We start from the raw sequence: 57,671 nt of genomic DNA on the forward strand, positions 1-57,671 counted from the left end.
CACAGCGCAGTTGCCGGCCGCGATTGCGCCGGCCAGCGGACTCAGGGTCAGTTGGGCCGGGTAGTTCCACGGCGAGATGATCAGTACGTTTCCGTAGGGTTCGCAGATGGTTCGGCTGCGTGATGGCCAGAGAAACAGCGGGGTGAAAATACACGTGGCGCGTATGCGACGCTTCAGGTGGCGCAGCTGGTTGTCGATTTCGCGCAGTACAATGGCTACCTCGGTCAGGTAGGTCTCCTCTTTGGATTTGTGGAGGTCGTGGTGCATCGCTTCGTACAGGGCGGGCAGGTGCGCTGTGATTGATCGACGCAGCCTGAGCAGAGCGTCGCGACGAAAGGCATAGGGGCGGGTCTGTCCGGTGGCGAAAAAGGTCCGTTGGCGGTCGAGTATTTCCATTCCCATGATGAAGAAATGTGGGGTTGATGGGTGTTGGGGCCGGGGCTGCGATGAAAATCGGTAAACGAATAGTGTGGCACGGCCGTTTTGTCAAATATAGGTTCTTTTTGTCGGATTTCGTGTGCTTTTTGCACGAAGATTGCTATCTTGGTATGAGTGTAAAACCAATATCTGTACGATGAATATACTCGGAAATGTTATTTGGATTATTTTCGGCGGTTTCGTGATCGCTGTTGAATACTTCTTGTCCGGGATCCTTATGTGTCTGACCATCATTGGGGTCCCGTTCGGATTTCAGGTCTTCAAACTGGGGGCGCTGTCGCTCCTGCCGTTCGGCCATCGGTCGGTGATCGTGGAGGAGAACCGGGGCTGTTTTTCGTTCCTGATGAATCTTATCTGGCTCTTGATCGGCGGCATCTGGATTGCGTTGACCCACTTTGCACTGGGGCTGGTGTTCTGCATTACGATCATCGGAATCCCGTTCGGCTTGCAGCATTTCAAATTGATGATTGTGGCTATCTCGCCGTTCGGTCGTGAGATTGTGTCGATTGATTAGCGGAGTGGGGTGTATAGATCGGGCGGTTGTGTAGGCCGCATTACTTTTTGTATATCGTGAACCGCAAACGAAAATCAGCCCGGACAATATCGGTTGTCCGGGCTGATTTCATATGATGCTGTTGGCGTGGTTTTGCTTTAGTTTTCGTTTAGGATAGTGCGTTTTAGTGATTGTTCAGGCTAACAGAGTTTGCTGCTAATGATGATTGTATTCGGGTTAATGGCCAAATAATCAGTGTATCTGATGTACTTACCTGAAGCGATTGTATGTGGTTGCGACTATTTCACGTAGTCTTTGGGGAACGAGGTGCGCTGTTCGATGGAACCGTCGGTCAACCGGATCCAGGTGTCGATCGTGCGCTGTCCTTCGGTCAGCTCGATGATGCGGGCGCCATTCGGGATGTGGATGTATTCGGTCGGTCCGCCGGTGAAGCGGCCGTAGGCCAGCAGAATGTTGTACCAGTTGACGGCGTAATCGTTGTCGTGGTCGTGGCCCACGAAGACGCCCATGATGTCGCCCTGTTCCTTCATGGCGGCGAACATGCCGGTGTTCAGTTCCGGGGAGCAGGCCTGCTCGCGACGGATGCCGTACAGGGTGGTGTTCTCGTTACGGGCAGCCTGGTTGTATTCGGGCAGCGGAATGTGGAAAAAGGCCAGCGAAGGCAGCGGCTGGTTGTTGTTCTGCGCAGTGTATTGGCTGCTGCTCTGTACGTACCAGTCGATCTGGTCGCGATGGATGTAGTCGTAACCGTTGACGCCGGCTTCTTTTAACTGGGAGTATTGGTTCGAGTCGATGAAGTAGAGGATCGCTTTGGGGGTGTCGTCCTGGCTGCCTTTGATTTCGAGCAGGTAGTTCCCCTCGCCGGTAATTCCTTCGACATCGGAGGCCATGCAGTAGGGAATCTGACGGGCGATCTGGAGCAACTCGGCGTTCGAAAGCCCCTGCTCGTGGTCGTGGTTGCCGAATACGAGAGCAAACGGGGTCTTGTACTGGGCGATGAATTCCAAGACCTTACGGAGATTCTGATCGGCCGGTGCGCTGTAAATGATATCGCCGGTGAGCACCACCAGATCGGGCCGTTCGGCCTCGATGGTGTTTTTGATGCAGGTGTAGGCGATGTCCGACCGGGAATCTTCCCAGCGAAGGTGGAGGTCGGTGAACTGGACGATCTTGAACTTGCCGTCGGGACCGAATTTCAGGGTTTGGGCCATGGCCTGAAGCGACAGGCATAGCAACAGAAGTAGTGTGGCAAACTGTTTCATGGTGTAGGTGGGTTTTATGCCCGTAAATATACGAAAATCCGACGATCGATGGCAGTGGCTGGCACGGAGAATGTTTCAAACAGTCGAGCACAGGCTTTACTTCTAATAGTTCGCCTGTCTGATGGGGTTATTGGATTGGGGGCTTCATTGGGAACTTCGGGTATTTCCATGAGCGTACGCAGGAGGGTGATTATAGAGGGTTCTTCTTTGTTGTCTTGGGGAAGGATGGCGATGAGAAAGAGTACTTGATCTCCGATGCGATGCAGGGAGGCGGATGTACGTTTGAATCGTGCGTTCGTCGTCAAAATCGGGTCGTTCGTCGATTTTTTTTGTCGTACTCAAATGTAAATCGTAACTTTAAATACCATTTCAGAAAGGGATTACAACCATGATGAAAAGAAAATTTATTCTGATGGCACTTTGTGCAAGTCTCAGTGTCTCTTATGCTTCGGCGCAGGATTTGAAGTCTTTGTTGACGGGCGTTGCTCAGACTTTGGTGGGTGACCAGACCACTACGGCCGAGTCGATTGTCGGTACGTGGACCTTCGTCGGGCCCGACTGCCAGTTCGAAAGCGATAACCTGCTGGCTCAGGCCGGTGGGGTGGCTGCCGCCCAGCAAATCGAAGAAAAACTGGATCCGGTCTACGAAAAGTTGGGACTGGAGGGTGCCCAGTATGTGTTCAATACGGATAGCACTTTTTCGTTCACCATGGGCAGCAAAAGTTCGACCGGGACCTATTCGTTCAATTCGGAGACAAAAAGGCTGACCATGAAGACGAAATTGGGTGTTTCGATGACGGCAAACGTGACGGTGACCGGTTCGACCATGAGCCTGACGTTCAATGCCGATAAATTGATCGATGTGCTGAAGACACTGACGAGTCTGACCGCACAGGCCGGTAGTTCGACCTCGCTGGTCAACTCATTGGTAAGTAATTACGATGGTTTGTTATTGGGTTTTGAATTGCAAAAACAGTAATTGCTTTTTCTTGCGGTGGCTGCTCCGGAGCTTGGGTTTCTCCGGAGCAGCTTTTTTTTGTGCCTGAATCCCATGTGTTGAGGCTTGCGGGCCGATGGGGGGCATTGGGGACGAACGCCGGGGCTGGTGATTACGGAGCATTTGTTTCCGGAATATATAATGACAGGATTGGGGCTGTTTGTTAGTTTTATATAATACGCTGTTGCCGTTAGTCGTGGGTGCGCTGGTGGGAATTGTATTGCTGGTACAGTAATGTTTTGTTGCTGGTGGCTCTCCCGTCACAAACAGGGACCGCTCGAGGCTTTGTGGCATCGGTTGACCTGGCTGGGGAGTCGGTAACTCTTTCGTACTATGCGCGAGGGACGATGGTTTTGGATTCGATCATCGTTCCTCGTTCGGTTGATTCATGCGGAATATATGTGCTGGGCGTATTCGTATGTGGAGGTTGGACGGAGTGTCGTGACGGCTGGAAAAGGAGAAAAGAGAGGTGATGAGTGAATAAAACAAAAGGTATCTCTCCAATAGAGAGATACCTTTTGCTATGTGTGAGGAATCGGTCGAAAGGATTAGTTGGCTTTTTCGGCTGATTTGCCGACCACTTCGACGCTTCGTTTGATAAAGCGCGTCAGGGCTTCGCCTTTCAGCATGCCGTTGGCCAGCAACGCCAGATCGACCAACTGGCCGACAATGACGTTTTCGCTGCCGGCTTTGCGGAGCAACTCGTTACGTTGACCTTCGATGTCGCCGATCTTTGTCTCGATGGCGGCACGTTTGTCTTTCTCTTCCTGCGAAATCTCCTCTTCTTTCTTGTCTTTCAGCAGTTCGCTAAGGGCCGTTTTTTCGTTTTCGGCAGCTTCCAACTCTTTGTCCAGCGGAGCCAGTGCTTCGCCCGTGGCGTTCTGGGTCTGACCGAGCACTTCGATCACCAGCGGGTGGTTGCCGTTCACGACGACGTTATAGCTGTCGGGCATCTCGCCGTAGAAGCTGTACATGCCGCCGCCCACTTTCGACATGTCTTTCATGCGTCGCATGAACTCACCCTGCGTGATGATGATCGGGGATGAGGCGGGATCCATCGCTTCGAACTGCACGTGGTAGCGGCTCTTCGGATCGGTCGGCAGCTGCGATTCGAAGACGGGCGTCAGCAGTTTCTGCTGGGCGGAGGTCAGGGCCATGGCCAACTGTTCCTCTTTTTCGATCAGCTTTTCGACCGTATCGGAGTCCACACGGGTGAACCGCCAGTCGCTGTGCTTGTTTTCGAGGAATGAGATGAAGTGGGCTTCCAGCGGGCTGTCCATCACCAGTACGTCGTAACCCTTGGCGCGTGCGCTCTCGATGAAGCTGTTTTGCGTGACGGGGTCGTTGCTGTAGAGGTGGATGAGTTTGCCGTTCTTGTCGGTCTGGTTGCCTTTGATCAGCTCGGTGTATTCGTCGAAGGTGAAGTATTTGCCTTCCGTGTTCTTCAGCAGGGTGAACTCGGCGGCACGATCGCCGAATTTCTCTTCGCTCACGATACCGTACTGGATAAAGAGTTTCAGGTCGTCCCATTTGGTCTCATATTCCGAGCGGCTGTTCTTGAACAGGTCGGCCAGACGGTCGGCTACCTTCTTGGTGATGTATCCCGAGATCTTCTTGACGTTGCTGTCGCTCTGCAGATAGCTTCGCGAGACGTTCAGCGGAATGTCCGGCGAGTCGATCACCCCGTGCAGCAGGGTCAGAAAGTCGGGTACGATGCCCTCTACGGAGTCGGTCACGTAGACCTGGTTCGAGTAGAGCTGAATCTTGTTTTTCTGAATCTCGAAGTTGTTCTTGATCTTCGGGAAGTAGAGAATGCCGGTCAGCGTGAAGGGGTAGTCCACGTTCAGGTGGATGTGGAACAACGGGTCTTCGGCCATCGGGTAGAGCTTGTGGTAGAACTCCGTGTACTGCTCTTCGGTAATGTCGGTCGGTTTCTGCATCCACAGCGGATGGGTGTCGTTGACGATATTATCCTTGTCGGTATCGACGTATTTGCCGTCTTCCCATTTCTGCTCCTTGCCGAAAGCGATCGGTACGGGCAGGAACGAACAGTATTTCTTCAGCAGCGATTCGATGCGGCTCTTTTCTGCAAATTCGGCGCTGTCGTCCGACAGGTAGAGGATGATGTCGGTTCCTCGGTCGGATTTTTCGGCCGTTTCGAGGGTGAAGTCGGGCGTGCCGTCGCACGACCATTTGACGGCCTGTGCTCCGTCGCGGTACGAACGGGTGATGACTTCTACTTTCGAGGCTACCATGAAGGCTGAATAGAAGCCCAACCCGAAGTGGCCGATGATGCCGCTCTGATTTTCGTACTTCTTCATGAACTCTTCGGCTCCGGAGAAGGCGATCTGGTTGATGTATTTGTTGACCTCTTCTTCGGTCATGCCGATCCCGCGGTCCGAAACGGTCAGTTTTTTGGCTTTTTCGTCCAATTCGACGTGGATGGTCAGGTCGCCTAGTTCACCTTTGAATTCGCCCATCGAATTCAGTGCCTTGAGCTTGGTGGTGGCGTCGACGGCGTTCGAAATCAACTCACGCAGGAAAATCTCGTGGTCGGAATAGAGGAATTTCTTGATAATCGGAAAGATGTTCTCGGTAGTTACTCCGATGGTTCCCTTTTGCATATCGTTCGTTGTTTTTAGATTCATTTTTTACGTTCCGAAGATTTGCAACATCTGTGCCATCGGGCTGTGAGATGCCGGAATGTGACAGTTTGACAGACAGTGTCTGCCAAAACGGTAGCCTGGCGGAAGTTTGTCGAATGTCGGGTGCTCGGGCCGAAGAAAGGCTCGCATTAAAAAGAATAAGGTAGTACCCTTTTGAGGATACTACCTGTGTTCGTATGGCGAAATTGCGGGGGCGGAGTGTGTCGACTCGGCCCTGATGATTACAGTCGGACGGAGCTGACGATGTCGGTGTTGCCGCTGGCGATGCTGTCGATCAGGGGGCGAATCTCCTGCCAGACCGGGTCGGGCAGTTGTGCTCCCATGACTTCGATGCTTTTGCTGGAGACCACGGCGCCCATCTCGCCGCACTGGCGGAGCGACAGGCCGCGTGCGAAACCGTGCAGAAAACCGGCGGCGTAGAGGTCTCCGGCGCCGGTCTTGTCAACGGGTCGGGCGTCGATCGTGCCGATACGGTAGCGTTCCGTGTCGTGGGCGATGAGCGAACCTTGCGGGCCGACCTTGACGACCACGATACTGCAACGCGGTGCGAGCATCTCGAGCGCCTGCGACGGGTCGGTGGTGCCGGTCAGGGCGGTCGCTTCGTCTTCGTTGGCGAAGAGGATGTCGACGTAGCGGTCGATCAGCCGGTCGGCGTAGGTCTTGTATTCGCGGATCACGGTAAAGCTGGCGGCATCCAGCGCCACGAATACGCCGGCCTCGCGGGCGGCCTGCATGGCGGGCTCGATCACATCGGGACAGTTGAGCAGATAGCCTTCGATGAAGAGCACTTTGTTGCCCCGGAGGTTTTCGGGGGTGAGCTCGCGGGTGTCGATCTCCAGTGCGGCGCCGAGGTAGGTGAGCATGGTGCGTTCGCCGTCGGGGAGCACCATCGAGATGCACTTGCCGGACGGGGTGGCTTCCGAAACGCCCAACAGCGGCTTGATGTGTTTCTGCTGTTGGCAGCGGCGGAAGGCTTCGCCGGTGGCGTCGGCGCCGATGTGGCCTACGTAGGCGGCCGGTGTGCCGAGTGTGGCTACGCCGCCCACCATGTTGGCGGCCGAACCGCCTGCCGCAATGCTCTGCGGCAGGTGGCCGATCCGGCTCATCATCTGTTGGTGTTTTCGGCTGTCGATCAGGTACATGCCGCCGCGTTCGACGCCCAGTTCGCGGAGTATGCTCTCGTCGGGAAGCTGTACCAGTATGTCGGTCAGTGCGTTGCCCAGTCCAATAATTGCCATGTCAGTGTAGTGGTTCGTTTTGTAAATCGGCTGCAAAGGTACGATTTATCTGATGTTTATTTATCCAAAACCAGCGTCGCCAGACCGGCTCCGTTGCCGCGAAGGGTGATTTTTACGCGGCAGATGTTGTTGCCGGTGGCATGGGAGGGGACGGTGAAGCGGAACGTATTCCCGTCATCGGCACGGATCGGCCCGACGGCCTGCCCGTCGAGTTCGAGGGTCAGTTGGCCGGCCGTGAGCGTCGTCTCGGGCGAGAGGGGTTGCAGCTGGATGCCGCGGAGGCGTTTCAGATAGGTGGCGGGCAGGTTCCAGACGAAGGTGCGTTCGTCCGTTCCGCTCACCTCATCGGCCGCCCAGGTGCCGATCGTATGTTCGTCGGTGGTCTGTGCGGTGATCTGTTGGGTCTCGTCGATCAGTTGGCAGGCCGCTGCCACGGGGTCGTCGTAGGGCTCGACGGCTGAAAGTCCGCGCTGGTTCTCTACCCAGTCGCGTTCCCAGGCGGCGAAGTCGAACGGCTCGCCACTGCGACGGCTGGCAAAGTAGTGCTGCCAGCGGGGCAGGTAGTAGTCGCGGATCAGACCGGACCAGATGCGGGCGGAGTAGTCGTCGACGGGCGGGCCCCAGATGGTGACGATGCGGCGGGCGTTCTTTTCGTAGTAGTGACGGAGCGAATCGGTGGTGCCGTATGCCTTGGCGAAGTCGAGCCACCGTTCGAGCCGCAGGGTCGGATGGGATTCGAGCAGGCGGTCCATGCCGAGCATGATGTGGGTGAACTGTTTTTCGAGCCGCTCGGCCTCTTCCGTGTTGTGGAGCATGTAGGCGCGGTCAATGGCCTGGATCAATAGCTCGGCTTTGCCGCCGAGGTAGATGGCTGCGTATTCGATCAGGTCGGTGCGGTACAAGGGGCTCTCCTGCAGTTCGTCGGCTGCGGCAAACTGTTCGATGGCGCGGAAGAAGGCCGGCGAGGCGTTGATGCTTCCCTTGCTGACGCTGCCGGGGCGGAACTGCCAGTTGTAGCGCGGGTGGTCGGTGAAGGTGCCGTAGACGGAGGCCAGCAGGTTGTTCCAGGCCGAATCCACGAGGGCGGGGCAGCTACCGTATCGGTTGGCGGAGTAGTCGTGGAGCCACTGGCGGATGTCGATGCTGTCGCTGCGCCAGGAGGCGTCGGCGACGAGTTCGTAGATTACTTCGTTGTTCTCGATGCCTTCGGGGGCCATGCCGATGGCCGTGAGGCGGCCGCGGTTGGGCGATTGCAGGGCTGCCAGGTGGCCGTTGGCGTAGAAGTCGAGCACGCCGGTCAGGCCGGTTTTGCCGCCCATGTTCGGAATGACGCTATAAACCCACGGCTTGTCTATGAAACCTTTGTAGAACTCCCAGTTGGGGGTACTGTGCCAGAAGTGCATGTTGTAGTCGACGGCCAGGTCGAGCAGCAGCATCTTGTCGTTGGGCACCTTCGACAGCAGAGCGGCGAGGGTCTCGTAGTCCCAGATGTCGCGCTGGTAGCCGAACATCCATCCCTGCATGACCCATACGGCATTGGGATTGCCGGCCTTGATGGCCTGATATACCTTGTCGCCGTAGGAGGCGAGCAGGGTGTAGCGCTCCGGGGTACCTTTGGGCGGGAAGGGGATCTCCATCTCGTTGAAACTGTCGGCAATGTAGTATTCGCAGGGGCCGAACTCGGCTTCCCACTCCTCGATGAACATCTGTCCGATGCGGCTGAAGAGCTCCTGCTCGGGGTCGAGCATCCAGTTGCGGAAGGCGCCGCCCCAGTGGGTTTCGGTCAGTTTGGCGTCGGGGTAGTGCTGCTGGATGGCCTCGGGGACGAATCCGGCGAAGGCGGGGCAGATTGGTTTCATGCCGAGGGCACGCATCCGGTCGAGGATCTTGTGCTGCAGTTCGACCTGCGTGGTGTGCCACGATTCGGGCAGCGGGGTGTCGAGGCCGCTGATGTTGCCCATGCGCATCCAGGGCAGGTGGGCGGGGCCTACGAAATAGGCGTTGATTTCGTCATCGGTCAGGCCGAGCTTTTTCCACACACGGGCCGAGATGGCTTCGTTGGCCACCAGTGCCAGCGGCATGTCGATCCCGTGCAGGGCCATCCAGTCGATCTCCTGTTCCCAGCGCTCCCAGTCCCAGTAGGGCATGGTGTAACCGTAGGTGACGACATTGAAATAGTAGTGGTGTTCGACGGGCGATACGACGCGTCGCGCGGGCTGGTCGGCCAACTGTTCGGGCAGCTCGTTTCGCTGGCCGCTCCAGCTGCGTATGCCGGCGCCCTGCGATTTGACTAGGTCGTAGTAGCCGCGGCACAGTGCCACGCCGCTGCTGCCTTTGATCTCGGCCCGGCCGTTGCGGATGGTGATTTCGTACTGGTCCTTGCCGTCGCATTTCTCGATAAGCTCCAGTTTGACGTCGGTCTTACCGTCGTTGAAGCGTTCGATAACGGCTGAAGCTTCCCGAATGGCCGGATCCTGGCAGCCGTGCACGGTGACCGCAGTGGCAAGCGCCAGGGTTAGTTTTAGTAGAGGATGTTTCATATTGTATCTGTTGAATTAGGGTTTTTCAAAGTGCATGTAGTCTTTCAGTGAGTTCCAGTTCCCGCCCCACTGCCATCCCAGTAGGCGAAATAGTCGGGTGAGCCACGTCTCGCGGGTCAGGGTGCCGGGGCTGTGTGGGTCGTAGGCGCCTTCGCGGGGAATGACTGTGCCGTTGCGCAGGATGGCTGGGTTCTGAAACGGGTTGATATCAATGGCGCGTCCCCGGGCGTGGGCCGACAGTCGGGCGCTCTTGCTGGTGTTGACGGTTCGGTAGTGAAATCCGTAGGTGTTGTTCAGCGTATCCATCGAAGTGCCGTTATTGGGCCGGTCGAAACGGATGGGGATGACGCTCTCTATGGGGAAGCGTCGGGCCTTGATTTCGTGGAACACCTGGCGAATGTCGTCGGCGAGGTCGCGGTGAATGAGGAGTTGCCCATGGTGGAGTTGTCCGTCGAACGAGTAGTATTCTACCTCGACAAGGGTTAGCTGTCGGGTAATGCTGTCGGGAGCGGTGGTTCCTTCGAGTGCCTGCTCGAGGGTTTGCTGGGAATCGACCGTTACCGTGTCGGCAGGCTGGGGCTGTGCAATCAGTGTGTATGTCGTCAGAAGCAGGGTTGCGAACATCTTCGTAACGGGCTTACAGGTGGGTTTGACAGGTTAAAGATAGTTTTTTTTTAAAGTTTGTGCATTTTTTTTTTTGGAGGTTTTGGAAAATGTTGTACTTTTGTGCTCGGTTTAAGAGCGGGGTGTAGCTCAGCCCGGTTAGAGTACTCGTCTGGGGGGCGAGTGGTCGCAAGTTCGAATCTTGTCACCCCGACCAACCTCCAAAGCCTTTGAAATCAACCACTAACGGTGATTCCAAAGGCTTTTTTCTTTTTATTCCGCTACGTCTTATACTGATGTGTCCCGCTATTCCCCTGATGTTTACGAATTAGAAGCGTGATAAGACGGCCATAATTATGGCCAGTGTCAGCATGTATTTTCGATGATCGTAATCACAAATTGGGGATCCGGATGCCTGAGATGATTATTCTGCATCCGGGCGGATATGATGATATTTATCCGTATCAAGGTATATTATTACGGTATGTGGGGCAGGCCTGGGTGTGTCGGTGCTATTTCTGAAACTGCATGGTGAATTTTCGCAAGGGGCGTATGATCCACATGGGGAGCATTTTGCAGATGGGAATCCAAAGTCGGTTCCACCAGTCGGGAACGATCGAGCGATGTCCGCGCCACAATGCCCGAAGGCCGGCACGGGCGCAACGGTCGGCAGAGATCAGTACGCCCAGACGCAGGCCAATGCGCTGCCAATAGGGCGTCAATCCGTATAGGTCGGTGGCGACGCCGGCTGGAGAAACGGATGTAACGTGAATACCCTTCTCGCGGACCTCTTTGGCGAAGGCTACGGAGAAACACCGCAGGTAGGCTTTCGAAGCGCTGTAAAGGGCCAGTCCCGGGAAGGGCATCCATTGCGAGTAGGAGGACATGTTGAGAATGTATCCGCCCCGTCCGCGGCGGGCCATGTCGATGGCATAGAGCCGGCTCAGCTGCGTGTTGGTAAGGTCGTGCAGCAGGATAATGCGTTCTATGCGCTCCTCCGGGGTCTGGAGAATGTCGCGGAAGGAGAACATCCCGGCGTTATTGATCAGAACGTCGATTTCGATGCCTGCTCGTTGGGTGCAGTCGTGGAGTTCGCGGGCAGCCTCCACGCGAGCCAGGTCGCACACTACGATCCGGATGTCACACTGAGGCTGGCGCTCCTGGATTTCGAGTTTTACCGCTTCAAGGGGTTGAGCGGTCATACCAACCAGAACGAGGTGGTAACCCAACGCAGCCAACCGTAGCGCGTAACAACGACCGATTCCGGAGCCGGCACCGCTGACCAATGCCCAGCCGCTCCCCGGAGGTATTTCGCCGGGACGCCGACGATGTTTGCCGACCGGTTTCCTGTCGGTTTGTGTCCTGTTTTGTGTCTGGTCTGTATTTGCGTCGTTTGTGTGCTTCATCAGGGGAGGCGTTTGAGTTCTTCAACGATCTTGCGCGGGAGGTCCGGACAGTGTTTGCTGCACTTCATGTCGAGGGAGTACATGCGGGCAATGCAGTAGTTGCGATGGTCGCATGCGCTGCGGGTCGTTGCATCGCCTTCGCGGAGCTTGTTGACGAACGCCGGGTCGTTGACCAATGCGCGGGCCATTTGCACTAATTCGAAGCCCGCATCGAGCGCTCGATCGATACCTTCGCGGCTGACAAGTCCCCCGACATAGATGAGTGTACCTTTGAGTGCTTCGCGGAATTTCCGGGCGTCGTCGAGAAAATAGCACTCCTGGAAGGGGAATTGCTTGATCATGAAGGGACCGCACCAGCGGATAAAGTAGCGCAGCCAGAGCGGTGAGTAGTAACTCATCGTGTAGAGGGGGATCAATCCGCGCATGACGGCCATCGGGGCTTTGGAAACGAATCCGCCCGAGAGGACGATCCCGTCGACGCCGAACGATTCAATGACGCGGGCGATCTCGATGCTTTCCGGAATCTGAATCCCGCCCTTGAATCCGTCGTACATGTTGTGTTTCACCGTGATAGCCATGCCGCAGGCTCGTGCGGCTTCGACGGCCTCGGAAAGGCACATCCGCATGAACCGCATTCGATTTTCGAGCGATCCTCCGTATTCGTCGTGCCGGTGGTTGGTGTAGGGCGAAAGAAATTGCGAAATCAGGTAACCGTGCCCGGCGTGTACCTCTACCGAGTCGAATCCCGCCTCGTGAGCCGTGTGTACGGCACGTCCGAAATCCTTGGCCACCTGCTCGATCTCGCTGCGTCGCATGCCCCTTACCGGGGTGTATGAGTAGAGGTTGAAGCCGGACGAAGCGCCGATGGGCATCTGGCCGGCAGTGGTCCAGTGGGTCATGTTTCCGCAGTGGCCGATCTGAATGGCGGCGGCGCAGCCTTCGTGGTGGATGGCGTCGGTAATGTCGCGCAGGCCGGGAACGATCTCGGGCCGAAGCCACAACTGCTTGTTGAACGACAGTCCGCTGCGGCAGACGGCAGCGTAGGCCAGCGTGGTCATGCCCACGCCGCCGCGGGCCACGGCAACGTGGTACTCCTTGAGCTGTTCGGTGGGGCCGAAGTCCTTGCCCATCGACTCAAACGCGGCGGAACGGATCGTGCGGTTGCGCAGCGTGATGGGGCCGAGTTTGTATGGTGTGAAAAGGTCTGACATGGTACGGTATCAATAGATGAATGGAATCATGCGTTTTCTGTGGAGTTTGGTGAATTCCTCACCGAACATCTGTTCGTAGCGGCGGCGGAGCGATGCTGCGCGGGGAGCGAGGTTGGCGAAGGTCCACCAGGTAAAAACGGCTCCGGCCCACGACCACGAGGCGATGGCAAATCCGGTCCATTCGAGAAATTCGCCGAAGTAGTTGGCCGACGAAACGTATCGGAACATGCCGCCGCGGGGGATGTAATGTCGTGTGTCGCCGGGTTTTCGCAGGTGACGGATGATGGCGTCCGAGTGGAGGTTGATCACCATGCCGACGATAAAGATTGCGCCGCCGATATAGATGTATGGGCGAGTGAACCAGTCGTCGTAGTAGTCGGCCGGGGAGATGTAAAAGATCCATCCGCCCTGCATCAGGGCGTTGAGTGTGTTGAACACCATTCCCATCAGAACGATTCCGATGGGCATTTTTGAATTTCCGCGTATGAGCAGTGGGAATATGAAAGAACGCTGGAAATAGTGAGCCTGGAACAGTATGAAGAGGGTGAGCGGTGCAGCCTGGAGCGTGCGTTCGGAACAGAGCCAGAGGATGCACATAAGGATGAACACGGGGGATTCCATCAGGACCCATCCGATGCGGTTTGGAATGGGGCGGCCGTATCGGCGGTCGAACAGGTATCCGTATCCGGCTTCGAAAAAGTGCAGGGCGATGAATACCACGAGGGCCATGACGGCCATGACTATAAGGAATATGTCGAATGTTTCGTGCATGTGAGGGGAATTTTGTCGAAGTGCAATAAAGGTACTCAAATTTTGGGTTATGTGTCTTATTCTATTTTCCGAGTTGTCGTAAATACGGTATGTTGGGACATTTTATGCGGTGAACAGACCGGAATATGATGAACAAGCGGATGTTTAGATCGTGTCCGCGTGTAACTTATGATCGGTATGCAGGAAGTCGTTGTTCCCGGATTTATGCCTGATGAGTGGATCGTGGTGTTTGTTTTGGAAACGGCAACCATAGCCGAACTGCATTGACCTCTCACGTTCCGGAGAAAGGGTGATTCTGCGTAATGGTCGAATCGTGGTGACCCACCTTGGCTCCGGCAGATTCGGAGAGGGGAATGGGGCGAGGTTGAAAAAGCGAGTGCCCTGTTTCCCGATATACGGGAAACAGGGCACTCGTTATAGAGTTTGTCATCTTGTGAGGTCGGTTGTTACTGGTATTATTGCAGGTCTTTTACGCCGCGGGCATAGCCGCCGTCTGCGCTTGGACCGGTAGCGCCGATTGAGCTATTCTCTGCGTTAAAGCGGAAACCGCCATTTTTCCCTAATTCAGAGATGTTACGTCTACTGAAACTGGTATAGCTCATGTACATGGCTTTGCTGCTGTGATGGTAAAGTCCCCACCAATCTTCATAAGTTTTCCATGCATCACTGGGTAGTCGAGTTCCCATAATAAGCAGTTCGCGTAAATTCGGAACCCGGTATCCATTTGGCAGAGTCGCCGTTTGGAACCAATTCCAATCATTAAGATTGTTCCATGACATCTGATTCAATGCATTGACAGTTATACCGGGGGTACCGGAGGTGTAGTCGTCATTTATTCCAGCTACTCGGAATTTTCCGTAAGGACGGTTGTAGGGTGATTCGTCGTCGTGTTGGGGAAGTGAACCGGCTTCGAAACTCAAGCGCCGGGATTTTTCGCTCAAATTGGTTACGTCGATGATATATGTACCGTCGCTTTCAGCTTGTGTTACCTGAGGTATGAGTGCAGTCGGTTCTGTGTCCGGATCATCGAGATTGAGACCGAGATTACGAATGCACCGATAAGCATATTTTCCGCCCATATAGCCATTGGACGAAGTGTAACTTCCTAAAGCTACGCACTCCTCTGCCCACAGTACCCAGGGATTGCTTCCGTCATACGAACTACTGGTGTAGTGCCAGCGGGTTTGGTTCTCTCTGTCGGCGGCATTTTGAGGATAGAGGCGTGCGGCATCATCCAATGCGTATTCGCCGATATAGAGATCCACCAACTGGTCAATGGCGGCCAAATACCAGCGGATTTCATTGTCTTGAACGATGTTGTCGCCATTCAGGTCGCGGTTGCGGAGCAGCACAGCATGAACGGCATCCTGGTAGCTTGCGTTTAGGTCGTAATGGTCGGAGGTGTTCAAAACGTCCGTCCATTTAATGGATTTATTATCAGAATAGTTTGCTCCTAAAATACACTTTATGGTATTGAGGCGGCCGTTGCTGCGCGAACTTCCCTGGCTGACATCGCCGGGTGCCCAGCGAGTGCCTTCCATGCGGCTTTCCAAACCCCATATGGTGGGCAATTCGCTCTCGCTTTTCTTGGTGTTGTAAACCGTTCGGATGGACTTTTGTTTGAATGTTTGTATGGCTTCGATTACACTCGAAGCACCGTCGGGACTGTATTTGGAGCTTTCGCCGTTGATGAAGTAGAGCAGGCGGTCTTCGGCCTCGACATAGGTTCGCCATTGGTCGAGGTAGTCGGCGCCGCTTTTGGGATGCTTCACATAGACGTACTCATCGATGAATGCGGTGATGGCTACAGTTCCTGAGGTTTGCCCTGCGGCGTATTCCTCCTTCAGACGTTGAAGTAACTGGTGTACGTCGAGCATGCGTGCTTGGGTGTTTCCGAGCGCTGAGTAGTAGGGCGATTCTTTGCCTCCGTCGGTCCCTTTGTAGTTCTGATCGCCGGGATATTTGACATAGTGACTTGCATCTACTCCGTAATCGTCGTTAACGGCGAATTTGATCCACTTGTAGTCGTATATGCCGTTGTTCTCGGGAGTCTGGTTGCTGCTGAAATCGCCGTCGTAAATGGCTTTGCCAAACGGGGTCTGGATGCCCCACTTCATATCGGGCACTTTACTGCGATCGATGGTGATCAGTTCGCGGTCGTAGTGTGCATCGAGTTCGTGGAGGCCTTCCTGGCTGTAGATTACGTCGCCGTCATAGCCGGCGCGCGGTTCATCTTCTGCGAGGTCGGAGGTGACCTCTGTTACGATATTGTCAACTCCGCGCAGGGTGACGGTGTATGTGTAGTGGGTGTTGCGTTTGGTTTCGTAGTCGTTCGGGTCGCCGTTGGCGTAACCCAGGTGTACCGTAAAGGTGACGTTGGCATTGACGGTATAATTTTTGGAGTCCTGGTATGAAAGCGTACCGGACATTTCCACATAGGTCGAGTTCGCGGGTGCATAGGTAAAGGCTCCGTTCTCGAACTTCTGACCGGGTTTGTCGGTAAAGCTGCCTCCTTCGTTTACATGGTCGTGCTCTTCACGCAGGGCATAAAGGCTGGCTGCGTCGGTGGCTGCATCAGCAGGGATAGCTTTTGTCGGGGTCTTGCGGTTCTCAGGCATGTAAAAGACAAAGCCGCCCGAGGTATAGAGGTAGTTGTCATCCCGTGAAACAGTTTCGAACGGCATCGGGTCCGTAGCGAAATATTCACATTGGTCGCCGTCTGCATCGCCTGTTGTTTTGGCCAGCAGCATCGATTGGGCGGGAACGTTCACCACACGCCAACTCTCGGGGCGGAAATCGAAGTTGCTCCACAAGCCTTTCTTGTCTTCAGGAATCTCGGTCTTGACAATGAATTCTATTTTGGCATCGGTACGTTCGGGTTTCAGGGTGCAGGCCAGTTCGGATGTACCTGTTTCTGAACCGGGAATCGTAATGTGCGTGTTGTCCGGAGCATTATTGTCATACGCATAGCCGGTCATCATGAATTGGGTGGAACGTTCGACGGTTTGTTCCTGTAACTCCATGACGTATTGCTGCAGGGCGTCCAAGGATGTTATAGCGTTCATCTCAGCTTCGGTGACGTTGTAACTGGATTGGACGCCTGTTGTGGACAGGTTGGCAATACAGATCACCTGTGCATCATTCAGAGAGGTGGTGTTGATGGTAATGCTCCCCTTGTCGTAAGAGCCGTCGTAGCTTAACGTGGTGAAAAAGTTTCTGTAATGTACTTCACCGGCTGCGTTGAAGATGAATACATACAGGTTGTTCACGCGACTCTCATAGCTTGCGTCTTGCGCAGCTCGGGTTTCCACCCGGTTCTCGGCCGTGCTGAATGATAGGTTTACCTGTGTGGAGAGCCCTTCCTGCACTTTGCCGCCCCCTTGCGTCAGTGGATCTTTAGTACAGGAGGAGAACAATACCGCCAGAATCAGGGCTGGAAATAGTCGTTGTACGCTTGTCAGTCTCTTTTCCATAACTTGTAAAGGCAAATGGGGTAGGCGTTTAATTGAATGGAGGAACTTCGATTGAGTGTGTGTTCCAATCCTTGACTTCGAATTTTAATTGAATGCTGGCTTCTGCGCTGAGCGTAGCATGGATGTTGACCTGTTTGTTGCGGGCAATGGAGTTCAGTGCACCGCTGTTTTCATCGATAAAAGCCTTCGAAGGGTATGGGGCTGTGGTTGTTGTGAACCCAATGGTGTAGGGCGAGGGAGTGTTGTCCTTCCAGGCATACGATGGGTAGATGTAGCAGGCCAGGGTTTTGCTCTCGCCACCGGGAATCTCGATGGATACTCCGGGATACTCTTGGGTAGCGTAGGTCGTTTCGTCCGGTATGTCGAGGGTCGCTTCACGGAACAGGTAGAGTTGGTCGCCGAAAAACTGGCCGAACGTCATCAGGTGATGGTGATCGGGTTGCTTAGGGCATTGTTCATGATGATGTTGAGTTTGGCCACGGCGCGTTCCAGATTGACCTCGATCGTCTGCGGCGTGGGGCCGGGTTGGGCGATTTCGGCTTCGCGGTCGATCCAACTCATCGGCAGACCGTATTGCGCTATTTCGGACTCGGTGAAACGCTTGGGAAAATGCGTGCGCTGCTCGTCTATAATCCGTAACTTTTTCTTGTTCCCGATATCGACAAGGTCCTTCTCAAAGTCTTCGAAGTTGTCGTAATTTTTACCGAGTGCGGCTTCGTTGGCAATGGCGCAGATCATCACCTTACCGACCGGAACACCTTCGATGGTGAGATACCCACCGGTTATATCCTGATTATCGAATTTTTGGTTGATGATTTGTTTGTAATCTTGCGACAAGATCAGGATGCGCAGGGTGTTGATCTTGGTCTCGGCCTGTTGGTACTCTTCATCTGTGGTACGGGTGACGCTCGATTCGGCCATCGGTACGTGCAGGGTGATGGTGGCGGTGCGTCCGTCGTTTTCCCATGTTTGCGTCTCTTTGTCGCAACTGGTCAGCAGGCCGCTAACCAGTATGAGGGTGGCTAACAGGCGAGATTGGAGGGATTCGAATAGATGTTTCATACACATGGTGTTGTCGTCATTTGGGTTCTTTCGGCCATTTTACTGCCACGATACGGAGGTGTTTTCTTCGTCCCAGTCGAGAATTTGTACGTTGATGCTGAGCTGGGCGGCCGAGATGCTCAGGGTGTAGGCGTAATGCTCGCCGGCTTCCCACTGCTGTGTGGCGAGGTCGGAAAGTTTTACGGTGGCGGTGCGGTCTGTCGTTTCGTAGTCGTAGCGATAGCTGATCGTAATTTCAGCCGTCGACAGGTCGGTGTGCGGAGGTACCATCACGTCGCCCAGCATATCGACGGGAGTGGAGGTCGTGACCGGAATATCGGTTGCGGCAAAATAATTGTCGTCGGCGCTGCTCAAAACGGGGTTGCTCCAGGTTGAGCCTGTGCCGGCGGTGTGGGCAAAGTCTGCTTTGCAGGCTACGCCATTCAGTTTGAAGGAGGTGACGGTCAGATCGCGTCCCGCGGCTTTGACTTGAAACTGGAGTTTGGCCAGTTGGTGCTCGAAGCGGAACGATACGGGACCCGGATCCTGATTTGCCTGGGGCGTGATGCCGCTTTGAGAGGCGATCATCAGGTCGTGGCTCTGAGTCGCATCGAAGTCGTCTATCGACAGGTCGCCGGTTTGTGAACATATCACGGTAGTTGCATTTCCCAAGTCCTCCGTTGCGGGGAAGAGGGCCTGGAAATTGTAAGTGTAACCGACGTACCAGTATTTGACACCTTCATAGCCCCATGCCGTGGCCGCAGTGGACCAGCTGACGTTTTCGTGATCGAATACCTGGCCGGCAACCGAACCGTCTTTGCTGTACCAGCCCCATACCGAGAAGGCGTTACCGTCGCTTTGTAGTTCTCCCACGTTGTTTATGGCAGAGCGGGTCAGGGCGGGGGAGCTGAAACGAATCGGTTGCGTGGCTGGTTCGTTCGTCTTGCTCTTTGTACAGGACGAGGCCAGTAGTAGGGTCACGATTGGTAGAACCACGCTTTTGATTCTGTGATTTCTTTTGTTCATACCTTGTACCGATGTTTTTTGCGTTTCGTAATGGTTTCTCTGTGCATGTTGCACGAAAAAGAGACGAACTGTGGCCAGTAGATCCCGGATGACATTTGTTTCGAGATGCAGGGAGGCTGTCTCTGTCTGTGGAAAGTTGGTCGGTCAGTGACTCTAACTTTCGTATTGGCGACCGGGAGGGGAACATTCAACCCCGCCCGGCCTAAGTGTCGGGATAGCTCCACACTGGGCGCAATGGTGCTTTCTGGTATTTTCGGAGCTGTCCGGTTTTGCGTCTGGGGTGGTTGTCTGTTGTCTGAAATCTCGTGTTTTGTTACAGAGGCTGGCTTCAGCATTTGGAGGATCCGGATCTTTGTATTCCGATTGTTTCCCTTTATACCAGTACCTAAGTACAGTGCGAGAGAATCTTCGTGACAGACGTATCCACTTCGACTTTAGCCTGTGGGTATAAGGCTTCGAAATGGAGAACTTATTACAGTTCTATATCGCTGCTACCAGCCGATGATCCCCAGTCGGAAACGGAGGCGGCGAATTCGATGGGATAAGCGCTTGAGATGTTGGCTTGCTTCAGCTTGACAGTGTAGGTGTAGATGTTATTCACGGCCCATTGTGCGGTGGGAATGGTGGTGCTTAAGGTATGGGGATCGCCAATATTTACCCATTCTTCCCCTGTTGACAGCGGAGCCTGTTCCTGTAATTGAACAGTGAAACTCAGGGTGAAGCCTCCTTGAGGGCTTTGGGGGATAACGTAGAAAGTCTGTCCTACATCTTCTGTTGCAGAGCCAACGATGGATTCATCGGTAACCGTATAAGTTTGGTCAGACGTAAAGGTGACGTTCGAAGCATCAGCGGCTGTAGTCCAACTGAAAGCGCCGGTAGTGTTGGCATACGTCGCTTTGCCCAGAATCCCTTGTCCTGCCATAGTACTGGCTCCGCTGACTTGGAGGTCGTTGATAACAAGTCGGGTATTATTCCCGAAGTCTGCGTTTTTTTGGAAGACAAAACGCAACTTGGAAAGAATGTGCCCTAATGCAAAAGATACTGTCGGCTGGGTCGAAATGTTTTCAGCAGTAATCTCAATTGGGCCTTGTTCTGCATATACCAGGTCATACTGATTCGCGTTGTCAACGGTTGCCAGCAGTTCCATGTGGCCGCTGCCATAATCGAAATCGACTGAAAGGTTATTGTCATTGGCACCGGGATAGATGGCTGCGAATTTATAGGTGCTTCCTTCTACCCAATATTTGATGTTATCGTATTGCCAATCGGTACCTTTGTACACTCTTTCTCCGTTGAATAGGTTTTGACTTTTGTCAGAACCACCATATACGTAAAATTCCGATAGGCTAGTGTTGGTAGTACCTTCGTCGCCCGTTAGTGTTTTTGTGGAGTTGTTTACGATGGGTTCGAAACCGATAGCTTTACTGCTGCTTTGGTTCGTTACTTCGCTTTTTGTACAGCCTACCAGGGCCGCTGCTGCCATGCCAAGCAGAAAAAGATTTGTTTTCATAATATAATGTATTGAAAAATGAGACATTAGACTAAGATCTTTATTTTGGGGCGACTACATCGGGATTTCTATTTCGTGCCTTTCTCCCCAGTCGTCTACTGTTACGTCAAAACCCGATCCGCCGCTTTCACCCTCTTCGTCTGTTATTTCCAGTCCGCTGACGACGATGACGCCTCCGCGCGGTTGGTTTTCGATTTGGTCGGTGATGTCCCGTTCGAAGGTTTTGTATTCGCCGTTGTGCAGGCGCACTTCGAGTTGCAGGCTGTAGTTGCGGGTGGCGCGTGTGCTGCTCGCGGATGGATTGGTCTCGCCGGGATGAAAGTCAGGGATGCCGAACGAATTGACTTGTGCCGATGAACCCCAGTCACATACCGTGGCATCGAAAAATACGGTGGCTGCCTCGGTACCTGTCTTGCCGTTGTGCAGATAGACGCTCTCGGCCATGCCGGCCAGCGCTCCGCGAGCCAACGCTACGTATTGGGCGCCGTGGCTGAATTCAAACCGGATGGCATAGGTGTATACCAGCGGGTGAAGCTCGACGGGCAGAACGTCCGCTTCGTAGGTGGGTTTGGCTACGTAGCTCTCCACATAGCTGCTGTACAGAACGTCGGGTTGCGAAACGGTACGCTCTCCGGCGTGCATCTCCTCGAATCCGACCCGGGTGCGGGTACGGGTGGTTACGCTCACCGTACCTGTCGCGGGATCGTCGTTGAATACGATGTACTCGGTGTCGTTGTTGTAGAATTGTATGGTGTGTTCTCCCTCGACCATTGCAAGACGTCCACCTTCGGCGGGCAGGTTGCGTTCGTCGCGCGTTCCGTTTGGCGTGTAGAGTACTGCACGTATGCCGTCGGGTACTTCAGGGCGCAGATCATTGTATGCCATCCATTCGTCCCATCCCTGATCGCTCCAGGACTCTTCCCATCCGGTTCCGTGGTCACGTTCCCATTCTTGTTCCCAAGTGGCGGTGACATCCACTTTTACGGATGCTCCGTGTGAATCGTGGTCGTAACACAAATCCTTGCGGCAGGAGGTCAGGCCGACCAACAAGGCTGCGGCGCATACGGCGCCTACGTGTGTGGACATGTTTTTCATAGTGATAAATCCTGTCTTCATTTCCCGCCTCCTTTCGTCTTGTCGGTGTTCCACAGACGCCATGCCAGTGCCAGTTTCAACTTCAGCGGACCGAAGTAGTTCAGACGACTGGTCTTCTGATAGACGTAGTGCGTGTCACCCATATAGGATACGGGTTGATATTCCTCATATTTACTGTGCATGTATCCGATTCCAATACCGGCCTCCAGCGAAAGCCGACGTCCGATGGGGAACATGTAGCCGTAGCTGAGGCCGACCATCTCGGCTTCACCCTGATAGCCGCGTTTCCCGTTTTCGAGGTCGTACCACGTGTAACCGCCGAACAGGCCGAGATAGTGGCCGTGCCAGGTATTTTCTTTCTGGCCGAACCACCAGCGTACTTCAGGGCTGATGGTAGCCACCTGATAGTACTTGTGTTTGCGATCGTTGTGCCACCAGGCCATGTCGCCCTCGAGGTTCACCGTCCAACGGTCGTGGAAACGATACTCTATTTCCAGTGACGGCATCAAAATTGCATCGTATAGCAGGTTAGTCTTCAGGGCCAGCCGGTGAGATGCTGCCAGCTTGGATGTTTCATCTGTGATATTCCCTTGAGCCTGCTGTTGATTGGCGGGTGATTCCTTTTGTGACGTTCCTGGGGTTGTGTCTTTTCCTGTGACTCCTTGGGCTTGAGACGTTTCTTTATCATTGTTGGACAGGGCAATCGTGCCTTCCGGACTGGATGTTCCGTCAGTGATATTCGGGGTGTTGTCCCCGGAAGTCTGATAATTAATCACAGAGAGACTGGTCCGCAATTCCGGGAAAAAATGCTCTTGCATGTATTTGTACGGATTGCCGCCGTGCAGATCCATCAGTTGTTTTTTACGACCGTCAATGATGCGGCCGGCGTCATCGAATACCCATACAGGAGTATTGTCAAGGATATTCAGTACTTCTTCCTTGTAGCGCATGTCGGATGCTGCGACTTTGTCGCGGAGTAGTTCCCATGCGATACCTTCGCCCTGGGTGCTGATAATGCTGCATGGGATTCCGGCATTGCGTACTACATAGGCTTTGAGTGAATCGGCACGTCGTTCCGATAGCCGTTCGTTGTAGAGACTGACACCATCGGGCGATGCCCATGAGCGTATCACTACATTGTTGAGGTGTCCTGAGGCGTGTTGTTTGCGTAGAGCTTCTATGAACCGGCTTAGTTCGGCGCTGTTGTTCCGGTAGTTGACATCCACTTCGCGGTGTCCTCGCCGGTAAAAAATCCGAGCAGAATCCAATGTGTTCTGCGACCATGACTCTGTGCTGGCGAGAACCGCTAGGAGGCCTATCAGTAAAGTCTTCTTCATGCGATATTCGTTTAAAGATTGATCTGACTTTATTTACGTGAGATCGTGGATAAATTGTAGTCTCTGTGTTGTATGATGCTACTTTTAGATAAAAGTGGGGTTCTTTCTTGCTTTAGAATAGTTGGCGAATCATTGGGGAATATTTGATGTTAAAAATGGAATGGGGTTGGATAGTTGGGGAGGAATTACGTTTGTTTGTGGTGTTCCGAGAATGGCATAACGCCTGGTGGATGATGTTGTGTTGCTGATAATTTTTTAAAGATCAATTTGTTAGTATGGTTTTATGGTGGGTTTTATTTATCGAGTCAGATTATAAGTTGTTGGTGCGCACGAGCCTCTCTCCTCTTGTCTGGTATGTTTGTGGAGGGACGCTTGGGTGTCTATAGAGTGTGTGACTTGCGATTTTTAAGCGTATTTTAAATGCAAAAATATATATTATTTTTATTGTGCAATAATAATTGGGTCTGTGTCTGTGATAAATTATTTTTTACGAATTAAAATAGTTATTGTTTTTATCTTTGAAATTATAATATTGCGTTTGATTTTAATGATAGTGTTTTCTGTTGTTATGGTCTTAGGATGTTTGTGAAAATAGGAGGGTGGGGACGTGTGGTTTTATTCGTGTTGTGTGATTGACCCTTTTTTTTGGGGGGGGGAGGGCTGTTTTGTAATGTTGAAAAACATATCCTGGCGGTTTGTATTGGGGTATGGTGGAACGCAGTAGAGGTGTAGCTGTGGGGGAGTGAATTGGTGGATTGTGTTAGTGAGGGATGAAGTTGTGGTGTATAATTGTAAATGGGGTTATTGTCTTTTAAAGGACTTTGAAAAACAAGGAACAAGTAAGTGTTGTTGAGTTTATGTTAAACTGAATTGTAATCCTTGTTTGGTTGTTGTGAAACTGATTTTTTTCGTCCTTGCTGTAGATTCTTTGTTTTATGCGTTTTGCTTTACGAGAAATATAAGTAACTTTACCCACGGTGGACGCGTTGTACGCCGTTAAATATTCGTGTGATTATGAGTACCATAAAAGATGTGGCGAATTCCTTTGCCGAAGAATATTGTAGCGACGCGATTTATCCTTCCCATCTGTTCAAAGCCATACTGCATAAAAGTGTGGGATTGGTTCATTTTCTGGAAACCGATCTGGATAAGGATTATTACTATCTTCAGGAGTGGGCCGACGTGCAAATGCAGCTTTCTCCACGGGCTGCGCGACCATTAAAGAATCTGGACTATTCGGACGAGGCGAAAGCCGTAATCGAAGAGGCTGAGTCGTATCAGGCCAAATTCGGAATGGCCGAGTGCGAGCCGGTGTGTATCCTGGCGTCACTCGTCACTCCGGGTGTGGGGTTCACTTTCGATCAGCTGAAAACGCTGCCTGTTACTCCGGCCGAGATCGAAGAGAAACTGGCGCTCTCGGGAGGTGCTACTGCGGCTGCCGATACCGGTCGGCCGGCAGGTGCATCGGCGGGAGCGAAAGGAACGGTCGGGAAATATTGTGTGGACAAAGTCGAAGAAGCGCGCAGCGGAAAACTGCCTCCGGTGGTCGGTTTTGAAAACGAGATATCCGTTATTTTTGAGATACTGGGTCGCAAGACCAAATCCAACCTGCTGATAACCGGCGAATCGGGTGTGGGGAAAACCTCCCTGATCCATGCTTTTGTCAAAGAGCTTTGTGACGGGCATACCCCTTCGTTTCTGGAGCATGCCGCAGCGTATGAACTCGATTTGGCCAGTCTGGGAGCCGATGCCTACAAAGGCGAGGTGGAAGACCGCCTCAAAAACGTACTGCGGGAGATCCGCGAACAACCCAATGCGATTCTGATTATTGAGTCGATCGACAAACTGTTCGATAAACAGGGCAGTCTGTATGGAGCCTCATCCGTGCTGAAGCAGGAGTTGAACTGGGGCAATCTGTCGTTGCTCTGCACGGCCTCGATCGACGGTTATACCAAGAACATCGAGACCGACAAGGAGTTTGTGAACAAACTCGAGAAAATTACCCTCGAGGAGCCCAATGCCGATCTGTGCCTGCGTATCCTGAAAGGCGCAATCGGACCCTATGTCGAATACCATCAGCTCACGGTGGACGAACCGGTGATGGTGGACGCCATTCGGTTGTCCAAACGCTATCTGCGGGAAAAATCGCTGCCCGATTCCGCATTCGACCTGATCGACCGCACCATGGCGCTGGTCAAGACCATGAACGACATGTCGGCCGGGGATGTCGCCCGGTTGCAGGGTGAACTGACCCGGATTGCCGGGCGGCTCGACACGGAAGAGCAGAGCCGGGTGATGACCGATCTGGAGTGGCTCTATTATACGCTGGTTCATCAGATCAGTTGTATCCTGATGGCACAGTTGGAAGACGAAGCCGATTTTGCGAAGATGGCAACCCCGCAGGAGCGGATCGACTACTTGCAAAAGATGCTCGATCGGCTGGCTGAGTTGAGCGCCGGGAAACGCACGGCGCTGGAGAGTTCCGATCTCTTCGCCGTGGTGGCCAAGCAGACCGGCATTCCGTTGGGCAAAGTGCAGTCTCGGGAACGCGACCGGCTCATCAACGCCGAATCCATGTTGAAGCGACGGGTCGTGGGGCAGGACCATGCCGTCAAGATCGTACTCGACGCCGTCTTCGAATCACGCTCCGGATTGAACAAAAAGGGACAACCGATGGGGTCGTTCTTCTTCCTGGGGCCGACCGGTACCGGCAAAACCGAGTTGTCGAAAGCGCTGGCCGCCTTCCTGTTTGAAGACGAATCCTCGCTGATCCGATTCGATATGTCCGAATTCAAGGAGGAACACTCCGTGGCACTGCTGTACGGAGCGCCTCCGGGATACGTGGGTTACGAAGAAGGGGGGCTGCTGGTCAACAAAATCCGTCAGAAACCCTACTCCGTGGTGCTGTTCGACGAGATCGAAAAGGCCCACAAGTCGGTGTTCGACCTCTTCCTGCAAATCCTCGACGAAGGCAAGCTGCACGACCGGCTGGGACGGGTGGGGGACTTCTCGAATGCCCTGATTCTGTTCACCTCCAACATCGGCAGCCAGTTCGTCGTCGATTCGTTCAACCAGGGGAGCGTTCCGCGGAACAGTGACCTGATGGACATCATGCAGAACTACTTCCGGCCCGAATTCCTGGGACGTCTGACCGAGATCGTCCCCTTCTCGCCGATCACGGAAGATACGGTGACCCGCATTTTCGACATCCACCTCAAAGGGCTGCTCAAACTGTTGGAAGAACAGGATATTCAACTCAGCATCAGTCCCGAGGTCAAACGCGAAATCGCCATGATGGGATTCAATCCGCAGTATGGGGCCCGTCCGCTGATCGGAACCATCCGCAAGCAGTTGCGCCACCCCCTTTCAAAATTGATCATCTCCGGGAAGATCAAATCGGGCGATACGGTCGAAGTGCGGATGAAGGACGGCGAACCGGAATTCGTGACGCTGTAAAACCGGGCAATAGTTGTGAATAAGAAATAATCATCATAAAGACAGAAAATTATGGCAATGAAAGAGAATTTTATCTCGATGGCGCCGGATGAGGAGTCCAACGCGAAAGTCAGCCCGATCGACAATAATAAAACGTTGATGATCGACCAGTACACCTCCGACGTGGAACCCGGAAATCCGGAATTCGTGGAAGATATCCAAACCATCAACGATGCGTTTGCACATTTCAAACCCTCGGTCGAAGTCGACTTTGTGGATGAAGAGGGCGGTTCGGTCAACGAAGTGCTCCACTTCAGCGAACTGCGCGACTTCGAAGCACAGGGCGGGAAGGGGCGGCTGGTCGAAAACAGCCAGTTCCTGTCGAGCGTCAAACGCAAGATCGATACCAGTACCAAGATCCGCAAAAGCATCGAACAGAACCGCAAACTGCGCGATATTCTGAAAAACAGCTCGGCGAAAGAGGAGCTCAAAGAGATGTTGCAGGCCATGCTGGATGAGTTGGAAAGTAATAAATAACCGTTAAAATTGAGAATCATGGCAGAAACAGAAATGCAGAAAAGCAACGTGGCTGCTCAAAATACGGCGGCCGATGCTCAACAGGCCTCTCAGCCGTCACAGGGGAAGGACCTTTCCCAGTTGTTGTCCGCCTTCGGCGGGTTCAATGCCGTTCGCGGATTCATGCCCGATGCCGATAATCTGAACCCGGCCCGGAAAGCGGCTAAAGCCGTCTTCCTGTCCGACAAACGGTTCAAGGACAAACGCGAAAACCTGATCAACGAAATCAAAGGCTGGCTCGAAATCCTGAACGAAGGCCACGAAAGCGCCACCGAATTTGTCGATTCCTGCAAGGCCAAAGAGGAAAAATATACCCAGGTGCTGAGCCAGGGGATTACCGACGCCCTCTTCGCGACGGCCAATCTCGAACGTTCGTACCGTGCGCTGGACGCATTCTTCAAAACGGCCAATACCGACAAGGTGAAAAACCTGCGTATTATCAACGTCTACAAGGATGACATTGCTGACAGCGATTCAGGATTCGCCCAGGAGGTCGACACCCTGTTGCGCAACGGGTTTGACCGTCTGAGCCTGAAGGATTGCTACAGCCTGATGGTTGTGCCCGGCAACGTGTTCCAGGACAAACCGACCCTGTTGCAGTGGGCCAAGATCGCTTTCAAGTACAAAGTCATGCTGATTACGGACCACGCCGACGAGTACTCGTTCGACGACCTCTTCTCCAATACCGAATGGTACCGCGACAGCGACATTGAGCTGCAAAACGTGATCATGACGGCCAACTGGCTCGTGGGCCGCGACTCGGAAAAACTCTCCGAAGACGAAAAGGACAGCCCCGCATTCTACATTTGCAGTTCGGGAGCACTGGCCGGCAAACTCTACGACGAGAGCGCCAACATGGCACAGGGAGCCGGTGGTAAGAAGTACGGTACGCTGGACGGCGTCAAAGGTGTGAAACTCGATCTGCTGAAGTCCGAAATCGCCGCTCTGATGGACAACCAGGTGATCCCGATGGTCTATTCCGAAGGCCGTGTCATGGCATTCAACAACACGACCCTCTACAACGGCGACAACACGGCCATGAAAGAGTACCCGATCGTGCGCGTATTCGACTGGGTGAAGAAGGTGCTTATGAACTACGTCCACGAAGTGGCGCTCGAAAACTGGGATCCGTACAACTCGCCCAAAAACCTGAAGGCCAAGATTCAGTCCTTCCTGAATGACTATAAGGGCTACGGCAATCTGTTCCAGAACTATGAGATCAAGGAACCGACCCAGGATCCTGCAACCAAACGCATCACCTGCGACATCAGCCTGACGCCGTTCTATTCGGCCAAGAACTTTATCATCAAAGTATCTGCGGACAAGAAGGACAAAGATGTTCAGATGGCATAGTTAGAGAAAGCTCGGTTTAATTTTAAAAACGTGAAATTATGGCGAAAACACCTGTCAAACTGGAAATAGACGGTTATAAAGCTCGGGAAGTCATGATGGTCAAATATGAATTTGACCAGGCGACAGACGTGGAAGGACAAATGTCGGGTATTCCGCGCGGTGGCAAGATCAAAATCCGCGTTAAGGCCCTCAACGATGGTACTCCGGACCTGATGGCCTGGATGGTCGAACGCAACCTGCCCAAAAACGGGGTGATTACCTTCCTCGAAACGAAAACCGGTAAGAATATGAAAACCATTCGGTTCACGAACGGATACTGCGTGAACTTCGAGGAGAAATGGGAAGACAAGAAAGGTCATTTCGAAGAGATCGAGATCACATGTCAGAAGATCGAATTCGAGTCGGTCGTTTTTGAAAACGATTGGGCTTAACGGAATGGTTTTATGTTTAATCTGTAATTTGAAAACGACATGGCTGAAAATATAACACCGGTACAGTTATCGGTAAAAGATTTCGAGACCCGCGAGGTGATGATGATCGACTACACCTTTTCGCAGACCACCGACCGCGAAGGTCAAATCTCGGGTATTCCGCGCGGTGGCCGCATCAACATCCGCGTCAAGGCAATGAACGACGGTAACAACCAGTTGTTGCAGTGGATGTTGTCGCCCAACGATCCTCGAGACATCAAAATCACCTTCTTCAACACCATCGACGGCTCGACCATGAAAGAGCTCGAAGGTACAGCCTGCTATTGCGTCCACTACCTCGAAAAGTGGGAAGATGGCGAAGAACATTTCGAGGAACTCCAGATCGTTTGTCAGGAGCTGAAAAACGGACCGGTAGAGTTCCAGAATCCCTGGAAATAGTCTCTCCGGTGCTGTATCCGGCATTGTCCGGATGTGCCCCGAATCTCACTCTTTCCCCGGCAACGAATGGCTTGTCGGGGAAAGATCTCTTTCAAAGCCCTAAACAGAAATCCGTTATGTCTCTATCCGCGCGCCTGTACATCGGCGATAACGAATCGTCCAACTATACGAAAGAGTATCTGGTGACCCAGTGCAAGGTTGAGGTGGCCAGACACCACAACTCCTACGTGCCCGATTCTGCTCCCCGATGCGATGTGGTATGGCTGTCGCTGGTTGTGCCTCGTAAGGAGGACCTCCTGCTGTACGAGTGGTACATCGATCAGATGGCCCTCTCGGGCAAGATCGTGATCGACCTGACCAACCAGTCGGCACGCTACGACAAAACGGAACGGACGTTCAGGTTCGAAGATGCGCAGTGTTTTTCGATCGCCGAAACGTATGACATCGGACTGGTTCACCGACACCAGTTGCGATTGGGCATCATGATGAGCAAGTTGGAAATCGATGAGGTCGTCTTTCAGTAAGCAGTAAACGCACCTCCGTAAATTGTGGGTCTTTATGGGAAACATTTCGCACTATACCAAAGCCATGCTCTTTTTTCAGGACGTTACCGAGTCGATGTATCCGCCTAAAAAAGAGGAGGGTTTTACGTTGCAGTCTTTCAGTTACGAATGCGCCAGAGCCAGGAACAGCCAGGGTATTCCCTATGGGCCTACGCGGGCCGGCATATTACGCTTTGCCCTCAAGTCCCTGCCCGACGGGTATCTGAAAGAGCTCTATCTGCGCCTTAAAGAAAATACGCCCTCGAGTTTTACGGTCGTTTTCGATGCAACTTTCAGTCCGAGTGACACCGACGGCCGGGTGCTGAGCGATTACGACAATGCGCTGATCGTTACGGGCATGGTAGTCAATGTTAACGAAGCGTACGACGTGCTGAACCTGTACACCGGCGACGATGACGGGCGGGTAGGGCGTTCGACGAACGAACTGATGACCACAACGGTCGAATTCCTGCTGCAGTCGATCTCCTATGTCGGGAACAACAATTATCGAAAACAGTTGCCTATCAATTATTAACCGGGAGCGTAGCGTATGGCAAACAATAACTATTCTTTGACAATCAGTGAGCTGAAGACCTCCAAAGGAACGCCGTCGATTGAATTAACCTATAACGGTGCGCTGACCCCACCGGAGGTGATTAAAATCGAACAGACGGCTTATGTAAGTTGTCAACTCTGCGATTTTAATTATTCGAAAGAGATCTATCGGCCCGGACGGCTCCAGTTTACCCTTTTGCTGATTCCGCAGGGACAGGCAGCGGTTACGATCGACAAAGTGTACGACATTTTCGACTCCTGTAAGGTTCAACTCAAAGTGGGAGAGTTCGAGATTGCCAAGAACTATTATATTTTCAATATCCAGCTGGAGCGTCGCAAAAGCACGCAAGGGGGAGGCCAGAGCACGATTCAGACCTATGCTGTTTTCGAAGCATACAGCCCGGATCAATACCTGACCCTGGACAAATATTGCAAGGCCTACACGGGGCGTAAACTGTTTGCAGACATTATCAGCGACACCTCGCACTGGCCGGATGCGATAACGGCGTTCAGGCAGAGTGGCAGTTTGAACAACCTGTTGACCCAGGATCTGCAATTCTTGTCATACAAGGTTGCAAAGGCGGATTCCACGAAGGAAAATCCCCAATACGATACCTACGAGTATATCCAGCCCTATCTGGTACAGTACAACGAGAGCTTTTACGACTTTCTGGTACGCGTGACCAATCGTTGCGGTGAGTTCCTCTATTACGAGGATGGAAAATTTCATGTCGGATGGACCAATCCGGGTTCGTCAGTAGCGGTCACGGACTATATCTCCGTGCGATATGTTCAGGGGCGGCAGAGCGCATGGAAAGCCGCATCGTTGGGCGAAGTGCATAATGACTATGCACAGAATCAGAATTGTCGGACGAATTCAGGTGCGACAGTGCTGAAGGATTCGGACGTGGCCTCTGACGAGAATCTGACCCCGCTCCCGCCCAAAGCTGAATATACCAGCTGGAAAGATTATAGCGGCGGTGATGAAGCTCTTGCGATCAGTACGGTGACCTCGGCATTGAGCGAGCAGAATCTGGTCAATATCGTGGGAACGTTTGCCTTAAAACTGGCCTCCTCGATACAAAGCAGCAAAGATTCATCGGCCTCGGCCAACGACAAATACAAGAGCAAAAATTTCTCCGAGACTTATGCGGCTGAAAGGGTCTATGCGAAGGACGGGCAGGACGATGAGGATAAAAACGGAATATATCCGTACAGCTCGACACCCCAAGACGACCAAACGGTTGCATTCAGTTTGCAGTATTATTCGGGAATCCAGCGGGGAATCGAAAGCGCAGAGGCATCGAGGATACACGTTGTGCTGGAGAATAACTTTTACCCAGTCTGCCTGGGGAGTCTGATCCATTTCGACGACACTGACAAACAGTATATTGTTGTCAAAATTAATCATGCGGTTACGCGAGTATCTGCCGCAAATGCCGCTCCTATGGCTGCATCTTCAGGGGGGGGCTCGGGTAATACTCAGACTGCAACGCCTGACGGCGAAATGTTGGAGCTGGAGGCGATAGCTTATCCCGGAGCCAATCAAAAGGTTTACCCGCCGTCGGCCCATGTGTCGTCGATTCGGATGGCCAATGCGCAGCGGGCAATCGTAACCCACAATGCCGACCCGCTCAAGATGGGGCGTGTACGGGTACGTTATTGCTGGCAAGCGGAGACGGAGGATCCGAGCCCCTGGATCCGGATGGCCCAACCGATGGCCTCGCAAGACAGTGGGTTCCGGTTCCTGCCCGAAGCCGGAGACGAAGCGGTCATCAACTACGAAAACGGCAACATCGAGCGTCCCTATGTCGAAGGGATGCTCTTCTCGGCTGAACGACGTCCTTCCTATGGCCATAAAGGGAGCAGTAGTTGCATCTTCTCGTCGAGAAACGGCCATTCGATCATTTTTTCCGACCCGAGCGGGGAGTCGTATTTCAAGTCTTTTTCCCCTGCCCTGGGAACCCTCTCCTCCTTCATTCCCAAGATATCCGAAGTGCCATTGGGGAGTGGGGCTTTCAAGAAAGCCTCGGGGGGGATTCAGTTTACGGACGCATACGGGATGTATTCCATCTCCATGTCATCGGACAAGCGGGCCATCTCCATTGATTCGCCGCTGGGCAAGGTGGGAATCAATGCCTATACCGGAATCACGATCAGTTCTCCCAACGGAAACGTCAAAATCGAAGGGAAAAACATTGATATCGTGGCTGGCAACAACCTGACCCTTCGTTCGGGAAAAAACAAAGGCGGTGTCTTGCCTGCAAGCATGAGCAAATTTGGAGAGAGTGTGGGCAATTTCGTGATCGGGAAACTGACGTTAGTCGATTTGTCGCTTCTGCGCACTATCTATGAGACGTTTATACGGCCGATTGCCGGGACTTTGCGCATCAGTTCCAAACGTTACCTCTGCATCGAGGCCGGCAAAGGTGAAGCCCAAATCAAAGGGCGAAGAAATCTCGGAAGCTTCCGGGATTGGAAAATGGGTACGATGGCCAAGTCGGCTTTTGGCAGATATACGATTGACCGCCAGCCGGCTAATAAAGTATATACAATAAATATTCACACAGAATTGGAGAATATATATAATGGTATTTTAGATTTGTTCAACGCACACAAAAGCAACAGTGTTAGGCAAGTTAGTTACATCACAAGCTATCAGACGGCACTGTCTTTCTTGCAAAACATTCGGGGAGCGTCTCTGGATGATTTCGTTACCGATGCAAATATTCCCGAAGCCAAGACCGTGTTCCATAATGCTCAAAATAACCAGGAAGCTGCAACGGTCAGCATGAAAAGTGATGCCGAGCTGGATGCTTTACATACTCATCCTTATCTGCTTCGGAATGTTCGGGAGAGGGTGTCCCTGATTAATCAAATGGCAAACCTTATTTATCGAAACTGTTATGGTGAGAATACGGAAGACGAAATGTGGGAACAACACTTTCCCGATAATTTTGTGGTAGCCGATAAAAAACTCAAGGCCCTGATCAAGGACCTTATCAATCCGGTACTGCCTTCTGTCGTAATCGATCAGGATAGAACGGTCAATTATGTAAATGGCCTGGGAGTAAACAAAGAGAAATTTCGTAAGGTCATGTACACTGCGTTATGCGTTTTAGTCGATAATCAAAGAACGGAAGACGCTGACTTCTACGTGGACAAGATAGAGCGAAATGGTATCGGCAGACTTTATTTTTACGACCCGCAAAGTTGGCAAAGGTTTGTCGATGGGATTAAGCCGACATCGAAACTGGATGCGGCAGCGAATTTTGTGAAATCCACAGCTAAAAAACTGATCAAACTCGATGCACTGGACGGCATGTTGGACCAATACGTGTGGGACAGCACGGACAATGGTAAGATTCTGTTGTCAGACGAAGATGGCAAGACACTACAGATCCAAATCGGTGCTCAGCGGACTGCTACATTAGAGCCCTATATGGAGTCACGTAATGCCGATATTCCTCACACCATCAGCGAGATCAAACGGGTCCTTCATAATCTGGACTAAGTGAGCCAACCCCGCAAACGAAACGAGCGTCATGAAAGCTTTAGCAGCACAATTCGCCAACTGGCAGGAGGCGCTGGAAAACTTCCAGAAAAATGTCGAAAAAGACCTCGACGAAATCCGCCGTTGCAAACGCGAAGTGCAACAAATGAAAATCGACCTGATCGATCAGATGGAGCAGGGACACTATATCCGCGACGATCGTCGTATCATACTCTCGGCCCCGGAGATCATCATCGGCAATGTCGACAAGAGCGGAGTGCTGTGCGGCAACTACTCCCAGGTGGTCATTCGCGGCAACAACGTCGAACTGAACGGGATAGGTTCGGGGATGCCCGGTTCCGGTACGATCGTCAGCCGTGCCTCCAGCATCCGGCAGATTGCGGTCGATCCGGGCATGGACGGTCGCGAACAGGTCGTGGGCCCCATTTCGGAAATCGTTTCGCAGGCCAAAAGCGTCGTGATTCGGAGCGAGCAGTCGAACGACTTTTTTGCCGATCAGCAGCTGACCGCGCCCGACGGCGGAATCCTGCTTTCGGCCGACGGGAACATCGACATCGAAGCGACCCTGCCCTGCGAAACCCGAGAGGAAGCGTTGACCAAGGTCGAAAAAGACCTGAAATCCCAGGCCGATGATCTGAAAAAAGAGGTCGATCAGGTCAAGTCGGACGTCTCGTCGATGGTCACGCAAATGAATCTGCTGGTTCAAAAGGATATCATGAATCTCGATGACGTCACCACCCGGATCAATTATATGGACATCGAGGAGTTGCACGAGGAGTTCCAGCAGCTCTCCAAGGCCCTGTACCATGTGATGACCAACTATTTCGACGCCCTGTCGCGTCTGGCCGAGTGCAAACGGCAGCTGTCGGCCGTTGAGGATCAGAAAAAAGAGGTCGGTCAACTGAAGTCGAAGTTTAAGGATCAATCGACCCATACTTTTATCTCGCTGCGATCGGAGAATATCAACCTGTCGTCGGTCGACGGTGACAATCACCTGAGAAGCAATCCCGGCGCCGGCATCAGCCTGTCGGGAAAACAGGTGAGCCTCTCCTCCTACGGGGACGACCGGGCTCTGATAAAAGACAGCGAAGTCTTGATCGCATCGCAACAGGTCGAAATCAATACGGCCAATCCCAAAGTGTCGGACAAGAATTGTGATCTGCCGGCCGATGGCGGTGTGCGTGTCGTTTCCAAAGACATCCGTTTCGAGACGGTCGACTACGAATTGAAAGACAAGAAAATCGAGGAGAAGAGCCTGACCAAAGAGGGTTCGTTTAGCGTGCGGGCCGAGAAGATCGCATTCAGCGCCACTGATACCGAAGGTAAGGCGACCGGTACTATTGAGGCTAATGCCAAACAGATGGAGGTCAAGGCAATGGATGTCGACAAGGAGAAACGGACCGACAAGTCGCTGGCCGCGGGCAGTTCGCTGTTGCTGCTGGCCGAGAAGGTCTATGCCGGAGCAAAAGACAAAAAGGTGCGGAGCAAATCGCTCCAGGTCGCTTCGGACCAGGTGGGGCTGTTCGGCGATACGACGGTCGAGTTACAGCAGGACGGCAAGGCGATCGTGCAACTCACGGGCGGCAACGCTTCGGTGTCGGGCAGCAAAACGACGCTCTACGGCGAGATGACCTCCGAGGGCAAAACCACCTTCAAGTCCGATGTGACTGCCGCCACGGTCAATATGAAAAATCTCAAAGTGGATTCATCCTTCAAGACACCCTATACGACCGAAGGTATATCGGTGCCGGGCGCTCCCTCCACCGCCAAACTGAGCGCCAAACTGAAAGAGGAGGAGTTGAAATCCGACAACCAGTAAAACCGCATAAGCCATGGCCAAGTATGTATGTATGGGGGCTGTGTTGAAATGTACGTTCGGCCAGATACCCTCGACCCTAATGGTGACCAACCCGATGCGGCCGATGATCCAGAACAAGCCGAAAGCCACGATTATGGATTTTGCCCCGATGGTCAATGTCATGCCCTTCGGAATGTGTACGACACTGAGCAATCCGATGGTGGCGTCTGCAACGGCTGCTGCGATGGGGGTGCTGACCCCCATGCCGTGTATTCCGGTTCCGGTGGCGCCCTGGGCACCCGGCGGGCAGCAACTTATTACCAATATGCCGGCTCTGCTCGATAACTGCAAGTTGATGTGTGCCTATGGAGGCAGCATCTCCATCAACATGCCGGGACATACGTGCAATTCGGAGGGGAAATAGTCTCCTGAACGTTACGTCACTCCTGACGGAGTAGTGAAGCGTGAACGTGCCGTTTGTATGCTGTAGAGAAAACAGAGGCGGCCGATCGAAAATATCGATCGGCCGCCTCTGTGTGTTGAACCAATGTTCGGGAGGCCGGGTCTCTGTGGCTCCTGGCGTCAGGAGATTTGCGACGAGGTTACTCTTCGGCTGCGGCAAACCCCTCCATGCTCATCTGTTTACCGGCGTTTTCGCCGTGTGCCGCCTGCTTTTCCTTTTCGGCACTCTCTTTTTCGGCCTGGGCCTTCAGGTATCTCTGATATGCCTCTTCGATCTGTTTCTCCTTCTCTTCACGGTAGCCCTTGCAGAGATCGGTATGCTGGTCGTGGAGTTTCTGAAGCTCCTCTTTTGCCTCGTCGATCTCCTCGGGTTTGGCATCGGCCAACTCTTTGGTAATCTTGGCCGCATACGCTCCGCTGATCTCCTGCAACTTGGACTGTGTTTCGTCGAAAACCGTCTTGACGTATTCCATCCCGGCATCGTGGCGCTCTTTGTTGACTGCCGGCATGGTGCACAGGATGTATTTCGAATCCTCGCTCGACTCCTGGTTCTCTTCCGTATCGTCGTCGGATGTTTCGTCGCTCATCGACTTTTGCTCGATCTTGTACTCCGGATGGATGGCAGCGATGGCCTTGCAGATGGGGAAAAGGTATGACGAGTCTTTGGGAATGATGGCAAACTGATCCTCTTCCGGAATCGCAACATCGGCCACATCCTCCAGATTCAGCGCCTCGCCGCCCACTTCGGGAACGACGGCCAAAAGTGCTGCTGCATCAGCCTTTACGCTAAAGTGGATGAAGTGATAGTTCATATACATGGTGTGGCCGCTCAACTTTTGTTGCGCCTCATTCAACAGGGTGAACACTTTTTTTCTCATGCCGCTATTTCGTTTGGTGTGATGCTCGTTTTTTATGAAGCTGTAAATTTACGTCAATGATGTCGTTACCCCTCAGGATAAGAGTTTTCTCGGCCGATTTATCGCCTTTGACCAGGGTGATGCGGTAGGAGCGGTTGGTCGGCAGATCTCGCAAGACGCATGGGGTGGTTCCCGCTTCGACGCCGTTCAGGTAGACGGTGGCCCCCGTTTCGTCGCTCGAAATGTTCAGCAACGCATAATTGGCCCGTGGAGAGGGTAGGCGTATCTCCACCGGTTTGCCAGCTTCGACCCGGAAGTAGCGTGTTCCCGACTCCAGGCCCTCTTTGCGGGAGCTGACGGCATAAAAACCAGCCGGAAGCTGGCCCTGCCATTCGCCGAGGGCGATTTTTTCGCGGTTGAGCCAGATTTCGGTCTCGGCATCGAAGGTGGTGATGTGTACGTCGGCGAGCGATCCGGCCGGAAGCGTATCCTTCCCTGCATTTGTGGGGGCAGGCTCGAGGTGCGAAGAACCGGAATCGGGACGGGGCGGCGTCTGGGCATATGTCGCGGTTGAACGCATGTTGCTTGTTGAGAGAGGGTGGAGGGTAGAGTCTCGCAAATCGACCACCTTTCGTTCGGCATTGGCGATTTCGATGAAACGGTCGTAGCAGAGACGTTCTCCCTGACGAATGCTCACGCGATAGCGTCCCGGCATCAGTCGTCCGGTTTCGATTCGCTGGTGCCCCATCGGTTGGCCATCCAGCAGGATGAGGCCATCGGGAAGGGCGGTCTCGACGGTCAGGTAGGCGTATGCCGGTTCCAGAAAATAGAACTTTTCGAGTCGTCCGGTGTCGGTCAGTTCGATCGTGTCGGACAACGGATTGTAAAACGGCGACTCAATCCGGCAGGCGTGGCGTCCGAGTGGCAGGTACAGCGACAGATGGCCGTCGCGAATGGCATACATCGAGCTGTCTACATATAGGATTGCGTGTGCGGGATCGACTGTGAAGAGGGCCCATTGTTTTTGCTGGTGGAACTCCTTGTCGGGACTCTCGGTGTGCAGGCTGGCGAGGTAGCGTTTTCGCTTTTTCAGCGGTTTGCCCGGAATGCGCCAGGTGAGTTGTCCGTAGTCGGGGTGGCTGATGGTCAGAAAGTTGGTGCGGGGCGGCAGGGCGAGGGTGATCGAACCGTCGTTCTCGGTGGCCGTTACGGGCGTGTCGTCTGCAAGAAACTGAAATCCCGTCTCATTGGTATATAGGTCGAGCAGGGCCTGATGCTTGTCGGTCGGCCACGTGGCTCGTTTGAAAAGGGGTTTTCGGTAACGGCCGAAATCCTCTACCTGCATCTTCTGTGCCGATGCAGTGAGGGTGATTATGCTGAGTATGATGATCCACAGGTGCTTCATCCGCCGGGCTCGTCTGAAAAGCCGATTATACAAATGTAGTAAAATTGCCGTAAAAACATGGGAACGCTTTGGATAGATAGGATGGTGTGGTTCGGAACTTTGGGTGTGTGCCGATGTGCCGTTATTTCGCGGAATGGTTCAAACGGAATGTGTGTGGGGGCGTGCGGGGTGCTGCGCGTGGGGCTTTTGGTACTTTCCTGAATAATTGTTAGTTTTAAACGGAAAAAATGTGCGACATTTGAGCATGAAAAATGGCGATCCGATTCCGACTTTGACCGAGGCCTGGGACGAGGAAATATTCTCGCAACTCTCCTGGTTTCGTGTCGATCGGCTGAGGCGGGCCAAAGTGATGGTCGTAGGCTGTGGAGCTTTGGGAAACGAGGTGTTGAAGAATCTGACGCTGTTTGGAGTGGGCCATCTGGTCGTTGTGGATTTCGACACGGTCGAGCCGTCCAACCTGACGCGCTCCGTGCTGTTCCGGCAAACGGATGTTGGGCGTGCAAAAGTCGAAGTGGTGGCGGAACGGTTGCGGGAGATCAATCCTGCCGTGCAGGTTCTGCCTGTCCGTGGCGATATCGGGCACGATGTTGGACTGGGGCTTTTGCGGCAGATGGATGCGGTCGTCGGATGTGTGGACAACCGATGGGCGCGTTACTGTCTGAATCGCCTCTGCATGCGGGCCGGCGTTCCCTGGGTGGATGGCGGAATCGATGCGCTGGAAGGAACGGCTCGGGTGTTTGCTCCCGGAAAGAACTGTTATGCCTGCAACCTGGGGCCCGAGGCGCTGAAGGATTTGTCCTATCGGCTCTCCTGCTCCTCGGCCATCCGTCGAAACGAACAGGCGGGACGTGCTCCGACCACACCGGTCATCGCTTCGATTATCGGCGCGGTTCAGGCGCAGGAGACCGTGAAACTGTTGCACCCCGATGAGTTGCAGCGGGGTGAGTTGACCTCGCTCTGCGGGAAAATGTTTTATTACGAGGGGCAACACCTTACTTCGCGTATGGTGGATTTCGTGGGTTACGACCTCGAATGTCCGCTGCATGAGCGTTGGGAACCGGTCGAAAAGGTGGGCGTGACGACTCGGTGGCGGGTGGGTGACGTGCTGGCTTGTCTGTCCGAACGTTTTGAAGACCCGGAGACGGCCGTTTCGCTGGGAGACCACAACTTTGTGGATTATGTGGTCGTTCGGAAGGATGACCGTCGGGTGCGGGTCATGCAGCCGGATCACGCTGTCGAATCGTTCGTGGAGGAGGAGCCGACGCTGAGCCGTCTTCCTTTCTCGGCCATGTACCAGCACGAGATCAGAATGCTCGACGCCCGCTTCCCGTATCCGGAGCTGACGCTGGGACAGGTGGGGATTCCGCCGTGGGAGGTGCTGTACGTGAAAACTCGTGGCGGGGTTCGCTATGTGGAGCTGGCCGATGAACTCGATTATGCGCAATTTTTATATGACAGTAACCCGGTAGGATGAACAGAAACGATCTTTTTGACATCAGTGCGGAGTGCCTGTTGAACTACCTCTATCCGGACTTGACGGAGCAGTGGGAGGTGGAGTGTGCCGGGACGTTTTATCGGAATTACTCGCCCGACGTACTCTCGGTCGATCCCGAGCAGCACACGGTGCGTCTGGCTCGGGACAGCTTTTTGAGGCTGCTGCCTCAGGGGGTGATCGCCCGTGAGAACGCGTTGCGGGGCGGCGATTTCGATCAGAAGTACGAGGCGCTCAAAAAACGGGAAGAGCTCCTTCGTGAGCTTTTCAAACCGATCGATACACTGGCTTTTCGTTCCCGGCTCCATCTCGAAAAAGAGGCGGCACGGCTCGCCTCCGAGAAACTCTCCATTCTGCTCGAACGTTACGTGGGGTACGACTGGACCGGCGAGACGGATCCCTATGTGCGGAGCGTGGCTCCGTTGCTGCTCTTCATCAGCCACTTGCGGGCCGATTTCGGTTTCATTCGCAACCTGTTGGCCGAACTGTTTCAATGCGAGGTGCAGATGAAGATCGGCCGATACACCTGGGAGGAGGGGAGTGCCTGTTCGCAGCCGTCGGTTGAGTATGAACTCATCGTTCCGCACCTGACGGCTGAAACGTATCGCGAAATGGATCGGAAAATAGACCCGCTGCGGGAGTTCATCAATGAGTGGTTCATTCCGTTCGACACCCGGTGCGCCATCCGCCTGCGGTACCACCGCCAGCCTTTCGTCCTGGGCGAGAGCCTGCTCCTGGACTACAATACAGAAATAGCTGCTCAAACATCATCCAGCCAGTACGCTGACAAGTAGGAAAGCCTTATGAATATCAATTCGAGAATAGACTGGGAATCGGGCATGGCCCTCTCCGCCCAAACGTTTGTCGAACTGGACGCGAACATCGTCCGGAGACAGCAGGCGGTCAATCGGGCCGTGAACGGCAACCAATTCGGCCTGATCCCCTTTACCGAGTTCGACTGTCGGGGAGGATTTGTTCGTAATAAATTGGAAATCGAACGTTTGACCTGCATGGCGCTGCTGCCGTCGGGCAGAATTCTGCACGTCGACGAGAAGGTGGTGGTGTCGGTGCCGCTGGTCTACGGCGACGAGTATTACCTGGCGTGTGGATTCGGCGACGCGGAAGTGGCGTTCGATGTCAAAACGGTGCCTTTCGTCCGGCCCGAATACACCTTCGGTATCTATGCGCTCGACGAGCTGCAGGGAACCGATCTCTTCCCGGTGATGAAGTTTAAGGTCAACGACGGGGTGTTCCTCATCGATGACTCCTATATCCCGCCCTGTCTGCATCTCTCGTCAGACGATCGATTTCGTACCTGTCTCGAACAACTGGCCGCGAAAGTCGCCCTGTTGGCCGAGCATGCGAATCTGGAGTCCGGCGAGGGGAAACGGGCTTTCCAACGCTATGCCTATCTGCTGAAAAAATACGACACGAACCATCGCACCTCCCATCTTCTCCAGTTGACGTGGGAGATTGCGCAGGCTGTCGACTACTATATCGTCGCCCCCAATACGGAGACTCCGGTTGCGATCCGCGACTATTCGGAGTACGACGTTGCGGGCTGGCTGAACTGGCTGGGCGAGTATCTGCACAGTGCGGCGACCATTCTGGATAAAGTCGTACTGGAAGATCACTCCATCGATTTCGAGGCCCTGAAAGAGCAGGTCAAGATCGAACTGTACGAACGGCTCTATCCCGAGCTCTACGAGCGACTGTACGAGGAGCTGAAGGCGAAACTGCATGCCGAACTCACGGAAGAGCTGCTCGCCAAAGTAACCGACCACATCGAGCACCGGTTTAAACCGGCATTGCACGATCAGCTCTCGGGCGAATTGTCGACCGAGCTGTCGGAACACCTGTTCAGCAGCCTGTATGAAAGTTTGTATAACGCCCTGTATGTCCCTGTCGAGCAGGAGGAACAGGAGGAATATGTACCCTTAATTTAGCGAGTGATGAGTATTTTACTTCCTTTGCAGGTGTCCAGGGGGCGTTTGTCGAGAACCGATGACCGGAAAACGGCGGTGGATGCGTTTCTCGATCTGCTGTTGATTACGCCGTGCGGCAGTTGTGTGGCCGATCCTCAATTCGGGTTTGTCTTCAACAACCTGAAATTCGAAATCTTCAACGAGAACGAAGGGGTCATCTACAACTCGAACGATACGGATGCGATGGCTGCGGATCTCTATGGTAAAAAGGTGTCGGGTACGTCGAAAAGTGTCAATACCTTTGCCACCGAGCTGAAACAGGTGATCGAAAGGTATGAGAAACGGCTCTCCGAAGTCTCCGTTTCGATGACCTACCTCAAAGGCCGTAAAAAAATACAGGTCCATGTCGAAGGGGTCCTGACCGAGGGTGGTGAACCGTACCGTTACGACTCTCACATCGACCTTTGGAACTAACCCATCCCCGATGCGCTCGCTCGAACATAGAACGAAAAAGGAAATGCAATGAGACAGACGATATTCACCACACGCCAACGAGCCGAAGAGATCCTCAAGGAGGCCGTCGCCATCTGGGAACACAGTGTCAATGGCGAACATCTGGAAGGGGTGGAGCAGGATCCTGTTTTTTCCTTGCTGATGACTGCGCTGGCCTATCAGGCCAACGAAATCGATAACGAGATCGAACAGCTCCGCACCGACGTTCTCGATGAATTTGCCCGTATGCTCATCCCCTATGAGCGGATTCACGCCCTTCCGGCCACGGCGCTGGTCGAGGTGGCTCCCGATGAGCAGGTGCCCGAACTGGTGCTCGATCAGCACACGCGGTTTACGCTGTCGGACAGCTCCTACACCTTTATCCCGATGCTTCGGACCCGGGTGCTCAATGCCGCCGTGTCGTCTGTGGTCCGGCTCGACAACCGGCGCTGGAAGGTGACTCTGCAGTGTAAAGAACCTGTCGCCAACCTCTCCGGAGTGACGTTCCGGATCGGCAATAACCACTTTCAGGATCTGAAACTCTTTGTCAACGGACACCCCCTGCCGCTCATTAAACCGTGGGATTATGCCGATCTGCCACTGTCGGGCTGTTTTTCGTTGGAAAACCGAATCTACAATAGTTCGTCGCTCTTTCAACCCAGCCACATCTGGTTCGATCTGTTTGCCAGACAGAACGTCAGACTCTTTGCCGTTGACAGCTATAAAACCCCTCAGGGACAGTCGTATCCCTCCGAGAAGGTCGAACTGGTGTTCGAATTTGTCGGCATCGACGACAATTTCCTGTTCGACAAGGAGCAGTTGTCACTGAACTGCACGCTGCTGGTCAATGCCGTCGTGCGTACGGCAACCCTCTCGTCGCAATCGCCCCTGGCTCGGCTGACCGGCGAAAGCGGCGATCTTGAAAAATGGCAGTTCCTGCATCTGGTTCGCCCGCCCGATATGCAGCTTTTTCGCGACGAACCGCTCGAACTTCGCCATGTCGCTGCCGACCGTTTCGAGGCTGACCGGCTGGTCAAACTGGCCACAACGCTGATCAGCCGCTTTTCGTCCGACTATTACGCTTTTCAGGGGATCGAGTCGCTGCGCGAAGGCAGCTTCATGGAGCAGTTCTATGCCCTGCTGAAACGGATGTCGGAAAGTATTGCCAAAGCCGCCCCGCAAAAGGGCCCCGGGCTGTATCTGATGCTCCGGAACGTGCATGGATTCCACCCTAAAGAGGTTAGCCTCAATGTCGATTATCTGATGACCAACGGCAGTGCCGTGAACGCGCTTTTGAGCGGCAAAAGTCAGTTTGTCGCTTCGTCGGTGAGTCATGTCCGGTCGGCCCGGCTGCTGGCCGACCCGATGCCCGGCTTCGATGAATTGCAGAGCCTCGATGCGCAGAACACGCTGGCCCGCTACTACCTGATAACGAACGACCGTATCGTGACGCCGGCCGACATCAAAGTTCTGTGCTATAACGAGCTGGCCGGTCGCTTCGGAATCATGAACGATATGGTGGAACGGATCAAGGTGCGTCAGGTGCAGCACGCCGAACGCAACCATTGCGGCTTCGAAACGCAGGTCTTCATCACGCTGAAGGACAACCCCTTCATCAAACGCAGCTTTCAGGACAAGATTCCGATGACCGAACTGACCCTTCAGAAGATGATCGAGGTGCGGAGCACCAATGTGTTCCCGGTTCAGGTCACGATCGAAATCGTCTGAGCCGATCGGTGCGATTTTCCCGGCCATTGATGTACAAAGAATTGATAACGAACAAATAGCCATTCATGGAAGATTTCTTTTTGGATATTGTTTATAAGGATAAAAAAGTGAGGTTCCGCATTGTGAATCCGCAGGCCCCGCTGGCCACGCTGATGAACAATCTGCGGCATGCCATCGGCAAGGATGGACGGCTGATCTTCGATTTTCCGTCCATTGACCAAACCGGAGCGCCGCTCGATTACTTTTTCGGAAAAGAGGACCCGACGACCCACGAAGTGCGGGTGCTGCGGCCCCGAATCGGCAAAACGGACCAGACGCTGGCCGATTATAACGTGAACAACGGCGATACGGTCTTTTTGATTCCCGACCCTTTCCCCGGATAGGAGTCGGACAACCCCTTTGCAGAACTGAACGATGATGCAAAACGAAACAAAAAACTGGCAGGAATTTACGCCCCAGTCGTTGACCGGTCGTAATCGGCGGCTGTTGCACGAATGGCGCGAACTGGATCGTGCGCTCGAACATCGGCCCGAGATCGACTACCGAATCCTCGAACGTAACGCTCAGGGATTACCGACCGCTTATGAGGTTGTTTATCGGATTCATTCCATCTGCGGGGTGGAGCAGGTAGAACGGCTGAACGAAACGGGCGTGTGGAATCGGCCCCTGTGGGCTTCGATCTTCCGACTGCGCATCACCCTGCCGGAACTCTATCCGTGTATCGACTCGCCTGCCGAGTTCCGGTTCGTTACGCAGAACGAGGATGGTCCCGTTCCGCATCCGTGGCATCCGAACATCCGCTATTTCGGGGAGTTTGCCGGTCGGGTCTGCCTCAATACGCCGGACACGTATGCCGGGTTGGCCTGGTGTGTGGATCGGATTGCGCTCTACCTGCGTTACGAGCGGTATCACGCCGTTCAGGAACCGCCCTATCCCGAAGACCTCCGGGTTGCCGAGTGGGTCGTCAAACAGGGTGAACCGAATGGATGGGTGTATTTCGATCAACCCTTGAGATAAGAGTTGTAATCGATAGATAATAAGATGAAAGAGATAAAGTGGGTGTTAATTTTGAAGCGTGAAATATGAAATTTCGGATTAAAGCGATATGTCTGCTGCTGTTGCTGGGTAGTTTCGGCCTGTCGGAAGCTCAAACGCTCAAACAGGTCGAAGTGTCGGGGAGTGCTCCCTATGTGGATCACGTGGCCCTGATGCCTGGTTCTGCCGATATGGACATGATGGTGAAAATTGCTTTCGATGAACCGAACAATAGTCTGACCGTCAGCTTGATCTCCTATCGAAAATTGTTCGTATTCCAGAGTGCCGCGCGCTACTCGCAGGTGGTCAAATGGAACCGGTTGCGGCCCGACCGGTTGCCGTATCCCGTCGCATCGAACGAGTTGGCCCGATACACAGTCACCAAATCACTGAAAAAATCGCTTGGAAAAGCTAAAAAGTATGTTTTCAAACGGTGGATCGAGTACGACGGCCTTCAGCCTCAACCGGCAGAGTATAACATGGTGAACGATTACATCGAGCAACGCTTTGACATCCTGTACAAAGAGGCCCCGGTCTCGTTCACGCTGCGCGACTTGTTGCTGATGGAGGGGCCGACAACCACGCACAAAAAGACCGGTTACGATCTCTTTTTCCAGACCGATCTGAACCGGACCTACGAGGTGACCATTCGTCGCGACCCCTGTTTCGGAAAAGAGGAGGCGATCCAACTTTCGGCCAGTCAGTTGGAGAGCATCAAGGCCAGTTATGCGGCTTTCGATCAGAAATTCGGCAGCTCGTCGCAGTTCCAGACCGCCGACAGTGAAAAGCTCTTCAACAAGATGAAGGAACTGTTGTTGCAGCAATTTCCCCGTCAGGAGGAGACGAATCCCTGTCCGACGATGCAGGCGAATATCGACCAATACAACGCTTATGTGGATTCCATCGAGCAGATGCAGTGCAAGTTCCGAATCATGTCTGATGCCGGAACGCTCTCCATTCCGCTGGATTTGAGCGCCGATTATATCCTGTCGGCGGCCCGTAAGATCGATAACCACGTCAATCGGTGGTTGCTGACTTCGGATAAAATCGAACGTAAGGATTTGGAAAACGCGTGTTTCAACCTGATCGACCAGATCCAACCTCAGATCGATCAGGCAACCGACATCACCTCCGACCAGCACGAAGCTATTCGGATTTTCCACGAAGCGGCCAATTACTTCCGCAAGACCTGCGGTAAAGAGTGAAACCTATGAACATACTGCGACATAGCAAGCGGTTGTTGTGTGTCGTCCTGGGGGGCGTGATGCTGGGATTTTGCCCGAGCGCCTTCGGCCAGAACGAACCGCAGGATCCGTATCTCGACGAAATGCGGATATTGGAGATTGAAAACCGTATGCTCTTCTTCTACGACCAGCTCAACGAACTGGCCCTCGAGATAACGCACTGCTCACCCGAAGAGCTGACGCGGGCCGATCAGCAGGTAATGGCGGTCGACACCAAGTGGAATGTCTACTATCAGTCCCGGCAGGCCGAGATTGCAGAGGACGATTCGCTGATGCAGATCGTGGTGAACTACCAGATGGCTAAACAGAGCCTTCTGGATTCGATTGCCACCAAGAAACATTTTTACCAGGCGCAGACGGAATTTTCAGCGGCCGAAGCCTTTCTTCCGAACCAGGACAGCACGTACCAGCGGTTGTACAAGACCGCATTCGAATACTCTCTGGTAAAGGCGCTCGCCGGTCAGTTGGAGCAGATTAAAACGCAGGAACAGGCCCTGTTTGCCGAAGTACAGCGCCAGTATGAGTGCGCCAAAAATCTTTCGGATGAGTTTCCCGATTTTCGGGCTCGTTTCCGGCCGCTCGAAGAACGGTATATCGGCCTCAAAAACATGTCCGAAAAGATACAGGCCCTGGAATATAAACCGTGGTTGCAGCGGGCCAAGGATTACCTTTACAGCATTGCGGCCGTGGCGATGATTCTGATGTTCATCAGCATGATGCAGGCCAAGTTGAAGACCCTCAAACAGGCCCGTGAGAATGCCAAGAAGCTCCGCCAGATGCTGAATGACGACCAGAACGACTATCCGACGATTTAATTAATTCCGACAAGATCATCTCTCCCCATGAACCTCCGCAAGATATACTTTCTGTTGATCCCGATCCTCGTTTTGGGAAGTTGTACGGATTATGCTTCGAACGGCAAGTCCTACAAAGAGGACGTGGAACTCAATATTCTGAGTGTCGAATTCGACTCCACCTACAAACATCTGTATGTGAACGTGCAGATGAACGACAGCATCACCGAGATGCTGCTGAACAACGAACGGTCGCTCCACTTCAAGGCTGAAGAGCTGGTCAAGGGGAATCTGTATGCGCCCCGTATCCAGCCCGTGCTGGAGGGGTACGAAAACCTCAAGATCGAAGAGTTGGCCCGGCTGAATCTGAATATTCTGGTGTTGGCCGATCTGACGCTGAACGCAGCGGAGATGGAAAACCAGCAGCGAACGATCCGTGGTCTGCGAAAACTGTTTGTTTACAGTCCCTTTCGGGTCGCATTCATGGACGGAACGAAGGTTACGGAGACGATGGAGGCGACCGACTATGTGCTGGAGCATTATCTCAAGGCTGTTCCGGGCGAGAGGAAGTATCTCTATCGCTCGATCCTCGACAAGGCGGAAGAGTTTCTGAACGATACGTTGAGCGTGCAGTCGGTTGAGCGTCCCGACTCGCTTCGTGTCGAGCAGGGGCCGGAGCAAAAGGTGTTGATCGTTTTCTCGGACGGGAAGGTCTACGACCAGAACAAACCGTTGGATCCGGACCATTTCCAGTTGCAGCGCAAACTGGCTCAGAACGATGAACTGATGGACGGCATCACCGTTTTTTACGTCAACCTGGAACAGACCTCAGAAGAGGAGGGACCGGTGGCCGATACGGATGAAGAGGCGCAAAATTTCCTGACGGCGCTCTGTCAAAAATCCGGGGGCAAGTATCTCGAATCCTCCGACCAGCATCTGGTGCTGAACGATATTGTCCGCCGTTTCAACCCCGATTATGCGGATTACCGTTTTACGTTTGTCAATCCCGACTTCAAGATCTATCGAGGCATGGGGTACAAACTCCAACTCGGCTGTTACGAAGGGGACAGCCTGATCGCCTCGGATTATGCCATGTATAATGCCGGGAGTGTCTATAATCCGATTATTATCAACGGCCAGAGTACGTTCCAGATTATCGTGCAGGGAGGCTTGATCGGCATTCTGACGCTGGCGTTGCTGTATGTATTCTTTCAGCTCATTCTGCCCGCCGTCCGCTATTGGCTCTTCAAACGGAAATACGTGACGCGTTACGTCAATAAAAACATGAGTTACAACGGGACGCTGGTCGGGCAGTCCTGCTATTTCTGCAAGGCGCCGTTCGAAGAGGGGGATGAAATCGTCGTCAAATGCTCCCACGTGCTTCACAAGTCGTGCTGGGACGAAAATGAATACAAATGTCCGGAGTATGGCCGGCACTGCAAGCAGGGCAGCCACTATTACAACCGCAAGAACCTGTTCGATCTGCATAACGCATCGTTCTACTTCCGGTGGATCCTGGCCGGAGCTTCTGCCGGGCTGGTGGCCTGGATATTTTTTACGGCCAATGCGCATTACACGGAGAACCTCCTTCTGGTCAAACTGATCCGCTGGATGTTCGATCTGGTGCCCGATTCTCCGCAGGCGGCCATGCTGATGGAAGAGTATGGTGGACACTTGCTCTATCTGCCGTTTTACGGGATGAATATCGGATTCTTTCTGACCCTTTCACTGAGCCTGCTGACCGGCCATGGACAGTGGCTCTGGAAACGATCGCTGCTCGTCGTTGCGAAGGCGCTGGTCGGAGGAGTGTGCAGCTATCTGGCCTTCTTTGTGGGGTGTATAATCTCACTCTCGCTGAACTTTATCGACAACTCGTTCCTGATCGACTGGATCCCCTGGATGTTGAGCGGCTTCATCATTGCCTTTGTCGTGGCCTACGGAACCGATATTAAACTGAAAAAAGCGCTGGTCGGGGCGGCAATCTCCATTGTGTTTGGACTGGGTTCCATGTACCTGTGGTCGTTCTCCTACAGTGTCCAGATCGACACGCGTGAATTCCTGCTCTTGAGCTACATGATCTACTGTGTCGGGTTTGCCGTCAGCGTTGCCGCTACGAGTCCCAAATCGGAGCGTTACTTCCTGCGTGTCGAGGGACCGATCAAAGAGATGGATATCGCCGTCTACAAATGGATGAATGCCGCACAGCGACACAAACGCGTGCTGATCGGCAAATCAGTTAATTGCGATCTGCAAATGTCGTGGGATATTACCAGTCCCATTGCTCCGGAGCAGGCCGAGGTGAGTATGATAAACGGTTATCTTTATCTGACGGCTTTGGAAGACGGGGTGATTTTTGATAAAAAACCGTTGAGACCTCATCTGAAAAAGAAACTCTACCACGGGTCTAAATTCACCATCGGCAAGACGATCTTTACCTATGTCGAAAAGGATTTGTAGGGAGTCGGAGAGGTATTGAACCGCGGTGCCGGAGGAAAGAGGTGTGGTAAATATGTTAAACCGATCCCAGTTAGGAGTCTTGTGGAGCTCCTGACTGGGATCGGTGCGTGAAAAGGGGGGCTAAAATGCTACAAGCAATGGGCGCGTGAAACGAGATGTTCATCAGGTATGAATCGATACCGATGACTTTATTCATCAGGGGTTCCTTTTCGAAAGCGTGCGCAGTATTCCGATGGTGTGATACCGGTTTGCTGCTTGAACATCCGACTGAAGTGCTGGGGGTATTCAAATCCCAGTTCACTGGCGGTCTCTGCGATGCTTGTGCCGGCTGCGAGGCTGTTCTGGGCCCGTTGAATCACATACTGACGGATATAACTGCTGGCGGTCTCGCCGGTGGTCTTTTTAATCAGGTCGCCGAAATAGTTGGGTGACATGCACAACTTGTCGGCGCAATACTGTACGGTCGGGAATCCGAACGTCAGTTGGCGCTGCTCGTCGTAATAGCAGCGCAGCAGGTTGTCGAACTTTACGAGGATGTCCGAATTTTCCAGCTTGCGGGTGAGGAACTGTCGATTGTAAAAACGCTGGCAATAGTTCAGCATCAACCCGATGTATCCGGTGATGATGGCATCCTGCAGCTCGTCGTGCCGATTTTGCAGTTCGTCCCGAATCTGGCGCATCAGCGATACGAAAATGTCGTGTTCCTCATCGGTCATGTGCAGTGCCTCGTTGATGCGGTAGTCGAAAAAAGAGTAATTCCGGATCTCTTTTTCGAGGGGCGTCCCGTGCAGCAGATCGGGATGAAAAAGCAGGGCCCAGCCGGTCAGTGACACCTCTTCTCCGTTGTCTTCCTTCCCGCCGATCTGACCCGGGGCCACACATATAAGAGTCCCTTTCCGGTAATCATACTTGCCACATCCGTATGCCAGGTCTATTTCGGCCGCCTCATGAAAAAAGATGCCGTAGATACTGTAGTGGTTCAGACAATGACGAACGGGCGATACCTCCGCGTAGTCGATGACGCTGACCAACGGATGGTTGTCGGTGTGTCCGAGCCAGCGGCTGTAGTCGCTGACATTTCTAATTTTCAAAATCTTACGCATGATAGTGCGGACTGTTAACCCTGGTACGAAGATACGTGATTCAGCCCGTAAATCGTGCGGGGAATGGGCAAAATCGGTAAAAACGGTACAAACATCCCGGCTATCGTTACGTCGCATGCAGCATCGTTCCGTAGCTTTGTTCCTGAAAAATCTGAATGATGAACGAACTGATCGATATTCCGGCTGAGTTGTACGATGAGGAGGTGATCTGTTATCTGGCAGAACGGTATCACTCCTCGCCGCGGGAGGTCGTGCGATGTTTTCTGTGGCAAGAGGAAGGGGGCAATATGTTTGTGGAAACTCCACCTGCAGCGTTTCGGCTGGAGGAGAATGAAATGGAAATTTTACGTGGGCTGACGCATGTCAGTCGCTCTCTAAAACGGCAATAATTATGGATAGAAGAGATTTTCTGAAGATGTCATCGCTGGCTACGTTGTCTGCCGTCGGTGCATGGACCGGAGTGCCGAAATTGTTTGCCCGATCCACGGAACGTACGGTCAATGGTCGGAGAACTGATCCGCTGAATCGCTCCGATCGGATGGAGTATCGGCGGTTGGCTGATCTGTCCGTTTCAGCTATTGGCCTGGGGTGTCTTCCGATGGTTGGCTACTACGGCGGTAAGTTCGAAAAACGGGATATGATCGCCTTGATCCGAAGAGCGTATGATCAAGGAGTGACCTTTTTCGATACGGCCGAAGTGTATGGCCCTTATACCAGCGAGGAGTGGGTCGGTGAAGCGCTCGCTCCTTTCCGGAATCATGAGGCCATCGGCACTAAATTCGGATTCGGGGTAGAGGAGGGGCAGCCTACGGCGCTGAACAGTCGCCCCGATCATATTCGTCGTGCGGTGGAGGGCTCGTTAAAGCGTTTGCGTACGGATCACATCGACCTGCTGTATCAGCATCGCGTCGATCCGAATGTTCCGATGGAGGAGGTGGCGGGGACGGTTCAGAAGTTGATGCAGGAGGGTAAGGTGCTGCATTGGGGACTCTCGGAAGCTAGCGCGCGTTCCATTCGCCGCGCTCATGCCGTATGTCCGCTGACGGCCGTGCAGAGCGAATATGCCATTTGGTGGCGTGAATCCGAAACGAAGATCTTTCCGACACTCGAAGAGCTCGGTATCGGTTTTGTGCCTTATTGCCCATTGGGGCGTGCTTTTCTGACCGGTGTGATCGACGAAAACAGCCGTTTCCATCAGGGCGATCGCCGGTGGAACCTGCCGCAGTTTACGCCAGAAGCGCTGAAACATAACATGCCGCTCGTTGCTCTTGTCCGTCGCTGGGCCGAACGCAAGGGGCTGACACCGGCGCAGTTTGCCCTCGTATGGATGCTTTCGCGAAAATCGTGGATTGCTCCCATTCCGGGGACGACAAATCCGGCGCACCTGGATGATTTTCTAGGGGCGGGTAAGGCCCGTCTGTCGGCCTGGGAGATGGAGGCTTTCGATCGAGAGTATGCTCAAATCGACCTTATGGGACATCGTGCTGATCCGTTTACGGAAAGTCAAATCGATAAATAATTTACACAATGGATTACATTGCGCTGAATAATGGTGTCATAATGCCGATGTTGGGATTCGGTGTCTTTCAGGTTACGGATCCCGTTGTGTGTGAGCGGGCTGTTGCTGATGCGTTGTCGGTTGGTTATCGACTGATTGATACGGCCTCGGTCTATGGCAATGAGTGTGCAGTTGGTGCTGCCTTGCGTAAAAGTACCATTCCACGAGAGGATTTGTTTATAACGACGAAGGCTTGGATTTCGGAGATGGGATATGATCGCACTTTGCGGGCTTTCGAAACTTCTCTGTCGAGACTGGGGCTGGATTATGTCGATCTTTATCTGATTCACATGCCTTTCGGGGACTATTACGGGGCGTGGCGTGCCATGGAAAGATTGTACTCTGAAGGGCGTGTCCGGGCGATCGGGGTTTGTAATTTCGAGCCTGACCGGCTGATGGATTTATGTCGTAATGTAAAGGTTATTCCGACTATCGATCAGGTGGAGTTGCATCCCTATACGCAACAAGTGGAGGCGATTAGGGTCATGCGCTCGCTCGGGGTGCGGACCGAGGCTTGGGGACCGTTGGCTGAGGGAAAGAATGGGCTTTTTGTTGATCCTGTCTTGCGGGCGATTGGATACAAATACGGCAAGTCTGCGGCTCAGGTTGTTCTTCGCTGGCATCTGCAGCGCGGGGTTGTCGCGATTCCCAAATCGGTGCATCGGGAGCGTATGGTCGAAAATTATATGATTGACGATTTTTCGCTCTCAGCGGAAGAGATGACGCAAATAACTGCCTTGGATACGGAGCATAGTGTGATTCTCGATCTGCATGCCCCTGCTGAGGTGGAACGTTTATATCAAATCACGCCTCTTGATTGAAAGTTGTCGAAAGGTGCTTATGGCTAATATTGACCTCTATATGAATAGGGGTAAATGTGCTTTTTGTGTGAGCTGGTTATTTGTCTTGTCGTAAACTTTTTATTTTTCAATGAGATGAATTATTTAAAAACTTATTTTATCCTTTTTTGAACAATGCCTTGATATATTGAATCATATCCTTGAAGCTCGTGTGATGCTTTACTGCTATGATGGAAGTGCCTATAATCCACAATGCAATAAAAATATTGATGTACAAGTCTTTTAAATCGCATACTATATTCAATGGTTTAAGGTAGATAAAATCGAGTACTCCGTCTTTCCAAAATATGATGCTTATATATGCAGATGCAAATCCTGCTGTTTGAAAAATTAAGGCTGTGTCAAGAAGTTTATTTTTAGGATCTACCTTGTGGTAAAACTTATAGAAAATAATAAGTATAGCCCATATGAATGAAAACATTGATAGGTGAGCTACGACTCCCAAATTTGCGCCAAGTTTAGCAGTCCAATAGCTGTGGCTTGGGTTGAAAATCGGTTTAAATTCTAATAAATTGGGCACAAACGAATAATTTGATTCCATAAATAAATGGTATATAATTAGTTTCACCGCCTGATCTAAAAGAATCAGCAGAATCACCCAGAGTATTGTATTACACTTTTTCATAATTATTCATCGTGTATCTCCTATTTGCCGATGCAGAATTTGCTGAAAATGTTGCCGAGAATGTCGTCTGTGGTAATTTCGCCGGTGATCGTACCTAAGTGGTAGAGCACCTGACGCACCTCTTCGCTGACCAAGTCGGACGGGAGACCGTTTTGCAGTCCTTGGTGTGCTCGATCCAGAGCTTCACAGGCATGCAATAAGGCCTCGTAGTGACGCACATTGCTTACGATCAGCGAATCTTCGTTCATATTATCGGCGACTGAGTCTACCAACAGTCTTTGAAGGGTATCTAAACCCTCACCCGAACGGGCCGAGATACTGATTACGTCAAATCTCGATTGTAACGCCTCGGTCAAAGGCGTAGTGTTCCATAAATCGTGTTTGTTCAGAAGAACGATCAAATGTTGCTCAGCGGTCAGATTCAGAGATTGAATCTGTTCCAGTGCTTCATCCGTCGAAATTGCTTCGGAAATCAGCAGCAGTACTACCGATGCTCGTTTGATCCGTTCGCGTGCCCGTTCGATGCCCAGTGCTTCGACCGTGTCGTCCGTGTGCCGCAAACCCGCCGTGTCGATGAATCGGAAGCGGATACCCTCCAGCGTCAGGCTCTCTTCGATAAAATCGCGCGTTGTGCCCGGAATGTCCGAGACGATGGCACGTTCTTCGCCCAGCAGGGCATTCAGCAGAGTCGATTTACCTGCATTCGGAGCCCCCGCAATGGCTACCGGCACCCCATTTTTCAGGGCATTCCCCATGCGGAATGAACCTGCCAGGGTGCTGCACCGGGTATGGATATCGTTGAGGAGAACGCTCAGTTCACTGCGGTCGGCAAACTCCACATCCTCTTCCGAAAAATCCAATTCCAGCTCCAGCAGCGACGTGATGTGCAACAGTTTTTCGCGAAGTCCCGCAAGCTCAGTCGCATAGCCACCCCGCATTTGGTTGAGGGCGATGCGGTGGGCAGCGCTGCTTTCCGAAGCGATCAGATCGGCCACGGCTTCGGCCTGTGACAGGTCGAGTTTGCCGTTGAGAAAGGCACGTCGCGTAAACTCTCCGGCCGAAGCCGGAGTGGCGCCGCGGCGAACCAGCAGGGAAAGAACCTCGCGGGTGATATACGACGATCCGTGGCACGAAATTTCGACCATATCCTCGCCCGTGTATGAACGCGGCGCCCGGAAAAGCGTGACCAGCACCTCGTCCAGCAGACGATCTCCGTCGGCGAGCGTCCCGAAATGAACCGTATAACCCTTGGCGTCGGCCAGCGGGCGAGAAAACAGGCTGTCCGTAATGGAGATGGCCTCCGGGCCGCTCAGGCGGATCAGAGTGATGGCGCCGCCCGGGCCGGTGGCTGCTGCTGCGATGGTGGTCGTGTGATTTGAGCGTTCTTGCATGTGCGGATGGTGGATTTTTGATGCAAATATCTTAAATTAGCAGTTGGAATTAAAATCTAAACGACCTACGGAATGAATAATTTCACATTTTGCAACCCGACCAAACTGATATTCGGTAAAGGAACCATTGCGAAAATCGCAGCCGAGATTCCGGCCGATGCAAAAATCATGATGACATACGGTGGCGGTAGTATCCGTCGAAACGGCGTTTACGACCAGGTGAAAGCTGCCCTGAAAGAGCGTACCGTGGTAGAGTTCGGCGGGATCGAACCCAATCCGCAGTATGAGACGCTGATGCGTGCCATTGCCATCGCCCGCGAAGAGGGGGTGAATTTTCTGCTGGCAGTCGGCGGAGGTTCGGTGATCGACGGAACCAAATTTATCGCTACGGCGCTTAAGTATGCGGGCGATCCGTGGGAATTCATGGTAGATCCGTCGAAAGCGGTCGATGCGATTCCGCTGGCTACGGTGCTGACCCTGCCGGCCACCGGTTCCGAGATGAACAACGGGGCAGTGGTGTCGCGCAAGGAGTTCAACGAAAAACTCGCTTTCCACAATCCGAACGGTTATCCGCGCTTCTCGGTGCTCGATCCCGAAGTGTGCTATTCGCTGCCGCAGCGTCAGGTGATTAACGGCATTGTCGACTCGTTCGCTCATACGTTGGAGCAGTACCTGACCTTCAATACCCAGTCGATGGTGATGGATCGCTGGGCCGAAGGGCTGTTGCAGACGCTTGTGGAGCTGGGGCCGAAGCTGGTGGAACGTCACGACCGTTACGAGGATGTGGCCAACTTCATGCTGACCGCGACGATGGCCCTGAACGGCTTTATCGCGATGGGTGTGCCGCAGGACTGGGCTACCCACATGATCGGTCACGAACTGACCGCCCTCCACGGGCTGGATCACGGCGTGACGCTGGCGATCGTCTATCCGGGTATGATGCGGGTGATGCGTCGCGAGAAGTTCGACAAACTGGTGCAGTATGCCGAACGGGTATGGGGTGCCACCGGTACGCCCGACGAAAAGGTCGAAGCGGCGATCACTAAAACGGACGAATTCTTCCGCAGCCTGGGCATGAAGACCCGCCTGTCGGAGCACGGCGTTGGGCAGGATACGATCGATTTCATTGTTGAACGTTTCCGCAAACGCGGTTGGAATCTGGGCGAAAGCGGTCAGGTGACGCCCGAACGCGTGGCCGAAATCCTGAAGGACCGTTTGTAATATGTCTGCTATGCATTGCGGAGCGTCTACCCTGTCGGGCGGATGCTCCGTATTGTTTATTAGGGGACGGATTGCACGTGAGCGGGGTTGCTCTGTGATGAGTTGCTCGAAGTGGAAAGGCTAACGGAGCAGGGGAGTGGGCCGGTCGGTGCGAACCGTACCCACAATAAATGTATTTATGGCAAATCTGTACGATAAACGAGGAATTGTGCCTCCGTCCTCGACGCAGGAGTGGGATCGTGAGGTGTTCGATACGCTGCTTTCCGCATCCGTGTCTGCTGGTCAGCCGGTGCGAATTGAGCGGATCATGTCGTTCGGCCAATGCAATGGCGAATGGTATGACCAGGCGTGGGGGGAGTGGGTGATGGTGGCGCGTGGCGAAGCGGTGTTGGAGTGGGCTGACGGACAGGTGACTGAGTTGGAAAGTGGCGATTATGTGTGGATCGAACCTCATCGGCGGCACCGTGTGCTGCGCACGTCGTTCGATTGCGTGTGGCTGGCCGTGCATTTGGGCGGCGAATAAGCCGAAAAAGGAGCGGCGTGATGTTGGCGATTGTTTGAGAGGCGGCTATGGGTACACCATGCAGATAGTGCCTGCTGTGTAAGTGTGCATCCGTTTTGTGTGAGCGCGGTTGATTGTGTCTGACTGTCACAGTGCCCCCAAGGTCAATAAAAGGTGTAAACGATTGAAATTGTGGCTTCTTCCGGCGCGCTTGTCAGGCTTCGTAGGTGTAATTTCCATAGATGACTTTAAAAACAAACGGCCGGAGACTAACACAGTCTCCGGCCGTTTGATATAAAAGAGGTATGAATGATTAGATAGAGATATCCAGTACTTCCAGTTTGAGAATGCCGGACGGAACCTTCACCTCGACGATGTCACCCCGTTTTTTGCCCAGCAGGGCCTGGGCGATGGGGGTGCCGATCGAGAGTTTGCCCTCTTTGAGGTTGGCTTCGTTTTCAGAAACGATGGTGTATTCCACCGTTTTGTTCAGGTTCAGGTTTTTGATGGTCACCCGGTTGAGCAGTTGGATGCTGTTGGTGTTGAGTTTCGATTCGTCGATGATGCGGGCGCCGGCGATCGTGGCTTCCAGCTGGGCAATGCGCATCTCCAGCATGCCTTGTGCCTCTTTAGCGGCATCGTACTCTGCGTTTTCCGACAGGTCACCCTTGTCGCGTGCTTCGGCGATCTGAGCCGAGATAACCGGACGTTCGGCTTTCAGTGCGTCCAGTTCGCTGCGAAGTTTGCGCA

At 53.2% G+C, this 57,671-nt stretch carries 49 protein-coding genes, 1 tRNA gene and 1 pseudogene (2 of these 51 running past the window's edge); 29 read left to right on the forward strand and 22 right to left on the reverse strand.

Annotated features, from left to right (window positions below; translation table 11 throughout):
* Window positions 1-402, reverse strand: partial view of an aldehyde dehydrogenase family protein gene (locus BQ5379_RS00935; protein WP_071133695.1) — the start only. The gene continues 966 nt to the left of window position 1, outside the view; the window shows 402 of its 1,368 coding nt (coding positions 1-402); its start codon is at window positions 400-402; the stop codon falls past the left edge of the window.
* Between the two features lie 172 nt (window positions 403-574).
* Between BQ5379_RS00935 and BQ5379_RS00940 the strand changes: the two genes are divergently transcribed.
* Window positions 575-952 (forward strand): YccF domain-containing protein, encoded by a 378-nt coding sequence (locus tag BQ5379_RS00940; protein ID WP_071133696.1) that lies wholly within the window; start codon window positions 575-577, stop codon window positions 950-952.
* 278 nt (window positions 953-1,230) lie between these two features.
* On the opposite strand, the gene BQ5379_RS00945 is transcribed toward BQ5379_RS00940, so the two are convergent.
* Window positions 1,231-2,214 carry a metallophosphoesterase family protein gene (locus BQ5379_RS00945; RefSeq protein ID WP_071133697.1) on the reverse strand — a complete coding sequence of 328 codons (984 nt, stop codon included), beginning with the start codon at window positions 2,212-2,214 and terminating at the stop codon, window positions 1,231-1,233.
* 388 nt (window positions 2,215-2,602) lie between these two features.
* On the opposite strand from BQ5379_RS00945, the gene BQ5379_RS00950 reads away from it, so the two are divergent.
* Complete coding sequence (locus BQ5379_RS00950) at window positions 2,603-3,193, forward strand: DUF4923 family protein (RefSeq protein WP_235846012.1); 591 nt, start codon at window positions 2,603-2,605, stop codon at window positions 3,191-3,193.
* A 249-nt stretch (window positions 3,194-3,442) separates the two neighbouring features.
* Window positions 3,443-3,532, forward strand: a pseudogene (locus BQ5379_RS10950) (DUF418 domain-containing protein); the annotation flags it as partial.
* 227 nt (window positions 3,533-3,759) lie between these two features.
* On the opposite strand, the gene htpG reads toward BQ5379_RS10950, so the two are convergent.
* From htpG to BQ5379_RS00970, 4 genes are all read right to left on the reverse strand, one after another.
* Window positions 3,760-5,835: a molecular chaperone HtpG gene (htpG, locus tag BQ5379_RS00955; RefSeq protein WP_071133698.1), complete on the reverse strand. Its 2,076-nt coding sequence runs from the start codon at window positions 5,833-5,835 to the stop codon at window positions 3,760-3,762.
* A gap of 263 nt (window positions 5,836-6,098) precedes the next feature.
* On the reverse strand, window positions 6,099-7,115 hold the full coding sequence (locus BQ5379_RS00960; RefSeq protein WP_071135489.1) for an adenosine kinase: 1,017 nt from the start codon (window positions 7,113-7,115) through the stop codon (window positions 6,099-6,101).
* Window positions 7,116-7,171: 56 nt separating this feature from the next.
* Complete coding sequence (locus BQ5379_RS00965; RefSeq protein WP_071133699.1) at window positions 7,172-9,655, reverse strand: alpha-N-acetylglucosaminidase; 2,484 nt, start codon at window positions 9,653-9,655, stop codon at window positions 7,172-7,174.
* Between the two features lie 15 nt (window positions 9,656-9,670).
* Window positions 9,671-10,279 carry a M15 family metallopeptidase gene (locus BQ5379_RS00970; protein WP_071133700.1) on the reverse strand — a complete coding sequence of 203 codons (609 nt, stop codon included), beginning with the start codon at window positions 10,277-10,279 and terminating at the stop codon, window positions 9,671-9,673.
* Window positions 10,280-10,397: 118 nt separating this feature from the next.
* On the opposite strand from BQ5379_RS00970, the gene BQ5379_RS00975 reads away from it, so the two are divergent.
* Window positions 10,398-10,475, forward strand: a tRNA-Pro gene (locus tag BQ5379_RS00975).
* Window positions 10,476-10,770: 295 nt separating this feature from the next.
* On the opposite strand, the gene BQ5379_RS00980 is transcribed toward BQ5379_RS00975, so the two are convergent.
* From BQ5379_RS00980 to BQ5379_RS01025, 10 genes are all read right to left on the reverse strand, one after another.
* Window positions 10,771-11,544 (reverse strand): SDR family NAD(P)-dependent oxidoreductase, encoded by a 774-nt coding sequence (locus BQ5379_RS00980; RefSeq protein WP_235846064.1) that lies wholly within the window; start codon window positions 11,542-11,544, stop codon window positions 10,771-10,773.
* 119 nt (window positions 11,545-11,663) lie between these two features.
* Window positions 11,664-12,875 carry an NADH:flavin oxidoreductase gene (locus BQ5379_RS00985; RefSeq protein WP_071133701.1) on the reverse strand — a complete coding sequence of 404 codons (1,212 nt, stop codon included), beginning with the start codon at window positions 12,873-12,875 and terminating at the stop codon, window positions 11,664-11,666.
* Between the two features lie 9 nt (window positions 12,876-12,884).
* Entirely contained in the window at window positions 12,885-13,646 is a 762-nt protein-coding gene (locus tag BQ5379_RS00990) for a DUF1295 domain-containing protein (RefSeq protein ID WP_071133702.1), read from the reverse strand.
* Between the two features lie 455 nt (window positions 13,647-14,101).
* Window positions 14,102-17,119: a fimbrial protein gene (locus BQ5379_RS00995; protein WP_071133703.1), complete on the reverse strand. Its 3,018-nt coding sequence runs from the start codon at window positions 17,117-17,119 to the stop codon at window positions 14,102-14,104.
* Window positions 17,120-17,147: 28 nt separating this feature from the next.
* Window positions 17,148-17,540: a hypothetical protein gene (locus BQ5379_RS11300; protein WP_071133704.1), complete on the reverse strand. Its 393-nt coding sequence runs from the start codon at window positions 17,538-17,540 to the stop codon at window positions 17,148-17,150.
* Window positions 17,540-18,181: a FimB/Mfa2 family fimbrial subunit gene (locus BQ5379_RS11305; RefSeq protein WP_235846013.1), complete on the reverse strand. Its 642-nt coding sequence runs from the start codon at window positions 18,179-18,181 to the stop codon at window positions 17,540-17,542. Before BQ5379_RS11305 ends, BQ5379_RS11300 begins: the two co-directional genes overlap by 1 nt.
* 39 nt (window positions 18,182-18,220) lie before the next feature.
* Window positions 18,221-19,186 (reverse strand): fimbrillin family protein, encoded by a 966-nt coding sequence (locus tag BQ5379_RS01010; RefSeq protein WP_071133706.1) that lies wholly within the window; start codon window positions 19,184-19,186, stop codon window positions 18,221-18,223.
* 472 nt (window positions 19,187-19,658) lie between these two features.
* Window positions 19,659-20,696 (reverse strand): fimbrillin family protein, encoded by a 1,038-nt coding sequence (locus tag BQ5379_RS01015; protein WP_159431193.1) that lies wholly within the window; start codon window positions 20,694-20,696, stop codon window positions 19,659-19,661.
* 54 nt (window positions 20,697-20,750) lie between these two features.
* Complete coding sequence (locus BQ5379_RS01020) at window positions 20,751-21,782, reverse strand: DUF5119 domain-containing protein (protein ID WP_394332048.1); 1,032 nt, start codon at window positions 21,780-21,782, stop codon at window positions 20,751-20,753.
* A gap of 26 nt (window positions 21,783-21,808) precedes the next feature.
* On the reverse strand, window positions 21,809-23,128 hold the full coding sequence (locus BQ5379_RS01025) for a DUF3575 domain-containing protein (protein ID WP_071133709.1): 1,320 nt from the start codon (window positions 23,126-23,128) through the stop codon (window positions 21,809-21,811).
* 1,014 nt (window positions 23,129-24,142) lie between these two features.
* Between BQ5379_RS01025 and BQ5379_RS01030 the strand changes: the two genes are divergently transcribed.
* From BQ5379_RS01030 to BQ5379_RS01075, 10 genes are all read left to right on the forward strand, one after another.
* A complete protein-coding gene (locus BQ5379_RS01030) occupies window positions 24,143-26,584 on the forward strand; it encodes an AAA family ATPase (RefSeq protein WP_071133710.1) in 2,442 nt (813 codons plus the stop codon).
* A gap of 57 nt (window positions 26,585-26,641) precedes the next feature.
* Window positions 26,642-27,100, forward strand: a complete 459-nt coding sequence (locus BQ5379_RS01035) for a hypothetical protein (protein ID WP_071133711.1) — start codon at window positions 26,642-26,644, stop codon at window positions 27,098-27,100.
* 18 nt (window positions 27,101-27,118) lie between these two features.
* Window positions 27,119-28,492, forward strand: coding sequence for a type VI secretion system contractile sheath protein TssC (locus tag BQ5379_RS01040; RefSeq protein WP_143039354.1), 1,374 nt, complete (start codon window positions 27,119-27,121; stop codon window positions 28,490-28,492).
* 38 nt (window positions 28,493-28,530) lie between these two features.
* Window positions 28,531-28,923: a type VI secretion system tube protein TssD gene (tssD, locus tag BQ5379_RS01045; protein WP_071133713.1), complete on the forward strand. Its 393-nt coding sequence runs from the start codon at window positions 28,531-28,533 to the stop codon at window positions 28,921-28,923.
* A 39-nt stretch (window positions 28,924-28,962) separates the two neighbouring features.
* Window positions 28,963-29,361 carry a type VI secretion system tube protein TssD gene (gene tssD / locus BQ5379_RS01050; RefSeq protein WP_071133714.1) on the forward strand — a complete coding sequence of 133 codons (399 nt, stop codon included), beginning with the start codon at window positions 28,963-28,965 and terminating at the stop codon, window positions 29,359-29,361.
* A 116-nt stretch (window positions 29,362-29,477) separates the two neighbouring features.
* The gene (gene tssD, locus BQ5379_RS01055) at window positions 29,478-29,885 is read left to right on the forward strand and encodes a type VI secretion system tube protein TssD (RefSeq protein ID WP_071133715.1); all 408 of its coding nucleotides are present in this window, start codon (window positions 29,478-29,480) and stop codon (window positions 29,883-29,885) included.
* A gap of 34 nt (window positions 29,886-29,919) precedes the next feature.
* Complete coding sequence (locus BQ5379_RS01060) at window positions 29,920-30,438, forward strand: hypothetical protein (RefSeq protein ID WP_071133716.1); 519 nt, start codon at window positions 29,920-29,922, stop codon at window positions 30,436-30,438.
* A 15-nt stretch (window positions 30,439-30,453) separates the two neighbouring features.
* Window positions 30,454-33,972: a phage baseplate assembly protein V gene (locus BQ5379_RS01065; RefSeq protein ID WP_143039355.1), complete on the forward strand. Its 3,519-nt coding sequence runs from the start codon at window positions 30,454-30,456 to the stop codon at window positions 33,970-33,972.
* A 31-nt stretch (window positions 33,973-34,003) separates the two neighbouring features.
* Window positions 34,004-35,791 carry a hypothetical protein gene (locus BQ5379_RS01070; RefSeq protein ID WP_071133718.1) on the forward strand — a complete coding sequence of 596 codons (1,788 nt, stop codon included), beginning with the start codon at window positions 34,004-34,006 and terminating at the stop codon, window positions 35,789-35,791.
* Window positions 35,792-35,804: 13 nt separating this feature from the next.
* Window positions 35,805-36,194: a DUF4280 domain-containing protein gene (locus BQ5379_RS01075; protein WP_071133719.1), complete on the forward strand. Its 390-nt coding sequence runs from the start codon at window positions 35,805-35,807 to the stop codon at window positions 36,192-36,194.
* A 178-nt stretch (window positions 36,195-36,372) separates the two neighbouring features.
* Here BQ5379_RS01075 and BQ5379_RS01080 read toward each other — a convergent pair whose 3' ends face one another.
* The gene (locus tag BQ5379_RS01080; protein WP_071133720.1) at window positions 36,373-37,110 is read right to left on the reverse strand and encodes a ribosome recycling factor; all 738 of its coding nucleotides are present in this window, start codon (window positions 37,108-37,110) and stop codon (window positions 36,373-36,375) included.
* Window positions 37,111-37,114: 4 nt separating this feature from the next.
* Window positions 37,115-38,494 carry a PEGA domain-containing protein gene (locus BQ5379_RS01085; RefSeq protein ID WP_071133721.1) on the reverse strand — a complete coding sequence of 460 codons (1,380 nt, stop codon included), beginning with the start codon at window positions 38,492-38,494 and terminating at the stop codon, window positions 37,115-37,117.
* Window positions 38,495-38,738: 244 nt separating this feature from the next.
* Between BQ5379_RS01085 and BQ5379_RS01090 the strand changes: the two genes are divergently transcribed.
* The 10 genes from BQ5379_RS01090 to BQ5379_RS01135 all read left to right on the forward strand — a co-directional run bounded on the left by BQ5379_RS01090 (window position 38,739) and on the right by BQ5379_RS01135 (window position 49,661).
* On the forward strand, window positions 38,739-39,968 hold the full coding sequence (locus tag BQ5379_RS01090) for a HesA/MoeB/ThiF family protein (RefSeq protein WP_071133722.1): 1,230 nt from the start codon (window positions 38,739-38,741) through the stop codon (window positions 39,966-39,968).
* Window positions 39,965-40,780: a hypothetical protein gene (locus BQ5379_RS01095; protein ID WP_071133723.1), complete on the forward strand. Its 816-nt coding sequence runs from the start codon at window positions 39,965-39,967 to the stop codon at window positions 40,778-40,780. Before BQ5379_RS01090 ends, BQ5379_RS01095 begins: the two co-directional genes overlap by 4 nt.
* Window positions 40,781-40,789: 9 nt before the next feature.
* Entirely contained in the window at window positions 40,790-41,932 is a 1,143-nt protein-coding gene (locus BQ5379_RS01100; protein ID WP_143039356.1) for a type VI secretion system baseplate subunit TssK, read from the forward strand.
* A gap of 45 nt (window positions 41,933-41,977) precedes the next feature.
* The gene (locus tag BQ5379_RS01105; protein ID WP_143039357.1) at window positions 41,978-42,385 is read left to right on the forward strand and encodes a hypothetical protein; all 408 of its coding nucleotides are present in this window, start codon (window positions 41,978-41,980) and stop codon (window positions 42,383-42,385) included.
* Window positions 42,386-42,433: 48 nt separating this feature from the next.
* A complete protein-coding gene (locus BQ5379_RS01110; RefSeq protein WP_071133726.1) occupies window positions 42,434-44,131 on the forward strand; it encodes a rhodanese-like domain-containing protein in 1,698 nt (565 codons plus the stop codon).
* Between the two features lie 65 nt (window positions 44,132-44,196).
* Window positions 44,197-44,514, forward strand: coding sequence for a hypothetical protein (locus tag BQ5379_RS01115; RefSeq protein WP_071133727.1), 318 nt, complete (start codon window positions 44,197-44,199; stop codon window positions 44,512-44,514).
* Window positions 44,515-44,548: 34 nt separating this feature from the next.
* Window positions 44,549-45,148 carry a ubiquitin-conjugating enzyme family protein gene (locus BQ5379_RS01120; protein WP_143039358.1) on the forward strand — a complete coding sequence of 200 codons (600 nt, stop codon included), beginning with the start codon at window positions 44,549-44,551 and terminating at the stop codon, window positions 45,146-45,148.
* Between the two features lie 65 nt (window positions 45,149-45,213).
* Window positions 45,214-46,371, forward strand: coding sequence for a hypothetical protein (locus BQ5379_RS01125; RefSeq protein ID WP_071133729.1), 1,158 nt, complete (start codon window positions 45,214-45,216; stop codon window positions 46,369-46,371).
* A gap of 5 nt (window positions 46,372-46,376) precedes the next feature.
* Window positions 46,377-47,225, forward strand: coding sequence for a hypothetical protein (locus BQ5379_RS01130; protein ID WP_143039359.1), 849 nt, complete (start codon window positions 46,377-46,379; stop codon window positions 47,223-47,225).
* Window positions 47,226-47,252: 27 nt separating this feature from the next.
* On the forward strand, window positions 47,253-49,661 hold the full coding sequence (locus BQ5379_RS01135) for an E3 ubiquitin protein ligase (protein ID WP_071133731.1): 2,409 nt from the start codon (window positions 47,253-47,255) through the stop codon (window positions 49,659-49,661).
* A 188-nt stretch (window positions 49,662-49,849) separates the two neighbouring features.
* On the opposite strand, the gene BQ5379_RS01140 is transcribed toward BQ5379_RS01135, so the two are convergent.
* The gene (locus tag BQ5379_RS01140; RefSeq protein WP_071133732.1) at window positions 49,850-50,764 is read right to left on the reverse strand and encodes a helix-turn-helix domain-containing protein; all 915 of its coding nucleotides are present in this window, start codon (window positions 50,762-50,764) and stop codon (window positions 49,850-49,852) included.
* Between the two features lie 158 nt (window positions 50,765-50,922).
* Here BQ5379_RS01140 and BQ5379_RS01145 point away from each other — a divergent pair, with 158 nt between their 5' ends.
* The 3 genes from BQ5379_RS01145 to BQ5379_RS01155 are packed head-to-tail and all read left to right on the forward strand — an operon-like array spanning window position 50,923 to window position 53,143.
* Complete coding sequence (locus BQ5379_RS01145; RefSeq protein WP_083377732.1) at window positions 50,923-51,153, forward strand: hypothetical protein; 231 nt, start codon at window positions 50,923-50,925, stop codon at window positions 51,151-51,153.
* A gap of 2 nt (window positions 51,154-51,155) precedes the next feature.
* A complete protein-coding gene (locus tag BQ5379_RS01150; RefSeq protein ID WP_071133734.1) occupies window positions 51,156-52,283 on the forward strand; it encodes an aldo/keto reductase in 1,128 nt (375 codons plus the stop codon).
* Between the two features lie 8 nt (window positions 52,284-52,291).
* On the forward strand, window positions 52,292-53,143 hold the full coding sequence (locus BQ5379_RS01155) for an aldo/keto reductase (RefSeq protein WP_071133735.1): 852 nt from the start codon (window positions 52,292-52,294) through the stop codon (window positions 53,141-53,143).
* 136 nt (window positions 53,144-53,279) lie between these two features.
* Here BQ5379_RS01155 and BQ5379_RS01160 read toward each other — a convergent pair whose 3' ends face one another.
* Together BQ5379_RS01160 and mnmE are read right to left on the reverse strand one after the other, a co-directional pair.
* A complete protein-coding gene (locus BQ5379_RS01160; RefSeq protein WP_071133736.1) occupies window positions 53,280-53,807 on the reverse strand; it encodes a signal peptidase II in 528 nt (175 codons plus the stop codon).
* Window positions 53,808-53,827: 20 nt separating this feature from the next.
* On the reverse strand, window positions 53,828-55,198 hold the full coding sequence (gene mnmE, locus BQ5379_RS01165; RefSeq protein WP_071133737.1) for a tRNA uridine-5-carboxymethylaminomethyl(34) synthesis GTPase MnmE: 1,371 nt from the start codon (window positions 55,196-55,198) through the stop codon (window positions 53,828-53,830).
* 72 nt (window positions 55,199-55,270) lie between these two features.
* Between mnmE and BQ5379_RS01170 the strand changes: the two genes are divergently transcribed.
* Both BQ5379_RS01170 and BQ5379_RS01175 read left to right on the forward strand, forming a co-directional pair.
* Window positions 55,271-56,419, forward strand: a complete 1,149-nt coding sequence (locus tag BQ5379_RS01170) for an iron-containing alcohol dehydrogenase (RefSeq protein ID WP_071133738.1) — start codon at window positions 55,271-55,273, stop codon at window positions 56,417-56,419.
* A 178-nt stretch (window positions 56,420-56,597) separates the two neighbouring features.
* Window positions 56,598-56,942, forward strand: coding sequence for a cupin domain-containing protein (locus tag BQ5379_RS01175; RefSeq protein WP_071133739.1), 345 nt, complete (start codon window positions 56,598-56,600; stop codon window positions 56,940-56,942).
* Between the two features lie 292 nt (window positions 56,943-57,234).
* On the opposite strand, the gene greA is transcribed toward BQ5379_RS01175, so the two are convergent.
* Window positions 57,235-57,671, reverse strand: the 3' portion of a protein-coding gene (greA, locus tag BQ5379_RS01180) for a transcription elongation factor GreA (RefSeq protein ID WP_071133740.1). 34 nt of this gene lie beyond the right edge of the window; only the last 437 of its 471 coding nucleotides appear in the window; the start codon falls outside the window, past its right edge — the gene reads right to left on this strand; its stop codon occupies window positions 57,235-57,237.

The organism is Millionella massiliensis (genome assembly GCF_900104655.1).
Lineage (GTDB): Bacteria > Bacteroidota > Bacteroidia > Bacteroidales > Rikenellaceae > Rikenella > Rikenella massiliensis.

What these genes read in the sequence shown, in the direction of transcription:
- BQ5379_RS00960 (WP_071135489.1), bottom strand. Translation starts at nt 7,115, where the DNA reads ATGGCAATTATTGGACTGGGCAACGCACTGACCGACATACTGGTACAG.
- tssD (WP_071133715.1), top strand. Translation starts at nt 29,478, where the DNA reads ATGTCTCTATCCGCGCGCCTGTACATCGGCGATAACGAATCGTCCAAC.
- tssD (WP_071133714.1), top strand. Translation starts at nt 28,963, where the DNA reads ATGGCTGAAAATATAACACCGGTACAGTTATCGGTAAAAGATTTCGAG.
- BQ5379_RS01025 (WP_071133709.1), bottom strand. Translation starts at nt 23,128, where the DNA reads ATGAAGAAGACTTTACTGATAGGCCTCCTAGCGGTTCTCGCCAGCACA.
- BQ5379_RS00970 (WP_071133700.1), bottom strand. Translation starts at nt 10,279, where the DNA reads ATGTTCGCAACCCTGCTTCTGACGACATACACACTGATTGCACAGCCC.
- BQ5379_RS00945 (WP_071133697.1), bottom strand. Translation starts at nt 2,214, where the DNA reads ATGAAACAGTTTGCCACACTACTTCTGTTGCTATGCCTGTCGCTTCAG.
- BQ5379_RS01145 (WP_083377732.1), top strand. Translation starts at nt 50,923, where the DNA reads ATGAACGAACTGATCGATATTCCGGCTGAGTTGTACGATGAGGAGGTG.
- BQ5379_RS01060 (WP_071133716.1), top strand. Translation starts at nt 29,920, where the DNA reads ATGGGAAACATTTCGCACTATACCAAAGCCATGCTCTTTTTTCAGGAC.
- BQ5379_RS01040 (WP_143039354.1), top strand. Translation starts at nt 27,119, where the DNA reads ATGGCAGAAACAGAAATGCAGAAAAGCAACGTGGCTGCTCAAAATACG.
- BQ5379_RS01115 (WP_071133727.1), top strand. Translation starts at nt 44,197, where the DNA reads ATGGAAGATTTCTTTTTGGATATTGTTTATAAGGATAAAAAAGTGAGG.
- BQ5379_RS01110 (WP_071133726.1), top strand. Translation starts at nt 42,434, where the DNA reads ATGAGACAGACGATATTCACCACACGCCAACGAGCCGAAGAGATCCTC.
- BQ5379_RS01075 (WP_071133719.1), top strand. Translation starts at nt 35,805, where the DNA reads ATGGCCAAGTATGTATGTATGGGGGCTGTGTTGAAATGTACGTTCGGC.
- BQ5379_RS11305 (WP_235846013.1), bottom strand. Translation starts at nt 18,181, where the DNA reads ATGAAACATCTATTCGAATCCCTCCAATCTCGCCTGTTAGCCACCCTC.
- BQ5379_RS01130 (WP_143039359.1), top strand. Translation starts at nt 46,377, where the DNA reads ATGAACATACTGCGACATAGCAAGCGGTTGTTGTGTGTCGTCCTGGGG.
- BQ5379_RS00995 (WP_071133703.1), bottom strand. Translation starts at nt 17,119, where the DNA reads ATGGAAAAGAGACTGACAAGCGTACAACGACTATTTCCAGCCCTGATT.
- BQ5379_RS01100 (WP_143039356.1), top strand. Translation starts at nt 40,790, where the DNA reads ATGAATATCAATTCGAGAATAGACTGGGAATCGGGCATGGCCCTCTCC.
- BQ5379_RS01030 (WP_071133710.1), top strand. Translation starts at nt 24,143, where the DNA reads ATGAGTACCATAAAAGATGTGGCGAATTCCTTTGCCGAAGAATATTGT.
- BQ5379_RS00985 (WP_071133701.1), bottom strand. Translation starts at nt 12,875, where the DNA reads ATGTCAGACCTTTTCACACCATACAAACTCGGCCCCATCACGCTGCGC.
- BQ5379_RS01070 (WP_071133718.1), top strand. Translation starts at nt 34,004, where the DNA reads ATGAAAGCTTTAGCAGCACAATTCGCCAACTGGCAGGAGGCGCTGGAA.
- BQ5379_RS01160 (WP_071133736.1), bottom strand. Translation starts at nt 53,807, where the DNA reads ATGAAAAAGTGTAATACAATACTCTGGGTGATTCTGCTGATTCTTTTA.
- BQ5379_RS01155 (WP_071133735.1), top strand. Translation starts at nt 52,292, where the DNA reads ATGGATTACATTGCGCTGAATAATGGTGTCATAATGCCGATGTTGGGA.
- BQ5379_RS11300 (WP_071133704.1), bottom strand. Translation starts at nt 17,540, where the DNA reads ATGACGTTCGGCCAGTTTTTCGGCGACCAACTCTACCTGTTCCGTGAA.
- BQ5379_RS01035 (WP_071133711.1), top strand. Translation starts at nt 26,642, where the DNA reads ATGAAAGAGAATTTTATCTCGATGGCGCCGGATGAGGAGTCCAACGCG.
- BQ5379_RS01170 (WP_071133738.1), top strand. Translation starts at nt 55,271, where the DNA reads ATGAATAATTTCACATTTTGCAACCCGACCAAACTGATATTCGGTAAA.
- BQ5379_RS01065 (WP_143039355.1), top strand. Translation starts at nt 30,454, where the DNA reads ATGGCAAACAATAACTATTCTTTGACAATCAGTGAGCTGAAGACCTCC.
- BQ5379_RS00950 (WP_235846012.1), top strand. Translation starts at nt 2,603, where the DNA reads ATGATGAAAAGAAAATTTATTCTGATGGCACTTTGTGCAAGTCTCAGT.
- BQ5379_RS01010 (WP_071133706.1), bottom strand. Translation starts at nt 19,186, where the DNA reads ATGAACAAAAGAAATCACAGAATCAAAAGCGTGGTTCTACCAATCGTG.
- BQ5379_RS00965 (WP_071133699.1), bottom strand. Translation starts at nt 9,655, where the DNA reads ATGAAACATCCTCTACTAAAACTAACCCTGGCGCTTGCCACTGCGGTC.
- htpG (WP_071133698.1), bottom strand. Translation starts at nt 5,835, where the DNA reads ATGCAAAAGGGAACCATCGGAGTAACTACCGAGAACATCTTTCCGATT.
- tssD (WP_071133713.1), top strand. Translation starts at nt 28,531, where the DNA reads ATGGCGAAAACACCTGTCAAACTGGAAATAGACGGTTATAAAGCTCGG.
- BQ5379_RS01175 (WP_071133739.1), top strand. Translation starts at nt 56,598, where the DNA reads ATGGCAAATCTGTACGATAAACGAGGAATTGTGCCTCCGTCCTCGACG.
- BQ5379_RS01090 (WP_071133722.1), top strand. Translation starts at nt 38,739, where the DNA reads ATGAAAAATGGCGATCCGATTCCGACTTTGACCGAGGCCTGGGACGAG.
- BQ5379_RS00940 (WP_071133696.1), top strand. Translation starts at nt 575, where the DNA reads ATGAATATACTCGGAAATGTTATTTGGATTATTTTCGGCGGTTTCGTG.
- BQ5379_RS01085 (WP_071133721.1), bottom strand. Translation starts at nt 38,494, where the DNA reads ATGAAGCACCTGTGGATCATCATACTCAGCATAATCACCCTCACTGCA.
- BQ5379_RS00990 (WP_071133702.1), bottom strand. Translation starts at nt 13,646, where the DNA reads ATGCACGAAACATTCGACATATTCCTTATAGTCATGGCCGTCATGGCC.
- BQ5379_RS01120 (WP_143039358.1), top strand. Translation starts at nt 44,549, where the DNA reads ATGCAAAACGAAACAAAAAACTGGCAGGAATTTACGCCCCAGTCGTTG.
- mnmE (WP_071133737.1), bottom strand. Translation starts at nt 55,198, where the DNA reads ATGCAAGAACGCTCAAATCACACGACCACCATCGCAGCAGCAGCCACC.
- BQ5379_RS01140 (WP_071133732.1), bottom strand. Translation starts at nt 50,764, where the DNA reads ATGCGTAAGATTTTGAAAATTAGAAATGTCAGCGACTACAGCCGCTGG.
- BQ5379_RS01020 (WP_394332048.1), bottom strand. Translation starts at nt 21,782, where the DNA reads ATGTCCACACACGTAGGCGCCGTATGCGCCGCAGCCTTGTTGGTCGGC.
- BQ5379_RS01095 (WP_071133723.1), top strand. Translation starts at nt 39,965, where the DNA reads ATGAACAGAAACGATCTTTTTGACATCAGTGCGGAGTGCCTGTTGAAC.
- BQ5379_RS01080 (WP_071133720.1), bottom strand. Translation starts at nt 37,110, where the DNA reads ATGAGAAAAAAAGTGTTCACCCTGTTGAATGAGGCGCAACAAAAGTTG.
- BQ5379_RS01015 (WP_159431193.1), bottom strand. Translation starts at nt 20,696, where the DNA reads ATGAAAACAAATCTTTTTCTGCTTGGCATGGCAGCAGCGGCCCTGGTA.
- BQ5379_RS01125 (WP_071133729.1), top strand. Translation starts at nt 45,214, where the DNA reads ATGAAATTTCGGATTAAAGCGATATGTCTGCTGCTGTTGCTGGGTAGT.
- BQ5379_RS01150 (WP_071133734.1), top strand. Translation starts at nt 51,156, where the DNA reads ATGGATAGAAGAGATTTTCTGAAGATGTCATCGCTGGCTACGTTGTCT.
- BQ5379_RS01135 (WP_071133731.1), top strand. Translation starts at nt 47,253, where the DNA reads ATGAACCTCCGCAAGATATACTTTCTGTTGATCCCGATCCTCGTTTTG.